We start from the raw sequence: 55976 nt of genomic DNA on the forward strand, positions 1-55976 counted from the left end.
GCGGCTGCTGACGTGGCGCGGTGGCTACCACGGCGACACCTGGCAGCCCATGTCGGTCTGCGATCCCGAGGGCGGGATGCACGAGCTGTGGACCGGGGTGCTCCAGCGCCAGGTGTTCGCCGGTCCTCCCCCGGCGGAGTACGACGAGGCGTACGCCGAACAGCTGCGGTCGCTGATCGAGCGGCACGCCGGCGAACTGGCCGCGGTGATCGTCGAGCCGGTGGTGCAGGGCGCGGGCGGGATGCGCTTCCACTCCCCCGCGTATCTGCGGGTGCTGCGCGAGGCGTGCGACGCGCACGACGTGCTGCTGGTGTTCGACGAGATCGCGACGGGATTCGGCCGTACGGGCGCGATGTTCGCGGCGGAGCACGCGGCCGTGACGCCGGACGTGATGTGCGTGGGCAAGGCGCTGACCGGCGGCTATATGACCATGGCGGCGACGCTGTGCACCGCGCGGGTGGCGGACGGCATCTCGCGCGGCGAGGTGCCGGTCCTCGCCCACGGCCCGACCTTCATGGGCAATCCGCTGGCGGCCGCGGTGGCCTGTGCCTCGATCGGGCTGCTGCTCGGTCAGGACTGGCTCGCGGAGGTCAAGCGGATCGAGACGGGCCTGCGGGACGGGCTCGCGGCGGCCTCGGGGCTGCCGGGCGTGAAGGACGTACGGGTGCTCGGCGCCATCGGGGTCGTGCAGCTGGACCACGCCGTGGACATGGCGGCGGCGACGGCGGCGGCCGTGCGCGAGGGCGTGTGGCTGCGGCCGTTCCGCGATCTGATCTACACCATGCCGCCGTACGTCACGGGCGACGCGGACCTGGCGCGGATCGCGCGGGCCGTGTGCGCGGCGGCGCGGGAGGGATGACATGCCGGTACTGGTGATCACGGGCACGGGCACGGAGGTCGGCAAGACGGTGGTGACCGCCGCCGTCGCCGCGACGGCGGGGGCCGCCGGCCGGTCGGTGGCCGTGCTGAAGGCCGCGCAGACGGGCGTGGGGCCCGGCGAGCCCGGGGACGCCGCCGAGGTGGCGCGCCTGGCGGGCCCGGTGACCACGGCGGAACTCGCCCGGTATCCCGAGCCGTTGGCGCCGGCCACGGCAGCGCGCCGGGCAGGCCGGACCCCGGTCCATCCGCACGAGGTCGCGGAGGCGGCGGCCAAGCTGGCCACCGAGCACGACCTGGTGCTGGTCGAAGGGGCCGGCGGGCTGCTCGTCCGGTTCGACGCGGCCGGCGGCACTCTCGCGGACGCGGCACGGCTGCTGTCGGCGCCGGTGCTGGTGGTGGCCCCCGCGGGGCTCGGCACCCTGAACGCGACGGAGCTGACGGCACGTGAACTGCGCTCCCGGGGGCTGGACCTGGCCGGGATCGTGATCGGGAGCTGGCCCGACGCCCCGGACCTCGCCGCCCGCTGCAATCTGGCGGACCTGCCGGACGTAGCCGGGGCCCCACTGCTGGGCGCCGTCCCGGCCGGGTCGGGCGCCCTGGCCCCAGCCGCCTTCCGAGCGGCCGCACCACACTGGCTGGCGCCGCGGCTGGACGGCTCATGGGACGCGGAGGCGTTCCAGGTCCGGGAGGCTCCAGGGGCGTTCTGACCGACCGGCGCGCGCGGTGAAGCCGGCGCGGCCGTGACCAGGAGCCGGCCCACCGCCCCGGATCCCACCGCCCGACGCCATCTGACGGACCCGCCGGCGGCGGCCGGGGCGCCGTCCCGGCCGGTGTCGGGCGCCCCGGAGGCCTTCCGGGTGCGGGACGCTCCCGGGTGTTCCGAGCATCCGGCGGGCGTGCGGTGAAACCGGCGCGGCCGTGACCAGGAGCCGGCCCACCGCCCCGGATCCCACCGCCCGACGCCATCTGACGGACCCGCCGACGGCGGCCGGGGCGCCGTCCCGGCCGGTGTCGCGCCCCGGAGGCCTTCCGGGTGCGGGACGCTCCCGGGTGTTCCGAGCATCCGGCGGGCGCGCCTTGAAACCGGTGCGGACGTGATCGCGTGTTGAACTACGAACGTGATCACCTCTGAAGGGACCACCGTGAACGCGAATACCCCACGCCCGTCCCGCCGTACGGCCCTCGCGCTGGGCACGGCCGCCGCCCTCGCGCTGGGCGGTGGCACCGCCCACGCCTTACCCGCCACCGGCGGCGTCACCGCGCGGCTGCGGGAACTGGAGCAGGAGCACACCGCACGGCTGGGCGTCTACGCCCGCAACATGCGCACGGGCCGGACGGTGACGTACCGGGCCGACGAGCGGTTCCCCATGGCCTCGGTGTTCAAGACGCTCGCGGCCGCCGCCGTGCTGCGCGACCTCGACCGCGACGGCGAGTTCCTGGCCCGGCGCGTGCACTACACGCAGGAGTACGTCACCAAGTCGGGCTACTCCCCCGTCACCGAGGACCACGTCGCGACCGGCATGACCGTCGGCGAACTGTGCGACGCCACCATCCGCTTCAGCGACAACACCGCGGGCAACCTGCTGCTCAAGGAACTGGGCGGGCCGACCGCGATCACGCGCTTCGCCCGCTCGATCGGTGACCGGGTCACCCGGCTGGACCGCTGGGAGCCCGAACTCAACTCCGCGGAGCCGTGGCGCGTGACCGACACGACGACCCCGCGCGCCATCGGCCTGACCTACGCCCGGCTCGTGCTCGGCTCCGCCCTGGAGCGAAGGGACCGCGCGCGGCTCACGGACTGGCTGCTGCGCAACACCACGAGCCTTGAGAGGTTCCGCAAGGGTCTGCCGGCCGACTGGCTGCTCGCCGACAAGACGGGCGGCGGGCGGTACGGCGGCAACAACGACGTGGGCATCACCTGGCCGCCGGACGGCCCGCCGATCGTGATGTCGGTGCTGACCACGCAGCCGGAGGAGGACGCCCCGGCCGACAACCCGCTGGTGGCCGGCGCCGCGGCCCTGCTGGCGGCGGAACTCGCCTAGCGTGGCGGCCGGCGGCAGGTCGTTCGACACCTGGCTGGTGAGCGGCGCGCTCGGGGTCGCCGGTCTGCTCGCCCTGCACTCCGCCGTGCCCAACGGCATCGGGCGGCTGGGGAGCCTGCTGGAGACCTTCCTGCCGTGGCTGGGGGCGGCCGTTCCCGTGCTCGCCTGCGCCGCCCTCGTCCTGCGGTCGTGGGCGGGGCTGCTCGCCTGCCTGGCACCCGGGACCGTATGGCTCTGGATGTTCGGTGGCGTGTGGTTCTCCTCGCCCCCGGGCCCGTACAACCTGACCGTCGTCCAGCACAACGTGGCCGACGACAACGCCGACCCCGCCGGTACCGCCCGGGCCCTCCTCGCCACCCGCGCCGGCCTGATCGCCGTGGAGGAGCTGACGCCCGCCGCACGGCCCGTCTACCAGCGCGTCCTGGACGCCTCCCACCCGCATCGGGCCGTCCACGGCACGGTCGGGCTCTGGTCGGCGTATCCGCTGTCGGACGTGCGGCCGGTGGACATCCGGCCGGAGGGCTTCCCGGAGAGCTGGCGGCGGGCTCTGCGGGCCACGGTGTCCGCGCCCGGCGGCAGGATCGCGGTGTACGTGGTCCATCTGCCGTCCGTGCGCCTGGGCCCGACGGGGCTCGCCTCGGCGGCCCGTGACGAGAGCGCGACCCTGCTCGGGGCCCGGATCGCCGCCGACCCGGCCGGCCGGTTGCTGGTGGTGGGCGACCTCAACGGCACGGTCCAGGACCGCGGCCTTTCCCCGCTCACCTCCCGGCTGCACGCTCCGCCCTCGGGGTTCGCGTTCAGCTGGCCGGCCGGCCTGCCGGTGGCGAGGATCGACCAGGTGCTGGCGCGCGGGGCCGAGGTGACGGACGTGTCGGCACTGGAGGCGACCGGCAGCGACCACCTCCCGGTGCTGGGCCGCGTACTCCTGCGGTAGCCGGCAGGGGTGCGCAGGGCCCATCGCGGGGAGAATCCGGGTGAAGCCGGCCTCACAGGGAGGTTTTCGATGCCGCTCCGCTCCGGCAAGGTGCCCCGGGACGCCGTGCACCATCCGCTGTTCGCCCGCTGCTACGCCCGGGCCAGTGTGGCCGCCGAGACCCGGATGGGCATGGGCCCGATCCGCGAAAGACTCCTCGGCGGGCTGTCCGGGCGGGTGATCGAGATCGGCGCGGGCAACGGGCTGAACTTCGCGCACTACCCGGGCACCGTCGCGGAGGTCGTCGCCCTAGAACCGGAGCGGCGGCTGCGGCACCTGGCCGTGGAGGCCGCGCTGCGCGCCGAGGTGCCGGTGGACGTCGTGCCGGGTGCGGCCGAGGCACTGCCGGTCAAGAGCGAGGGATTCGACGCGGCGGTGGTGTCGCTGGTGCTGTGCAGCGTGCGGGACGTGCCCCGGGCGCTCGGGGAACTGCGGCGGGTGCTGCGGCCGGGCGGCGAGGTGCGGTTCTTCGAGCACGGCCGGGGCGGCGGCCGGGCGATGGGTTTCACGCAGCACGCGCTGGACCGGACGGTGTGGCCGCTGGTGAGCGGGGGCTGCCATGTGGCGCGGGAGCCGGTCCGGGCGCTGCGGGACGCCGGGTTCGAGCTCGGCCCCTACCGGCGGGTGCTCATGCCCGAACAGGGGCCGACGCTGCCCACCTCGTACTGCGTGCTCGGCACGGCATGGCGCCCTGCCGAAGGGTGAGTCACAGGCTCCACCGGCGCAGCTCCCGCTCGATGTCCCGGACGGACGCCTCGCCGCTCTTCACCAGCCGGGCCAGGTCGCGGACCTGCTCGGGCGAGGTGACCACCTTGACACCGCTGGCGACGAGGTAGGCGTAGGCGACGGCGGAGGCGAACAGGGCATTGGAGCGCTCCAGCGCGGGGACGTGCAGCAGGAGCTGGAGCAGGGCGGCGGCCCGGGCGTACGGGCTGTCGTAGACGGGGACGTCGAACACGGTGGCCCGGTGGCGAGCGACGGCGGCGACGAGCGCTCCCCAGTCGGTGACCTGGGGGTCTCCGGGGGTCTTCTGCTCGGCGAGCATCAGCAGCCAGGCGAGGTCGATCTCGAGGTTGTCCAACGGTTCAGCGGCGACCTTCGCGCGCGCCCTCGCGATCCTCGCCCGCCCTCGGCTTCGCTCGAGCGGGGGCAGCCCCTTCGAACTCCTCGGCGAAGACGGACTCGTACTGCTTCATGAAGTCGGCGGCGGCCTCCACGAAGGTGTGGCCCACCTCGCCGGTGTCCTGCTTGACCAGTTCCTCGATGTAGCGGTTGACGCTCATCCCGCGGGCCAGGGCGCGTTCACGGGCGGCGCGGGCGGTGCCCTCGTCGACGCGCACGTTCAGCTGGGTCTTCGCCATACCTCGAAGCTAGCGCCCAGGTGCTAGCACCGGCAAGGGCGAGTCCGACCCGCGGAGGATACCGAGTGTGGGCCGGGTCACATTACCCTCGGGCAGAGCCAGGAGGTCCTGACGTCCACCCCGAGGAGGCGGCCTTGTCCACACCTGCTGCGGAGCACGCTCCCGGCCTCGCGCCGGCCGACGGGATCGCGGCCCGGGCCCGCGGTCTGACCAAGGCGTACGGCTCGGGCGAGACGGCCGTGCTCGCGCTCGACTCGGTGGACGTGGACGTCGTCCGGGGCAGGTTCACCGCCGTGATGGGCCCCTCCGGCTCCGGGAAGTCCACGCTGATGCACTGTCTGGCCGGGCTCGACACCGTCTCGGCCGGTCAGGTGTGGCTCGGCGACACGGAGATCACGGGGCTGAGGGAGCGGGAGCTGACGCAACTGCGCCGCGACCGGATCGGGTTCATGTTCCAGTCGTTCAACCTCATCCCGACCCTGAACGCCCGGGAGAACATCACCCTGCCCATGGACATCGCGGGCCGGAAGCCCGACGAGGCGTGGCTGGACCGGGTGATCGACACGCTGGGCCTGCGGGACCGGCTCGGGCACCGGCCGTCGCAGCTCTCAGGCGGGCAGCAGCAACGGGTGGCCTGCGCCCGGGCGCTGGCCTCCCGGCCCGAGCTGATCTTCGCGGACGAGCCGACCGGCAACCTCGACTCGCGCGCCGGCCTGGAGGTGCTCGGCTTCCTGCGCGAGGCGGTGGACGAGCTCGGGCAGACCGTCGTCATGGTCACCCACGACCCGGGGGCGGCCGCCCACTCGGACCTGGTGCTCTTCCTCGGGGACGGCCGGATCGTCGACGAGATGCGGCGCCCCACGGCGGAGGCGGTCCTGGAGCGGATGAAGAGGTTCGACGTGGTCCGCACCCGCTCCGAGGACGCCGGCGCCCCGGTGTCGTCCGAGGAGAACTGAGCCCGTGCTCAAGGCGACCCTGCGGAGCTTCCTGGCGCACAAGGGGCGGCTGCTGCTCTCCGCGCTCGCCGTCCTGCTGTCCGTCGCGTTCGTCGCGGGCAGCCTGATCTTCTCGGACACCGTCAGCCGCACGTTCGACCGGCTGTTCGCCTCCACGGCGGCCGATGTCACGGTCAGCCCGAAGGAGGACCTCGACGAGGCGGTGCCCTCCGGCCGGACGGCCACCCTGCCGGCCTCGCTCGCCGAACGCGTCCGGCGGATCGACGGCGTCGCGGCCGCCCGTGCCGACGTGGAGGTGAGCGGCCTCACCGTCGTCGACAAGGCGAACAAGCCGGTCGGCCCGACCACCGGGGCGCCGACGCTCGGCAACGCCTGGAACCCGAACGAGCGCAGCCCCGAGGAACTGACCTCGGGCCACGCACCGCGCGGTCCCGCCGAGGCGCTGCTCGACTCCGAGACCGCAGGCCGCAGGGACGTGCGCATCGGCGACACCCTCACCGTCATCGCGCCTCCCGGATCGTTCCAGGTCCGGGTGGTCGGCATCGTCACCTTCAGAACCACGAACCCCGGCTCAGCGCTGATCTACTTCGACACGCCCACCGCGCAGACGAAGCTGCTGGGCCGGCCGGGGACGGCCACCGCCATCTCGGTCGACGCGGCGGAGGGCGTCGGCGACGGCCGGCTCAAGCAGCGGGTGGCCGACGCGCTCGGCGCGCACACCTACGACTTCAGGACGGCCGGCGAGCAGGCCGAGTCGGACGTCGAGCAGCTGGGCGGGTTCCTCGACGTCATCAAGTACGTGATGCTCGGCTTCGCCGGGATCGCCGTGCTGGTCGGCGTGTTCCTGATCGTCAACACCTTCTCCATGCTCATCGCCCAGCGCACCCGCGAGTTGGGGCTCCTGCGCGCGCTGGGCGCCGGCCGGCGCCAGGTCCGGAACTCGGTGCTCACCGAGGCCCTGCTGCTCGGGCTGGTCGGCTCCACGCTGGGGCTCGCCGCGGGCATCGGGCTCGCGGCCGGGCTGATCGGGCTGATGGGCCTGCTCGGCATGAACATCGACGCCGACGAGATGGAGATCGGCTGGGTCACACCGGTGGCGGCCTACGGCGTCGGGCTCGGCGTCACCTTCATCGCCGCGTACCTCCCGGCGCGGCGGGCCGCGGGCGTGTCGCCGATGGCCGCGCTCTCGGACGCCGAGGTCGCCGGGGTGGGCCGGCCGCTGCGGGTGCGCGCGGTGGCGGGCGCCGTCGTCGGGGTGGCCGGTGCGGCGGCGCTCGCGGGCTGCGCGGTGTCGCGGCAGACGTCGTCGGCGGCGTCCCTGCTGGGGCTCGGTGTGGTGCTCACCCTGATCGCGACCGTGATCGCCGGGCCGCTCCTGGTGCGCCCGGTGATCCGGGTGCTGGGCGGGGCCTTCCCGGCGCTGTTCGGGTCGATCGGCCGGATGAGCCAGCGCAACGCCCTGCGCAATCCCCGCCGTACCGGGGCCACAGCCGCCGCCCTGATGGTGGGGATCGCCCTGGTGGGCGGGATGTCGGTGGCGAGCGAGTCGATGACCGCGTCGTTCGACCGGCAGATCGACAAGACGCTGGGCGCCGACTTCGTGGTCCAGAACTCCAACTTCCAGCCGTTCCCGCGGGAGGTGACCGAGAAGGTGCGCGGCACCGAGGGCGTGGGCCTGGTGGTGCGCGGGCGGTTCACACCCGTCGCGGTGCGGCTCCCGGACGGCGACCGGGTGGAGACCACGGCCGCGGGCTACGATCCGCGGCTCGACGAGGTCGCGAACATCACCTACGCGCAAGGGGACTCCGCGGCCGCGCTCGCGCGTGGGCGGCTCGCCATGGACCGGGACTTCGCACGCGACCACGGCGTGCGGGTGGGCAGCACCCTCCCCGTGGAGTTCCAGGGCGGACGCTCGGCCGAGCTGACGGTCGGTGCGCTCACCGACCAGGACTCCGCCGAGGGGTTCGGCACCCAGGGCGGGCTGTTCTTCGGCATGGGCACCCTGGAGCGGTACGCGCCGGGCGGGCAGGACTCCGCGCTGTACGTCAACGCCGCCTCCCGCACCGGCGACGGCGAACTGCGCGCGAACCTGGAGAAGACCCTGGATCCGTACCCGCAGGTGCAGGTGCGGGACCTGGCCGACTACAAGCAACTGGTCCAGGACCAGATCGCCGTCCTGCTCTACCTCGTGTACGCGCTGCTCGGGCTGGCGATCATCATCGCCGTGCTCGGCGTGGTCAACACCCTCGCGCTGTCGGTCGTCGAACGCACCCGGGAGATCGGCCTGTTGCGGGCGATCGGGCTGGCCCGGCGGCAGCTGCGGCGGATGATCCGGCTGGAGTCGGTGGTCATCGCGGTGTTCGGAGCGGTCCTGGGGCTGGTTCTGGGGCTGGTGTGGGGGGTGTGCACGCAGCAGGTGCTGGCGCTCCAGGGCATGACGGCCCTGGCGATCCCCTGGCTGACGATCGTGCTGGTGGTGGTCGGCTCGGCGGTGGTCGGGGTCGTGGCGGCGCTGCTGCCGGCGTTGCGCGCGTCCCGCATGAACGTCCTGGCGGCCATCGCGCACGAGTGACGTCCGGATGGTGAAACGGTCTGACACGGACCGGTGCGAGTGATGTGATCATGCGATGACCGACTTGCGTATCCGGGCCGCGACGCCCGAGGACCTCGACGCCGTGCTGGCCTTCTGGAAGGTGGCCGCCGAGGGCACCAGCATCAGCGACGACCGCGCCGGTGTGGAGCGGCTGGTCGCGCGGGACCCCGAGGCGCTGATCCTGGCCGAGCGTCATGGCGAACTGGCCGGTACGGTGATCGCGGGGTTCGACGGCTGGCGCTGCCATCTGTACCGGCTGGCCGTGCACCCGGACAGCCGCCGCCAGGGCATCGCGACCGCGCTGCTCGCCGCCGCCGAGGAGCGGTTCGTACGGCTCGGCGGGCGCCGCGCGGACGCGATGGTGCTCACGCGCAACGAGAGCGCGCACCGGGCGTGGGAAGCCGCCGGCTACGGGCCCGAGGAGCAGTGGCGGCGCTGGGTGAAGCCGCTCGCCGGGTAGGCGGATGAGCGCATGATCGGCCCGGAAGAGGACTTTGCCCATCCTTTACCCTTGAATGGCCACTCGGTCCTGCATGAAAGGTTGTGAGCGTCCGCCCATGGGCGAGCCTCCCCGCGCGCGACACCGCGCGTTCCGCCCCGTCCTGGAGAACCATGGAACGGGGGTGAACCGATGACCGAAGTGCTCCTCCTCCTGGCGGCGATCGCGCTCTCGCTCGCCTGCGGCGCCTTCGTGGCGGCCGAGTTCTCCCTCACCACGGTCGAGCGCTCCGAGCTGGAGCGGGCCGTCGAGCGCGGTGAGCGGGGCGCGCAGGGGGCGCTGAAGGCCGTACGGAGTCTGACGTTCCAGCTCTCCGGCGCGCAGCTCGGCATCACCGTCACGAACCTGGTGGTCGGCATGCTCGCCGAGCCGTCGATCGCCGCCCTGATCGCCGGACCGCTGGAGGACCTCGGCATCTCGCGCTCGGCGTCGCACAGCATCGCGCTGGTGCTCGGTACGGCCGCGTCGACGGTGTTCCTGATGGTCGTCGGTGAGCTGGTGCCCAAGAACTGGGCGATCTCCTCGCCGCTGACCGTCGCGAAGACCGTGGGCAACGCGCAGCGCTGGTTCAGCGCCGCGTTCCGGCCGTTCATCACGCACCTCAACAACACGGCTAACCGGGTCGTGCGGCGGATCGGTGTGGAGCCCGCCGAGGAGCTCGCCTCGGCGCGCGGGCCGCAGGAGCTGGCGGCCCTCGCCCGGCACTCCGCGAAGGAGGGCGCGCTGGAGGCCGACACCGCCGAGCTGTTCGTGCGCACGCTGAACCTCGCCGACCTGACCGCGGAGAACGTGATGACGCCCCGGGTGCAGGTCGTCGCGCTGGAGGTGCAGGCCACCCTGGAGGACGTCGCGAACGCGACCCGGGCGACCGGCCTTTCCCGGTTCCCCGTCTACCGCGGCACCCTCGACTCGGTCGTCGGAACGGCCCACGTCAAGGACGTGCTGGCGGTGCCGGCCGAGCGCCGGACCCGGATCTACGTCTCCGAGCTGATGCGCGAGCCGCTGCTGGTCCCCGAGTCGCTCACCGTCGACCGGCTCCTGGACCGGCTCTCCGGCAAGCGCACGATGGCCGTCGTGATCGACGAGTACGGCGGCACGGCGGGCGTGGCCACGCTGGAGGACATCGTCGAGGAGGTCGTCGGCGACGTCCGCGACGAGCACGACCCGCACGAGACCCCGGACCTCGCCGCGGCCGGCACCGACGAGAGCGGGCACCCCCTGTACTCGGCCGACGGCTCCGCGCGGGTGGACCACCTCGAACGGATCGGGCTGCGCGCGCCGGAGGGCCCCTACGAGACGCTCGCCGGGCTGGTGGCGACGGTGCTCGGGCGGATCCCGGCCGCCGGGGACACCCTGGAGGTCGCCGGCTGGCACCTGGAGGTCCTGGACGCCACGGGGCGCCGGGCCGCCCGCGTCCGGTTGCGCGCCCCGCTCGACGACCACAAGCCCGACGAGAAGGGGGTGGAGCTGTGACCGCCGTCCAGCTGCTGATCGGACTGGCGACGCTCTTCGTCAACGCCTTCTTCGTCGGCGCCGAGTTCGCGCTGATCTCGGTGCGCCGCAGCCAGATCGAGCCCTACGCCGACCGGGGCGACCGGCGCGCGAAGAGCGTGCTGTGGGGCCTGGAGCACGTCTCCGCGCTGATGGCGGCCGCGCAGCTCGGCATCACGCTGTGCACGCTGGTGCTGGGCGTGGTGGCCGAACCGGCGATCGCGCACCTGCTGGAGCCGGCGTTCCACGCGGTGGGCGTGCCCGAGGGCGCGGGCCACGCGGTGTCCTTCGTGATCGCGCTGTCCCTCGCGACGTATCTGCACATGCTGCTCGGCGAGATGGTGCCGAAGAACATCGCGCTCGCCGAGCCGGTGCGCAGCGCGCTGGCGCTCGGGCCGCCCCTGGTGGCGCTGTCCCGGGCGCTGCGGCCGGTGATCTTCACGGTGAACGCGTTCGCCAACGCGCTGCTCAAGCTGCTGCGCGTGGAGGCCCGGGAGGAGGTGGCCGCCTCCTACTCGGACGCGGAGATAGCGCAGATCGTGAAGGACTCCAGCGAGGCGGGCCTGATCGACGACCGCGCCCAGGAGCGGCTGCACGACGCCCTGGAGCTGGGCCGCCGTCCGGTGCGGGACGTGGTGCTGCCGCTGGAGCGCGTGGAGTACGCGAGCGTGGGCGTCACCCCGGAGGAACTGGAGCGGCTGTCGGCCGGGTCCGGGTTCTCCCGCTTCCCGGTGGTGGACGAGGGGCGGCGGATCGTCGGCTACCTGCATGTGAAGGACGCCCTGGACGCCGTCGGGCGCCATACGCCGTTCCGCCTGCGGGACATGCGCCCCATCGCCCGGGTGCGGGAGCACACCCCGCTGGACGACGTCCTCACGGCGATGCGGGGCAGCCGTACGCACGTCGCGGCCGTCCTCGGGGCGGACGGGCGGCTGGCGGGCCTGGTGACCATGGAGGACGTGCTGCGGGAGCTGTTCGGCCGGCGGGCTTGAGGCGGGGTCCGCGACACCGACCGACTGGCGGGTATGTGCACGGGATACCATTCCCGTCGCCATGCAGACGAACCCCACCTACAGCAGCCTGGTCGCGGTCGGCGACTCCTTCACCGAGGGCATGTCGGACCTGATGCCCGACGGCACCTACCGGGGCTGGGCGGACCTGCTCGCCGCACGGCTGGCGGCCCGTACGCCCGGCTTCCGGTACGCCAACCTCGCGGTGCGCGGCAAGCTGATCCAGCAGATCGTCGACGAGCAGGTCGACGTCGCGGCGGCCATGGGAGCCGACGTGATCACCCTGGTCGGCGGCCTCAACGACACCCTGCGGCCCAAGTGCGACATGGGCCGGGTGCGCGCTCTCCTGGAGGAGGCCGTGGAGAAGCTGGCCCCCGCCTGCCGGCAGCTCGTGCTGATGCGCAGCCCGGGCCGGCAGGGACCCGTCCTGGAGCGGTTCCGGCCGCGCATGGAGGAGCTGTTCACCTGTGTCGACGAGCTGGCCGCCCGGCACGGCGCGATCGTCGTCGACCTCTACGGCGCGCCGTCCCTGAGCGACCCGCGGATGTGGGACGTGGACCGGCTGCACCTGACGGCCGAGGGCCACCGCCGGGTCGCGGAGGCGGTGTGGCAGACGCTGGGCTACGACCCCGAGGACGCCGACTGGCACACGCCGATGCCGGCGACGCTGCCGCCGGGCTGGGTCATGCGGCGGGTGGCGGACGCCCGCTTCGCCCGGCAGCACCTGCTCCCGTGGATAGGCCGCCGGCTGACGGGCCGCTCCTCGGGCGACGGGCTGCCGCCCAAGCGGCCGGAGCTGGCGCCCTACGAAGACCCGGCGTAGCCGCAGGTGGACGCGTCGGTCACGGCGTCGTAGGTTCCGACAAAGACACCCGCGGGGCTGGCCTGCACGAATCGCCAGTAGAATCCGGTCACGTGACTTCCGCTCCCGCCAAGCCCCGCATCCCGAACGTCCTCGCCGGACGCTACGCCTCCGCCGAGCTCGCCACGCTCTGGTCGCCCGAGCAGAAGGTGAAGCTGGAGCGGCAGCTCTGGCTCGCCGTGCTGCGGGCCCAGAAGGACCTCGGGATCGAGGTACCGGACGCGGCCCTGGCCGACTACGAGCGCGTCCTCGACACCGTCGACCTGGCCTCCATCGCCGAGCGCGAGAAGGTCACGCGGCACGACGTGAAGGCGCGGATCGAGGAGTTCAACGACCTCGCCGGGCACGAGCACGTGCACAAGGGCATGACCTCCCGCGACCTCACCGAGAACGTCGAGCAGCTGCAGATCCGCCTGTCGCTGGAGCTGATGCGCGACCGCACGGTCGCCGTCCTGGCCCGGCTCGGCAAGCTCGCCGGCGAATACGGAGAGCTGGTCATGGCCGGCCGCTCGCACAACGTCGCCGCGCAGGCCACCACCCTCGGCAAGCGCTTCGCCACCGCCACCGACGAACTGCTCGTCGCCCACGGCCGCATCGAGGAGCTGCTCGGCCGCTACCCGCTGCGTGGCATCAAGGGCCCGGTCGGCACCGCGCAGGACATGCTGGACCTGCTCGGCGGGGACGCCTCGAAGCTCGCGGACCTGGAGCAGCGGATCGCCGGGCACCTCGGCTTCTCGCAGGCGTTCACCTCGGTCGGCCAGGTCTACCCCCGCTCGCTGGACTATGAGGTCGTGACGGCCCTGGTGCAGCTGGCGGCGGCCCCGTCGTCGCTGGCCAAGACGATCCGCCTGATGGCCGGGCACGAGCTGGTCACCGAGGGCTTCAAGCCGGGCCAGGTCGGTTCCTCGGCGATGCCGCACAAGATGAACACCCGCTCCTGCGAGCGCGTCAACGGCCTGATGGTCATCCTGCGCGGCTACGCCTCGATGACCGGTGAGCTGGCGGGCGACCAGTGGAACGAGGGCGACGTGTCCTGCTCGGTGGTGCGCCGGGTCGCACTGCCGGACGCGTTCTTCGCGCTGGACGGTCTGCTGGAGACGTTCCTGACGGTGCTCGACGAGTTCGGGGCGTTCCCGGCGGTCGTCGCCCGTGAGCTGGACCGCTACCTGCCGTTCCTCGCCACCACGAAGGTGCTGATGGGCGCTGTGCGCGCGGGCGTGGGCCGGGAGCTCGCGCACGAGGCGATCAAGGAGAACGCCGTCGCCTCCGCGCTCGCCATGCGCGAGCAGGGCGCCGAGCGCAACGAACTGCTCGACAAGCTGGCCGCCGACGCGCGCATCCCGCTGGACCGTGACCAGCTGGACGCGCTGATGGCCGACAAGCTGTCCTTCACCGGTGCCGCGGGCGACCAGGTCGCCACCGTCGTCGCCCGGGTCGAGGAGATCGTCAAGCGGAACCCCGAGGCCGCGGGCTACACGCCCGGGGCGATCCTCTGACACGCCGCCCCTGATGGCGCGATTCACCCCTGAGGAGTTGGAGGCCGCCCGCGACCGCGTCGTGCCCGACGTGGTCGCGGAGGGTCTGCACGTCCTGTTCTGCGGCATTAACCCCGGTCTGATGACGGCCGCGACGGGCCATCACTTCGCCCGCCCGGGCAACCGCTTCTGGCCGGTGCTGCACCGCTCCGGGTTCACACCGCGGCTGCTGAAGCCGTCCGAGCAGCAGGAGTTGCTGTCGTACGGGCTCGGCATCACCAACGTCGTGGCGCGGCCCTCGGCCCGGGCCGACGAGCTGAGCGCCGAGGAGTACCGGGAGGGCGGGCGGCTGCTCGCGGCGAAGGTGGAGCGGCTGCGGCCGCGCTGGCTGGCCGTCGTGGGGGTGACCGCGTACCGGGCCGCGTTCGACGACCGCACGGCGCGGGTGGGGCCGCAGTCGCGGACGATCGGGGACACGCGCGTATGGGTGCTGCCCAACCCGAGCGGGCTGAACGCGCACTGGACGGCCGAGACGATGGCGGAGGAGTTCGGCCGGCTGCGGGAAGCCGCCGGGGCCTGATCCGCTACGGCGGGTCCGTCTCCGTGACCAGGGCCAGCAGCCGGACCTCTCGCGACACATCACGGTCGCCGACCGCGAGGGCCACCCAGCGGCCCGTGCCCTCCACCTCCCACAGGTGGGCGACGCCCGCGCACGCGCTCAACTCGGCCCATGGGCGGGGTATCTCCTCCCGCTCGGTGCGCAGCAGGACCGTCTCCAGGTTGTAGGGGTCCGTGTCGCCCCAGCGGGAGGCGAGGAGCTCGTAGACCGCGTCGCGGTCCTTCTCGTACTGGTCGATCGTCACCGCCCGGGCGGCCGGGTCGGTGTCCGTCGCGGCCTCTAACACCGCGACGTGGTGACCCGGTCCCGAACAGCCGACGTCCGACGGGCCGTGCTCCGCCGGAAAGGGGCGGTAGCACAGCTCGTCGATGACGGCGATGTGCTGTGCGATGTTCATGGGTCCAGTAAACCCGCCCCCACTGACACTTGGCGGGGCATCACCCGGCTCGTCGTCAGGCGTCCCTGCGGCACAGGCGCCAGGCTCCCGCCAGCAGGGCGGCGGCCGTCCACAGCGCGGTCACTGCGAGCCCCGACCACGGCCCCAGGGTGCCGTCGTAGGTCTCCCTGAGGACCAGTTGCCCGGCCTTGTCGGGCAGGAAGTCGGCGAGGGTGCCGGTGGCGTCACCGATCACGAACGACACCACGAGGATGAACGGCACCAGCAGGGAGAGGGTGGCCACGCCGCTGCGGAGAAGGGCGGCGATCCCTGCGGCGAACAGCGCCATCAGCATGAGGTAGAGGCCGCAGCCCACGACCCCGCGCACCTGCTCACCGGTGCTCAGCCCGCCGGCCGCCCGGCCGAGGCCCGCCCGGGCCGCGAGCAGGGCGGCGAGGGCCGCCCCCAGCCCCACGAGGAGCGCCGGTGCGGCGATGACGGCCGCCTTGGCCGCGAACCACCGGCCGCGGCGCGGCACCGCTGCCAGCGAGAGCCGCAGCGCGCCCTGGTGGAACTCCGACGACACGGCCATGGCCCCGAAGGAGACGGCCGCGATCTGACCCGGTATGACGCCGGACAGGGACGCGAACAGCGGATCGAACCCCGGGTCCGAGGCCTCGGAGACCCCGGCGAGCGCGGAGAACGCCACGGTGGCCGCGAACAGCGCCAGCAGTGCTCCCGGGAGCGAGCGCAGCGTGCGGATCTTCAGCCACTCGGAGCGCAGTACGGGTGTCCGTTCCATGGTCAGGCCTCCTGGTGCTGTGCGGTGAACTCGGTCTCGGCCCCGGTGAGGTCGAAGTAGGCCTGCTCCAACGTGCCCTCCTCGGCGGCCAGTTCGAGGAGCGGCAGGCCCGCGGCACAGGCGACGCGGCCGATGTCGTCCAACCGCGCGCCGTCCACGGTCCAGTGCCCGTCCGCGTGCTCCTGCGCGTCGTGGCCGTGCCGGGCGAGGACGGACGTGAGCGCGACGGGATCGGTCGTGCGGATGCGCACGCGGGGCCGCACGCGCGCGTGGATGAAGTCCCGCACCGGGGTGTCGGCGAGCAGCCGGCCCCGGCCGAGGACGACGAGGTGGTCGGCGAAGGACGCGGTCTCGTTCATCAGGTGGCTGGAGACCAGGACCGTGCGGCCCTCCCCCGCAAGCCGGCGCAGCAACGTCCGTATCCACACGATGCCTTCGGGGTCGAGGCCGTTGGACGGCTCGTCCAGCATGACGACCTCGGGGTCGCCCAGCAGGGCGGCGGCGATGCCGAGCCGCTGGCGCATGCCCAGGGAGTACGTCCGCACGCGGCGCCGGGCCACCGATGCCAGGCCCGTCTCCTGAAGGACCTCGTCGACCCGCCGGTCGGGGATGCGGTTGCTCGCCGCGAGGACCCGGAGGTGGTCGCGGGCGGTGCGGGAGCCGTGCGCGGCCTGCGCGTCGAGCAGGGCGCCCACGTGGCGCAGGGGTTCACGGAGCGCCGGGTACGGCCGGCCGCCGATCGTGGCGGAGCCGGCGGTCGGCCGGTCGAGGCCGAGCACCAGCCGCATGGTGGTGGACTTCCCGGCGCCGTTCGGGCCGAGGAAGCCGGTGACGCGGCCGGGGTGCACGCGGAAGGTGAGCCGGTCCACGGCCCTCCGGCCGCCGAACTCCTTGGTGAGGTCTCGGACGTCGATGCTGGTCATGACAGCAGCGTGGCAACCGGACCGGAGTGCGGTCCTCCCCCGGCGGTGGAGATCGTCTCCCCCGTGCGGGGGAGGCTCGCTGTCGGTGCCCGCTGGCACCATGACGCCATGGTCCGCATGCTGCGCCCCTTCACCCGGGCGGTGACGTACACGCGGTGGCTGCATCTCTCCATGGCCATCGTGTGGCCCTCCCTGTGGCTGTTCATCGACGAGGCGTGGTGGACGGTGGCCACGGCGACGGTGCTGCTGGGGCTCGCGGGCCTGGTCCCCGCCATGCGGGTCGTGGAGGGGTTCCAGGCCAGGCTGCTGCTGACCGGCCACCGGGACGGTGAAGAGGGCCCGGAGATCGTCGTCGCCCCCTCGGTCACCTGGGGCGACCGCGGCCGGGTGGTGGTGTGGCTCCAGGCGAGGCTGTTCTTCGGCGCCCTGGTGTCGCATCTCGCCGTCCAACTGCTCCTCCTCGCGGTGGACCTGGTGTCGACGGCGATCAGCGGCGAACGGGCCGGCGGCGCCTGGCTCGTCGTCACGGGCCACCACTGGTGGTACGCCCTGCTCACGCCACTGCCCCTGGTCCTGGCGGCCGCGGTCGTGGTCGGTTCGGGGCACCTCATCACGGCCCTCGCGCTGCGGCTGCTCGGTCCTTCCCCCGCCGAGCGGCTCGCCGCGCTGGAGGAGCGCACGGAACAGCTCCTGGAACGCACGCGGATCGCCCGCGAGTTGCACGACTCCATCGGGCACGCGCTCACGGTCGCCGTCGTGCAGGCGGGGGCGGCCCGGGCGGCGGGCGATCCCGCCTTCACCGACCGGGCCCTGGGCGCCATCGAGGAGACCGGCCGGGCCGCTCTGGAGGACCTGGAGCGGGTGCTCGGCGTCCTGCGCGAGTCGGGGAAACCGGTGAGCGGCAGACCGACGCTCGCCGACGCCGACCGCCTGCTGGAGTCGGCCCGGGCCTCCGGGGCGAAGGTCGACGCCGAGGTGACGGGCCCGGTGGAGACGGTGCCCGGGCCGGTGTCGCGGGAGGGCTACCGCATCCTCCAGGAGTCGCTGACCAACGTGCTGCGGCACGCGGGGGCGGTCCCGGTGCGTGTCCGGGTACGCGTCGCCGACGGCACCCTCGTCCTCGCGATACGCAATCCGCTGCCGGCCGGGGCCCCCGGATCGGGGCGCGGCAGCGGGCTGCGCGGGATACGCGAACGCGCGGCCCTGCTCGGCGGGCTGGCCCGGACCGGGCCCGACGAAGGCGACTGGCAGGTCCATGCCGAACTGCCGCTGAGTTGATCTACGCTGGTCCGATGCCGGTCACCGTTCTCCTCGTCGACGACGAACCCCTGGTGCGCGCGGGTCTGCGGGCCGTGCTGGAGGCGCAGCCCGACATCGAGGTCGTCGGGGAGGCGGCGGACGGGGCGGCTGTGATCCCGCTCGTGAGGCGGTTGCGGCCGGACGTGGTCGCCATGGACGTACGGATGCCGCTGCTGGACGGCATCGAGGCCACCCGGGCGCTGCTGCGGACGGTCGACGATCCGCCGCGGATCCTCGTGGTGACGACGTTCGAGAACGACGAGTACGTGTACGAGGCGCTGCGGGCGGGAGCCGACGGGTTCCTGCTCAAGCGGGCCCGGCCCGCCGAGATCGTGCACGCCGTGCGGCTGATCGCCGAGGGGGAGTCGCTGCTGTTCCCGGCCTCGGTGCGGCAGCTCGCCGCCGAGTACGGCGACACCGGCGGCAACCGCGCGGCGCGGGCCGTGCTGGAGCGGGCCCAGCTGACCGAGCGCGAGTCCGAGGTGCTGCGGCTGATGGCGCGCGGCTTGTCGAACGCGGAGATCGCCGCCCGCCTGGTCGTGGGGACCGAGACCGTGAAGTCGCATGTCAGCGCGGTGCTGGCGAAGCTGGGGGCGCGGGACCGCACCCAGGCGGTGATCGCGGCGTACGAGTCGGGGTTCGTGGCACCCGGCTGATCACGGGGCCGGTGCCCGCCGCCCCTCGCCGGGGTGTGCCGCGTCGAAGTACGATCCGGCCAACACGGGCACGACCTGGGAGGACGGACGGTGGGGCGGCTGACCGGCGGGGATCCCTCGCTGCTGCGAAGGATCAACTCCGCGGTGGTGCTGCACGCGCTGCGCGCCACGGACTGCGCGACGCTGACCGAGATCACCCGGGTGACGGGGCTGTCCCGGCCTACCGTGGAGGGCGTCGTCGAGGGGCTCATCGAGGCCGGGCTCGTCGTGGAGAAGGCGGCCGAGGAGGGCGCTGCCCGGCGGCAGGGGCGTCCGGCGCGGCGGTTCCGTTTCCGGGCGGAGGCCGGTCATCTGCTCGGTCTTGAGATCGGCGCGCACCGGGTGGCCGCGCTGCTGTCCGACCTGGACGGCCGGGTGATCGGCGCGCAGGCCAAGGAGGTCTCCGAGACGGCGGAGGCCGATGAGCGGCTGGAGCGCCTGCGCGGTGCCGTCGCCGAGTTGCTGCGGCGGGCCGGGGTCGCACGCGGCTCGCTGCGGGCCGTGGGCGTGGCCACGCCCGGGATCGTGGAGGCCGACGGCACGGTACGGCTGGGCACGGCCCTGCCGGGGTGGACGGGGCTGCGGCTGGGCGAGCGGCTGAGCCGGTCGTTCACGTGCCCGGTGCTGGTCGAGAACGACGCCAACGCGGCCGTCGTCGCCGAGCACTGGAAGGGCGCGGCCACCGAGTCGGACGACGTGGTGTTCGTGCTGGCGGGGCTGAGCCCGGGCGCCGGTGCGCTGATCGGGGGCCGGCTGCACCGCGGGTACGGCGGAGCGGCCGGCGAGATCGGCGCGCTGCACCTGCTGGGCCGGGAGGTGACGCCCGAGACGCTGCTGTCCACCACGGACGAGCCCCTGCACCCCCTCGACGAGCAGGCGGTCGCCGGGGTCTTCGCGCAGGCCCGCGAGGGCGACCAGCGGGCCCGTGCCGCCGTCGACCGCTTCCTCCAGCGCCTGGTCCACGACGTGGCCGCGCTCGTCCTCGCCCTGGACCCGGAGCTGGTCGTCATCGGCGGCTGGGCAGCGGGCCTGGACGGCGTGCTGGGCCCCCTCCGCCAGGAACTCGCCCGCTACTGCCTGCGCCCCCCGGAGGTCACCCTCTCCGGCCTCGGCGACGCGGCCGTGGCGACGGGCGCCCTGCGCCTGGCCCTGGACCACGTGGAGGAACAACTCTTCGCGGTGGAGCAACGCCCCCTTTAGGGTCCGGGGCTGTGCCGACATGCGGCTCCGCCGCGTGGGGGCGACGAGCCACAGCGCGCCGGCAGCCCCCCACACACCGCACCCTTACGGCGCCGGGCTCAGGACGCCTGCTTATGAAGCCCGGCGTGGATCTCCACACCCCCCGCATCACCGAAGGTCAACCGGCACGTGTCAGCGCGATACGTCGCCACCGACAACGCAGCCGTACGCCCCCCGGCGAAGAACCGCGTCGTCACCACCAGCACCGGCGCCCCCGGCAGCCGGTCCAGCTCCTTCGCCTCGTCGGCCCCGGCGGAGCCGAGCTCCACCGCGTTCTCCTGCCGCTCCGGCTCCAGCCGCTGCAACTCCCGCAGCACCGCACGCGCGTGGGCCGCCCCGGACGGGGCGTCGATGCCGGAGAGTTCGGGCACCGAGGGCTGCGGAATGTACAGCAGCTCCGCGGCCACGGGCCGGCCGTGCGAGACCCGGGAGCGCCGCACGATGTGCACGGGCTCGTCGCGGCCGGTCTCCAGCGCGTCGGCGACGGCCGCCGGCGGCACGGCCGCCGTGCAGTCGACGGGCTGCCAGGCGTCCTCGGAGCCGCCCGGCCAGGTGTGCGGGCCGGTGCCGAGGGAGACGCCCATGCGGGGCGGCGCGACCGTCGTGCCGACACCGCGGCGGCGCTGCAGCCTGCCTTCCAGTTCGAGCTGCTCCAGGGCCTGGCGGAGCGTGGCCCGGGCGACGCCGAAACGGGCCGCGAGGTCGCGCTCGTTCGGAAGGATCTCCCCCACCGAGAACTCCGAGTCGAGCGCTTCACTGAGCACCGTCTTGAGATGCCAGTACTTCGGCTCCTGCACCGATTCCAGCTGCGTGGTCCCCACCCTGTCCTCCGCAATCGCCGTGGTCGGCGGCGTTTTAGCGCCCTTGTTTATTAAAGGTTGTTGCACTTCTCTGCGACCATAGGGCGGCCCTGATCCTTGGTCAAGACCAATGGCCGGGAACGTTCACGGGGCGTTCATGCGAGGCCTCCGACCGGGCTCGCAAAGGGTGCTCAGGCGGCGGCCAGGGACCGCAGCTTGTCGGGGTTGCGGATGATGTAGACCGACTGCACGCGGCCGTCGGCCACGTCGAGCTGGAAGACGGAGTCGGGCTCGCCGCCGGACAGGATCAGCACGGCCGGGCCGCCGTTGACTTCCAGGAAGCGCACGGTCAGACCCGGGAGGCTCTTCTGCGCGGTGCCGATGAGGAAACGGCCGACCTTGTCTGCGGTCTGCAGGACTCGCAGCGGCGCCCGCGACTTGCCGCCGCTGTCGCCGACGAGCCGGACCTCCGGGGCGAGCAGCGCCATGAGACCTTCGAGGTCGCCGTCGGCCGCGGCGGCGAGGAACCGCTCGGTGAGGTCGCGGCGCTGGGCGGGGTCGACGTCGTAGCGCGGGCGCCGCTCCTCGACGTGCTTGCGGGCCCGCCCGGCGAGCTGGCGCACCGCCGGCTCGCCGCGGTCGAGCATGGCGGCGATGTCGGCGTAGGGGAAGCCGAAGGCCTCGCGCAGCACGAACACGGCCCGCTCCAGCGGTGACAGCGACTCCAGCACGACGAGGACGGCGAGGGAGACGGAGTCGGCGAGCACGGCCCGCTCGGCGGTGTCCGGCACGGTGTCGCCGAAGTCGGTGACGTACGGCTCGGGCAGCCAGGGGCCGACGTACGTCTCGCCGCGGGCCTTGATCTGGCGCAGCCGGTCGATGGCGAGGCGGGTGGTGATCCGTACCAGGTAGCCGCGCGGCTCGCGCACGTCTGTGCGGTCGCTGCCGGACCAGCGCATCCAGGCCTCCTGGACCACGTCCTCCGCGTCGGCCACCCGGCCGAGCATGCGGTAGGCGACACCCAGCAGGACGGGCCGGTGTGCTTCGAAGACGTCGGTCGCGGTCTCGGTGGTCACGGCTCCATCCCAGCCCACCGATGCGGCCCTGTCCAGGCGGAATCGTCCCTTCCCGGACAGAATGGCCGACAGGGCGCCGGTGATCGGCGGCGTGGTCCCCGGAGGTGGCGATGCGGTACGCGGTGCTGGGCACGGGACAGGTCGGGCGCACGCTCGGCGGGCGGCTGGTGGAGCTGGGGCACGAGGTGCGGCTCGGCTCGCGCACGCGGGACACCACGGCCGCCGTGCAGTGGGCCGCCGCCGCGGGCCCGGGCGGGGACGTGGGGACGTTCGCTGAGGCGGCGGAGTTCGGAGAGGTGGTGGTGAACGCGGTCGGCGGGCGGGTGGCGCTCGCCGCGCTGGAGGCGGCCGGGGCGGAGAACCTCGACGGCAAGGTCATCGTGGACGTGTCCAACCCCCTGGCGGTCGAGGAGGGTGAGCTGCGCCTGTCCCCCGTGGAGTCGGACAGCGTGGGCGAGCAGATCCAGCGGGCGTTTCCGCACACGCGCGTGGTGAAGTCGCTCAACACGGTCAACTGCCGGGTGATGGTGGATCCGGCGAGTGTGCCGGGCGAGCACAACGTCTTCGTCTGCGGGGACGACCCGGACGCCAAGGAGCAGGTGACGGCGCTGCTCGGGGAGTTCGGCTGGCCGGCGGACCGCGTGCTCGACCTCGGCGGAATCCGGGCGGCCCGGGCCGTGGAGATGTGGCTGCCCCTGTGGGCCGGCCTGTTCGGGAAGTTCGGGCACGGCGAGTTCAACCTGGAGGTGCGGCGAGCCCGTTGAGCGGCCCGGCACCGTGAGGGCCGGCGGCACCATGCGGCCACCGCCGGGTAGCCGTTGCCGCCCGGCATCGCGAAGGCGGCGGCGCCGCGGGGCTACCGGCGGGTAGCAATTGCTGACAAGCTGTCTACAGCGTCCGTCAGCGAGTACAGCCGAGGAGCACCCCATGTCCGCCACCGTCTCCTTCAAAGTCGCCTCCGCGCAGGGCGAGCAGAGCGTGACCCTGTCCTACACGCGCCGGGGCAGCGGCCAGCCGCTCCTGCTGCTGCACGGCATCGGCCACCACCGCCAGGCCTGGGATCCGGTGCTCCCCGCGCTGGCGGCCGAGCGCGACGTGATCGCGGTGGACCTGCCCGGCTGCGGCGAGTCGCCGGCGCTCCCGGACGGCATGGCGCACGACCTGCCCACCATGAGCACGGTCCTGACCGCGTTCTTCGGTGCGCTGGAGATCGAACGGCCCCACGTGGCGGGCAACTCGCTGGGCGGCCTGCTGGCGCTGGACCTGGCCCGGGCGCGCCTCGTCCGCTCGGTCACCGCCCTGTCCCCCGCCGGGTTCTGGAACGAGGCCGAGCGCCGCTACGCCTTCACGGTGCTGGCGGCCATGCGGCAGATCGCCCGCCGGATGCCGCCCCCCGTGGTCGAGCGGCTGGCGCGCCCGGCCATCGGCCGCACTCTGCTGACGAGCACCATCTACGCCCGTCCGGGCCGCCGTTCACCCGAGGCCGTGGTCGCCGAGACGCTCGCGCTGGCCCGGGCCCAGGGGTTCTCCGAGACGCTGCGCTCCGGCCGGACCGTGCAGTTCACCGACGACATCGTGAGCACACCGGTCACCGTCGCGTGGGGCAACCGGGACCGCCTGCTCATTCCGCGCCAGGGCGTGCGCGCCAAAGGCGTCATCCCCGGGGCCCGGCTGGTGCGGCTGCCCGGCTGCGGCCACGTCCCGATGAACGACGACCCGGCGCTGGTGGCCCGGGTGGTCCTCGACGGCAGCCGCTGACCGGCCCAGGAGGAGGGCAGAACCTGCCTTAGGGTTCTGCCTCATGGGGCCAACGCCGAGCGGAGACCCGGGCGAAGGCCCGGCGTCCGCCGCCTGGGAGCTGCTGCTCCCCGCCGCTTCCGCTCCGGCACGCACGCGTGGCCGTTCCCTTCAGGCGGCGCTGCGCGAGGCGGTCCGCTCGGGCCGGCTCGCGCCGGGCACCCGGCTGCCGTCGAGCCGGGATCTCGCGGCGGACCTGGGGGTGTCGCGCGGGCTGGTCACGGAGGCCTACGAGCAGCTGACGGCCGAGGGATACCTGCGCAGCGGCCGGGGTTCGGGCACCTGGGTGGGCGCGGCGGTCCGCGCGGCGGAGCCACGGGCGCACGATCTCGCTCCGCGCTCGCCCGGCGCCCGCGCGGACTTCGTGCCCGGGACGCCGGACCTGGCGCTGTTCCCGCGCGCCGCGTGGGCCGCCGCGCACCGCGGTGTCCTGGCGGACCTGCCGCATCGAGAGCTGGGCTACCCCGACCCACGCGGGCTGCCGCGGCTGCGTACCGCGCTGGCCGAACTGCTCGCCCGGCGGCGGGGCGTGGTGGCCGACCCGGAGCGGATCGTCGTCGTCTCGGGGGTGGCCCAGGCGACCACCCTGCTCGGGTTCGCGCTGCACGGGCGCGGGATGCGCGCGGTCGGCGTGGAGGACCCGGGCAGTCCGCAGCACGACGCGCTGTACGCGTCAGCCGGGGTCGCCGTCGTGCCCCTGCCGGTGGACGACGAGGGCGTGGCCCCGGAGCCACTGCGGGCTTCGGGCGTCCGGGCCGTGGTGACGACTCCGGCCCACCAGTTCCCCACCGGCATCGCCTACTCGGCCCGGCGTCGCACCGAGCTGCTGGACTGGGCGCGGTCGGTGGACGGCATCGTTCTGGAGGACGACTACGACGGTGACTTCCGGTACGACCGTGCGCCGGTCGGCGCGCTCCAGGGCCTCGACCCGGACCACGTGGCCTACACGGGCTCGGTCAGCAAGTCCCTCGTGCCGGGCCTGCGGCTGGGCTGGCTGCTGGTGCCGGAGTCCTGGTCGGCGGAGGTCGTCGAACGCAAGCGCACCATGGATCTCGGCCACCCGTCCCTCGACCAGGCCCTGTTCGCCCGCTTCCTGGAGCGCGGTGACTACGACCGTCAGCTGCGCCGCTGCCAGCGCGCCTACCGCGACCGGCGCGACGCGCTGGTCGCCGCCCTGGACGCGCACTTCCCCGGTGCGCAGGTGTCCGGGATCGCCGCCGGCCTCCATGTGATCGCCACACTGCCGCGGCGGTACGGGCCCGAGGAGCGGTTCCTCGCGCGGGTGGCGGCGGCAGGGGTGGCGGTGCGCCCCCTGTCGGCCTACGCCCACACGCCGGCCGCGCCCGAGGGGTCCGAAGGGGTTCGGCTCGTCCTGGGCTACGCCCATGTGCCGCCCGCCCGGATCGCCGCGGGTGTGCGCCTGATGGCCGAGGCCGCGACCGGGTGAGCCGACCGGTTCGCGGGTTCCCTCACCCTGCGGTCAGTTGTTCACTTGGGGTTCGTGTGTGCGCTGCGACGTCCCAGTAGTTGTGGCTCTGCACACTTGGCCGGATCCCGTCCCTGGAGGCGCATCCATGTCACACCGTCCGTTGCCCGGGCGCCGTAGCGTCCTGCGTGGTTCCCTCGCGGCGTCGGCCGCCCTGTCCCTGCCCACGGCTCTCGGTGCGGCACCCGCGTTCGCGCGCTCCGGGCGCCCGACGGCGGGGTGGGGCGTGCAGGCGGGAGACGTGACCTGCGACTCCGGTCTTGTGTGGGTGCGCTCCGACCGGCCCGCCCGGATGATCGTGGAGACCTCGGCGACCGAGTCGTTCCGCAACCCGCGCCGGTGGCACGGCCCGCTGCTGGGCCCGAGCAGCGACTTCACCGGCACGACCCGCCTGCGCGGCCTGCCCGCCGGTGAGCAGATCCACTACCGCGTACTGCTCGCCGACCCGGACGACCCGCGCCGCACGGGAGAGCCGGTGACCGGCACCTTCCGCACGGCGTCCGCCAAGCGCCGCGACGGTGTGCGGTTCGTCTGGTCCGGCGACCTGGCCGGACAGGGCTGGGGCATCAACCCGGAGTTCGGCGGCTACCGCATCTACGACGCCATGGGCGCCCTCGACCCGGACTTCTTCCTGTGCAGCGGCGACAACATCTACGCCGACGGCCCGATCACCGAAACCGTGGCCCTGCCCGACGGCCGCACCTGGCGGAACATCACGACCGAGGAGAAGGCGAAGGTCGCCGAGACCCTCGCGGAGTTCCGCGGCAACTTCCGCTACAACCTGCTCGACGAGAACCTGCGGGCCTTCAATGCCCGGGTCCCGTCCATCGTCCAGTGGGACGACCACGAAGTCACCAACAACTGGTACCCGGGCGAGATCCTCACGGACGCCCGCTACGCCGAGAAGCGCGTCGACGTGCTCGCCGCCCGCGCCCGCCAGGCCTTCTCCGAGTACTTCCCCATCTCCACGGTGCGCCGCCCCGGCGGCCGGGTCTACCGCGTGCAGCGCCACGGCCCGCTGCTGGACGTGTTCGTCCTGGACATGCGCACCTACCGCAACGCGAACTCGCCGGACGACCAGCCCACCGACCCGCAGGGCATCCTCGGCCGGGAGCAACTGGACTGGCTCAAGCGCGAGCTGTCCCGCTCCCGGGCGGTGTGGAAGGTGATCGCCTCCGACATGCCGATCGGCCTCGTCGTCCCGGACGGCACGAACATCGAGGCCGTCGCACAGGGCGACCCGGGCAAGCCGCTCGGCCGCGAACTGCAGATCGCCGAACTGCTGCGGTTCGTCAAGCACCGGCGGATCACGGGCACGGTGTGGCTGACGGCCGATGTGCACCACACCTCGGCGCAGCACTACCTGCCGTCGAAGGCCGCCTTCACCGACTTCGAGCCGTTCTGGGAGTTCGTCTCGGGCCCCCTCAACGCCGGTGCCTTCCCGGCGAACGCGCTCGACGGCACCTTCGGCCCGGACCGCGTGTTCGTGAAGGCACCGACGACCGCCAACGTCTCCCCCGCCGGCGGCTTCCAGTTCTTCGGCGAAGTCGACATCGACGGCCACAGCGGAGAGCTGACGGTACGTCTGCGGGAGCAGGACGGCACGGTGCTGTTCACTCAGACGCTCCAGCCGGGCCTGGTCGGCCAATAGGCACGGAACGCACCGTTTGAAGCATGGACGAAAGGGGAAAACTGGCCTCTTTACCCGCCGGTCACAATGCGTTCGCGATCACGCAACACCGTTCCGTCACAGTGGGTGCATGACGCGAGAAGTGACTCACCGGACACAGCCCGACGACAACTGCCGCCCCGCCACCTCGTGGCGGCGGGCCACAGCGGCGTTCCACGCCTGGCGGACACGGCGCCAGGAACACGCGCCGCCGACGAGTGATACCGGGTCCCCGGCACCGGAAGCGGTGCCGGGGGCGAACACCCTGTGGCGGATGCGGACCACGGTTCAGGACGAGCCGGGGTCGCTGGCGGCGCTGTGCGGCGCCCTGGCCGGGCAGCGTGTCGACATCCTCAGCCTGCAGACGCACCCGCTGGCGCAGGGCACGGTCGACGAGTTCCTGCTGCGGGGCCCAGCCACCCTGCCGGCGTCCGCGATCACCACGGCCGTCGAGTCGGCCGGTGGCGCCGACACCTGGATCGAGCGGGCCGACGCCCACGACCTCGTGGACGCGCCGACCCGGGTCCTCGGCCTCGCCGCCCGCACGGCCCTGGACGCGGCGGAACTGCCGCTGGCCCTGCGGCAGTTGCTGGGGCGGTGCACGATCCGGTCCCAGCCGGCGGCGGCAGGTGGCGGCCGGGCGCCGGGCGGACTTCCGGTGGAGGGGGCCCTCGGCGACACGGTGATGCGGCTGCGCGCCCCGGAAGGCGGAGTGATCACCGTGGAGCGGCCGTACCTGCCGTTCACCCCGACCGAGTTCGCCCGGGCCAGGGCTCTGGTGGAACTGGACGCCCGGCTCGGACCGCGCCTGCCGCACGGACGGGACGTGCTCACGCTCGCCGAGGGCAGCGACATCACCGTGCGGCGGGCCGACACCCGTGACCTCGAAGCGGCCAGGGCGATGCACGAGCGGTGCTCAGACCGCACGCTGAAGCTGCGCTACCACGGGCCGGTCGGTGACGCCGACCGGTATCTCAACCACCTGCTCAGCCCGCGCTACGGCCGCACGCTCGCCGTGCAGACGGCCTCCGGGCGGATCGTCGGGCTCGGTCACCTCCTGTGGGACGGCGACGAGACGGAGGTCGCGCTGCTTGTCGAGGACGCGTGGCAGCGGCGGGGGGTCGGGGCGGAGTTGCTGCGCAGGCTGGTCGGGTTGGCCGTCGATGCCGGGTGCTCGAGTGTGTACGCCGTGACGCAGGCGTCCAACACGGGGATGGTCGCGGCGATGCGGGGGCTCGGGCTTCCTCTCGACTATCAGGTCGAGGAAGGGACGCTGGTCATCACGGCGAGGCTGGGTGAGCCCGTCGCCTCGACCACGGGTGAGCTGGGGAGTGCCTCAGCGCCGTAGGGGCGCACGTCCGTCTGCGAGTGCGGGTTCGTTGTGGTGGGTCGCGCAGTTCCCCGCGCCCCTTTCGGGGCGCCCGAGCGCCTGGTCGAGGTCCGACCACAGGTCCTCGACGTCCTCCAGGCCCACCGACATGCGCAGGAGCTGGTCGCTCACTCCGGCTCCCCTGCGGTCGTCCGCGTCGACGATGCGGTGGCTGATGGACGCCGGGTGCTGGATGAGGGTGTCGACGCTGCCGAGGCTGACGGCCGGGGTGATCAGGCGGACGCCGGCAATGACCTCGTGCGGGTCGCCGTACACCTCGAAGGCGACCATGGCGCCGCCGATGCGCGGGTAGTGCACACGCGCCACCCGCGGGTCGGCGGCGAGGCGGCGGGCCAGGTCGGCCGCCGTGGCGGAGGCCGCCCGGACCCGGACGGGCAGGGTGGACAGACCGCGCAGCAGCAGGTAACCGGCCAGCGGGTGCAGGACGCCGCCCGTGGCGAAGCGCACCTGGCGCAGCCGGCCCGCGAGTTCCTCGTCGCAGGCGACCACGCCCGCCAGGACGTCGCCGTGGCCGCCGAGGTACTTGGTGGCGCTGTGCAGCACCAGCCGCGCGCCCTGCTCGGCGGGGCGCTGGAGGACGGGTGTGGCGAAGGTGTTGTCCACGAGCAGCGGCACCGAGCCGCAGGCGTGCGCGACGGCTCGCAGGTCGACCTCGGCGAGGGTGGGGTTGGCCGGTGACTCGACGATGACCAGGCCGGTGTCCGGGCGCAGCGCGTCGGCGACACCCGCGGGGCCGGTCCAGGTCACCTCCGAGCCCAGCAGCCCGGCGGTCAGCAGGTGGTCGCTGCAACCGTAGAGGGGGCGCACGGCGACGACGTGCCGCAGGCCCATCGAGCCGCGGACGAGGAGGACGGCGCTGAGCGCCGCCATGCCGCTGGCGAACGCCACCGCCGCCTCGGTGCCTTCGAGACGGGCCAGGGCCGTCTCGAAGCGGGCGACGGTCGGGTTGCCCAGCCGCCCGTAGACGGGCGGGCCGTCCGGCTCGGCGCCGGTGGTGGCGAACGCGTCGATGCGGGCCGCCTCGCCGCGGCTGTCGTACGACGGGTAAGTGGTGGACAGGTCGATCGGCGGGGCGTGCAGACCCTGCCGGGCGAGGTCGTCCCGCCCGGCGTGCACGGCCTCGGTGGCGAGGGCTCGCGGTGCGGTGCGGACGCCGTCGTGGGCGCGCGTTGTCGTTGTGTCCATGTCCATGGTCGGCAAGGGTGAACATCGACCGGGCTGCCGGATGAGAATCCCGTGCTACGTTCGGCCGATGGCTGAATCTGTCGTACTGGATCCGGTGGATCTCCATTTGCTGCGGCTGTTGCAGAACGACGCCCGGGCGACGTACCGGGATCTCGCCGCGCAGGTCGGGGTGGCGCCGTCGACCTGTCTGGACCGGGTGACACGGCTGCGCCGCTCGGGCGTGATCCTCGGGCACCGGCTGGAGCTGGATCCGGCCAAGCTGGGGCGCGGACTCGAAGCCCTGCTGTCGGTGCAGGTCAGGCCGCACCGACGGGAGCTGGTGGGGCCGTTCGTGGAACGGATCCGGGCCCTGCCGGAGTCGCGGACGGTCTTCCACCTGACCGGCCCGGACGACTATCTGGTCCATGTCGCGGTTGCCGACATGGCCGATCTTCAGCGGCTGGTGCTGGACGAGTTCACGTCGCAACGGGAGGTGGCGCGGGTGGAGACCCGGCTGATCTTCCAGCAGTGGGAGTGCGGGCCGCTGCTGCCGCCTTCGCCCTCGGCTCAATACGCGTGACGTGTGGGGTCCGTCGTACGAGGATGGCCGCATGTCTGAGATCAAGAGCCAGCTGCCCCGCGAGGTCGCCGACGCGTACGTCGACGAGCTCGTCGCCCTCGACCCGATCACCGGCACCTTCCTCGGCGACAAGGAGAGTTCGAGCAGGCTGCCCGACACCTCGCCCGCGGGCCAGGAGGCACTCGCGGAGCTGGCACGCCGGACGCTGGCCCGGCTGGACGAGGCCGAGCGGCTGCCCGGCGCGGACAGCGACATCGAGCGCCGGTGCGCGCGGCTCCTGCGCGAGCGGCTGGGCGCCGAACTGGCGGTACACGAGGCCGACGAGAGCCTGCGGTCCGTCAGCAACCTGAGCTCCATCGCCCACGCGGTGCGGCAGGTGTTCACCGTGACGCCGGCGCAGTCGGAGGAGGACTGGACGGCGATCGCCGAGCGGCTGCGCGGCGTCCCGGCCGCGCTGGAGGGCTACCGGGAGTCCCTGGCGCTCGGTCTTGAGCGGAAGCTCTACGGCGGGCCGCGGGCCACGGCCACGTTCGTGCAGCAGCTGGGCGAGTGGGCCGACGCGGACGGCGAGGGCCACGGCTGGTTCGAGCAGTACGCGGCGGCCGGCCCCGAGGCGCTGCGGTCCGAGCTGGACGCCGCCGCCCGCTCGGCCACCGAGGCCGTCGTCCGGCTGCGCGACTGGATGCGGGACGTGTACGCCCCGGCGATCGAGGGCGCGCCGGACGTGGTGGGCCGGGAGCGGTACGCGCGCTGGGTGCGCTACTTCAACGGCACGGACCTCGACCTGGACGAGGCGTACGCCTACGGCTGGTCCGAGTACCACCGCCTCCTCGGCGAGATGAAGGCCGAGGCCGAGAAGATCCTGCCCGGGGCCGGCACCCCGTGGGAGGCGCTGGCCCACCTCGACGCGCAGGGCACGCACATCGAGGGCGTCGACGAGGTCCGCGACTGGCTGCAGAGCCTCATGGACGAGGCGATGGACGCCCTCGACGGCACCCACTTCGACCTGGCCGAGCGGGTGCGCCGGGTGGAGTCCCGCATCGCCCCTCCGGGCAGTGCCGCGGCTCCCTACTACACGCCCCCGTCGGACGACTTCTCGCGCCCGGGCTGCACCTGGCTGCCCACCATGGGCGAGACGCGCTTCCCGGTCTACGACCTGGTGTCGACCTGGTACCACGAGGGCGTGCCCGGCCACCACCTCCAGCTGGCCCAGTGGAAGCACGTGGCGCAGAACCTCTCCCGCTACCAGGCGAGCGTCGGCATGGTCAGCGCCAACGCCGAGGGCTGGGCCCTGTACGCGGAGCGGCTGATGGACGAACTGGGCTTCCTGACCGACCCGGAGCGGCGGCTCGGCTATCTGGACGCCCAGATGATGCGGGCGGTGCGCGTCATCATCGACATCGGCATGCACCTGGAGCTGACGATCCCGGACGACTCGCCCTTCCACCCCGGCGAGCGCTGGACGGCCGAGCTGGCGCAGGAGTTCTTCGGCTCGCACAGCAGCCGGCCGGCGGACTTCGTGGAGAGCGAGCTGACCCGCTACCTGTCCATGCCGGGCCAGGCCATCGGCTACAAGCTCGGCGAACGGGCCTGGCTGCTGGGCCGCGAGAACGCCCGTGCCCGGCACGGCGACGCCTTCGACCCGAAGGCGTGGCACATGGCCGCCCTGTCCCAGGGGTCGCTCGGCCTGGACGACCTGGTGGACGAACTGTCACAGCTGTAGGCGAGGCGCAGCCTAGGCTGCGTCGGCGGGGCGCCGGTGTCGCGGAGCCAGGATGCAGGCGCTCTGCGAGGCGTCGCCACCGCGGCGCCAGGAGCCAGACGCGTCCGCGGGGGCGTCGCTACCGCGGCGCCAGGAGGCGCAGCTCGATCAGGTCCAGCCAGGTCTCCGGGCCCGGCTGGACCCGTGCCGCGCGGACCGCGTATCTGCCGGGTTCCAGGGCCACCCGGACCTGGTCGGTGTCCGCGAGGCCCGTCCCGGGCCAGGCCGCGTCGAAGAGGCGGACGGGCCCGGGCACCTTCCAGGTCGTCTCCGGCCCCCACTCCGCCGCGGCGGTCGCCGACGGGACACTCGCCAGCAGTTCGTGCTCGGAGTCGGCGGCGCACCACCGGACGAACATGCCCCGGTCGGGCAGGTAGGCGGTCGAGGCGGGCTCGTCACCCAGGACCAGCGCGGTGCAGTCGCCGACCGGGAGGAGGCCGACGTCGCCGTCCACCTCGCAGGCCCGGTCGTAGTCCGAGGCCGTCTCCTCGCCGTCGGCGCCCGCCCAGAACGGCAGGACGGTCTCCGGTACCGCAATCAGCGGCCCGCCGCCCGACTCCACCCATTCCACTGCGCCCGGCTCCGCGTATCGCACCATGGCGCAAGAACCTACAGGGTCAACTCGCGGCAAAAGATCGGGGGTTCAGCAGCCGCAGTCAGCGGCGTCCACGGGTGCCGTCAGCGGGTCCGGGGCCCGGCGCTCGCGCCCCTGCCAGGTCTCGAACGCCAGGCCCTCGCGGACCCAGTACTCGAAGCCGCCGAGCATCTCCTTGACCCGGTAACCGAGTTCGGCGAGGGCGAGGGCCGCGCGGGCGGCGCCGTTGCAGCCGGGGCCCCAGCAGTACGTCACGACCGGCACCGACCGGTCCAGGAGGTGCCCGGCCTGCTCGGGCACGAGCGCGGTCGGCAGGTGGAGCGCGCCGGGGATGTGGCCCTGGTCCCAGGCCTCGGTGGAGCGCGAGTCGACGAGGACGAACCCGGGGTCGCCACCGGCGCCGAGTGCGGCGGCGACGTCGGACACGTCGGTGTGGAAGGCGAGACCGGCACGGAAGTGGGAGGCGGCCTCGGCGGGAGCGGCGGGGGCGACGCGCAGGACGGGGTTCACGGTGGTGGTCATGGGAGAGAAGCTACGGGCGCCGGCCTCCTCCCTGAAGTGACGATCCCCGGTGCTCCGCTTGATCCGCCGGGGATTCCCCTGCTATTCCTCGGGCATGACCGAGTATTCCCCGGACGCCACCGACTGGCGCATCCTGGACGTCCTCCAGAGGGAGGGCCGGGCCAGTTTCGCCGAGCTGGCCCGTGCGGTGTCCATGTCCGCGAGCGCGGTCACCGAGCGGGTGCGCCGCATGGAGGAGGCCGGGGTCATCCGGGGCTACGCGGCGGTGGTGGATCCGGAGCGGCTGGGCCTGCCGATCCTGGCGTTCGTGCGCCTGCGCTATCCGAACGGCAACTACAAGCCCTTCCACGACCTCGTCGCCGTCACGCCCGAGATCCTGGAGGCGCACCACGTCACGGGCGACGACTGTTTCGTCATCAAGGTCACGGCCCGCTCCATGCGCCACCTGGAGGAGGTGTCGGGGAAGATCGGGACGCTGGGCTCGGTGACGACGAGCGTGGTGTACTCCTCGCCCCTCCCCCGGCGTCCCCTGGGCCGCTGACCTCAGACGCCGCGCTGCCGCAGTGCCGACCCGGACCGGCCCTTGACGACCTCCAGCTGGGCGTGGATCCGCCGCCGCAGGTCGGGGACGTGGCTGACGATGCCGACGCTGCGGTCGCGTTCGCGCAGGGAGTCGAGGACGTCGAGAACCTCGTCGAGGGTCTGGTCGTCTAGGCTGCCGAACCCCTCGTCGATGAAGAGGGTGTCCAACCGCACCCCGCCCGCCTCGTCCGTGACGACGTCCGCCAGGCCGAGGGCCAGGGCCAGCGAGGCGAAGAACGTCTCGCCGCCCGAGAGCGTCGCCGTGTCGCGTTCGCGGCCGGTCCAGGCGTCGACGACGTGCAGTCCGAGCCCGCTGCGGCCGCGTCCGGTGCGGTCGTCGGAGTGGACGAGGGTGTAGCGGCCGGACGACATGCGGCGCAGCCGTACGGTCGCGGCGGCGGCGACCTGCTCCAGCCGGGCCGCCAGGACGTACGACTCCAGGCGCATCCGGCGTTCGTTGTCCGCCGAGGTGCCTGCGGCGAGACCGGCCATCCGGGCGACGCGGTCGTACTCCTCGCGCAGCGGCGCCAGCCGGCGCACGGAGACGGCCGCCCGGGCGGACAGCCGGTCGAGTTCGGCGCAGCGCCGGCGGGCGGCGTCGTGGGCGGAGGCGGCGGCGCGCAGCCGCCGGTCCGCCTCGCCGGCCGTCCGCTGCGCCGCGTCCGGGTCGGCCCGTGGCTCGCGGGCCGCGGCGGCCGTGTCGGCCTCGGCGAGGACGGCCCGGACGGCGGCCTCCTCGTGCTGCCAGGCGTCCAGGCGGCGTTGCAGCTCACGGTGGGCGGCGGGGTCGAGGAGGGCGGCGGCCGCGGCCTGCGGCGTCTCGAAGCCGGCCCGGAAGGCGGCGTCGGCGAGCCGGGCGTCGGCGTCCTTGAGCCGCTGGGCGCTGTCGTCGGCGGCCCGGGCGGCGTCGGCGGCGTCCGTGAGCAGCGCGGTCCGCCGCTCCAGCTGTGCGGCCCGGGCGGCGACACTGTCCAGGGAACCCCGTGCCCGCTCCAGCTCCTCCTCCAGAGCGGCCCGTTCGCGGTCCAGCCGCTCCCGGTGACCGACCCGGGACGCGGTCCGTACGGCGGCCTCCTGCCGGGCGGCGAGGCGCCGATCGTGTTCGTGCCCGGCCTGCCGCAGGCGCTCCTGCGCGGCGTGCAGTTCGGCTGCCGCTCCGCGGGCCCGCGTGTACCGCTCTTCCAACTCCTGCAGTTCCTGGGCGAGTTGGGCGGCAGGGGTGTCACCGGCCTCCGCGCTCGCGGCGGCCAGTGCCTCCCGCGCGACCCCGAGGCGCCGCTCGTCCTCGGTGCGCTGTTCGTCGGCGCGCTGGTAGGCGGTGAGGGCGTGCTCCTCCGCCTCGCGGTCGACGTGCCCGGCGGCCTTGCGGGCGGGGGCGGGGTGTTCGGTGGCCCCGCAGACGGCGCACGGTTCGCCGTCGGTGAGGTGCGCGGCGAGTTCGGCGGCGATGCCGTTCAGGCGCTGTTCCTTGAGGTCGAGCCAGTGCTGCTTGGCCCGCAGTGCCGTGTCCTGTGCGCTGCGGACCCGTTCGACCGCCCGGTCCGTGTCCTGGGCGAGCTGGTCGCGCAGGCGGGCCGCCCGCAGCCGCTGCCGTGCGGGATCGCGCCGTTCGGCGAGCTGCTCGGCGAGGGCGGCGTCCTTCTGGGCGGAGTCGATCCGCGCCTGGAGTGCGGTGCGCGTCTCCTCCCAGCCGTCGAGCCAGGCTTCCGCCTCCTGCAGGAGGTCGGCGTCGGCGTGCTCCTGGCGGTCCAGGCCGGAGCGCTCGTCGAGGAGTTCGGCCAGCCGCCGCTCGGCGCGGCGGGCCGAGTCGAGTCCGCCGAGTTCCTCGGCGGTCCGGCGGGCGGCGGAGGCGAGCCCGGCCGCGCCCGCGTCGGCGAAGGCCTCCGGCAGCAGGGCACGCGCGCGGGCCTCGGCGGCGGCTGCCCGGCGGTGTTCGGCTTCGGAGGATTCCCGCAGGTCCAGGGCGGGGGCGACCGCTTCGGCCTTGCGGGCCCGCTCCATGAGCGCCTGCGCCTCCCGGTAGGCCTCGGCTCCCTGCTCCAGGCTCGCCGCCCGTTCCCGTGCCTGGGCGAACCGCCGCTGGAGGCGGTCCCGTTCCCGGGCGTCGTCCAGGGCACGGGCGGCGGCGGCCTGCGCGGACTCGGCGGCGGTGAGGGTGCACGCGGCGACGGTGAGCTGCTCGCGGGCGGTGCTGCGGGCGACGGCGGCCGCGCTCAGGACGGCCTCGGCCAGTCCCGGTTCGCCCGGAGCGAGCGTCGGCAGCTCCATCGCGTCGCCCGCGGCCTGCTGCATGCGGTGGGCGTCGGCCAGCAGTTCCGCGTCCCCGTCGCGCACCTGGGCCTCGGTGGCGCGGCGGCGCTCGGCGAGGCGCTTCTCGACGTCGGCGAAGCGGCGGGTGTCGAACAGGCGGCCCAGCAGCTTGCCGCGGGCCTCGGCGTCGGCGCGCAGGAACCGGGCGAAGTCGCCCTGCGGCAGCAGCACGACCTGGCAGAACTGCTCCCGGCTCATGCCGAGGAGCTGGGTGATCTCCTCACCGATCTCCTGGTGGGAGCGGCTGAGGTCCTTCCAGGCCCCGGCCGTCGCGTCGTACTCGCGCAGCCAGGTCTGGGCCTTGTCCAGGGTGGTGCCGGTGCCGCGCTTCTTGGGGCGCTCCCAGGGCGGCTGACGGGTGATCTCCAGGCGGCGTCCGGCGACGGTGAGGTCGAGGGTGACCTCGGTGCGGGTCGCGGGGGCGGCGTGGTCGCTGCGCAGGGTCGTGCCCTGCCCGCCGCCCTGCCGGGCGCCCGGCACCGAGCCGTAGAGGGCGTAGCAGACGGCGTCGAGGACGGATGTCTTGCCCGCGCCCGTGGGCCCGTGCAGCAGGAACAGCCCGGCGCTGGAGAGCTCGTCGAAGTCGACGGTCTGGGTGCCCCCGAAGGGCCCGAAGGCGGTGACCACGAGCCGGTGGAGCCTCACCGGGCCACCTCCCGTACGGTCTCGTCGGCCCGCACGGCGTCGAACGCGTCCCGCAGCACGCCCTGTTCGTGCGGGTCGGGGCCGGCGCCGCGCACATGGGCGACGAAGTCCTCGGCGATCTCCTGGTCGCTGCGGCCGGCGAGGCGCCGGGCGTACGACACCTCGGACTCGTCCTCGTCGCGGTCGGGGTCGAAGACGAGGCTGAGCGTGTGCGGGAAGCGGGCGGTGAGCCGGGCCATCGGGTCGGCCGGACGGACGGGGTCGGTGAGGGTGGCCTCGACCCACGCCTCCTCGTGTGGGGTCAGTTCGGGATCGGCGAGGAGGCCCTCCAGCGTGCCGCGGATCCGGGCCAGGGCGCGGGGCACCGGGCAGTCGACGCGCTCGGCGTCGACGGAGCCGTCCGCGGCCAGGTCGACCAGCCACATGCTCTTGCGGTGGGCGGCCTCCGAGAAGGAGTAGGGCAGCGGGGAGCCGGAGTAGCGGACGCGGTCGGTGAGGGTCTGGCAGCCGTGCAGGTGCCCGAGCGCCACGTAGTCGACGCCGTCGAACACCCCGGCCGGTACCGCGGCGACGCCGCCGACGGTGATGTCCCGCTCGCTGTCGCTGGGTTCGCCGCCGGTGACGAAGGCGTGCGCGAGGACGACGGAGCGGGTACCGGCCGGGCGGGCGGCGAGGTCGGCGCGGACCCGGTCCATGGCGGCGGCGAGCACGGCTTCGTGTCCGGCCTTCTCCACACCGAACGCGTCCTTCACCAGGGCCGGTTCGAGGTAGGGCAGCCCGTAGAAGGCGACCTCCCCGTCGGCGTCGGAGAGCACCACGGGGGTGTCGGCCGCCGACGGCTCGGTCCGCAGATGGATGCCGGCCCGCCCGATCAGCCCGGCGCCGACGCCCAGCCGGCGGGCCGAGTCGTGGTTCCCGGAGATCATCACCGTGGGCACGCCGAGAGCGGCGAGGCGGTGCAGGGCGTCGTCGAACAGCTCGACCGCGGCGAGCGGCGGCACGGCACGGTCGTAGACGTCTCCCGACACGACGACCGCGTCCACGGCCCGCTCCCGCACGGTCGTGACGAGGTGGCCGATGAACTCGGCCTGGGCGCCGAGCATGTTCACCCGGTGGAAGGCCCGTCCGAGATGCCAGTCGGAGGTGTGCAGCAGCCTCAAGACGCCGCCCCGGCCTGCATGGCTCCCCCTGCTGTCGTTCTCCACCGGCACGAGCCGGTCCCGCCCGCTGTCAGACCCACCACGCTAACGCGTGTGAGCCCCTGGTCCACCACGAACCCCGGACCACCACGCCCATCCGACGGCAATTCAGGGGAAATGTCGCAGATGCGCTGTGAAACAGAGTCATTCCGGCGCGATGCGGGCGGTCAACGGCCCAGGACATCCCCTGGACGACGAACAGAACCCCCTGAGCGCCTACAGCCGTTGAGCCGCTTGGCGACGACCGCGGGGCACGAGGGCGGCCGGGCCGGGGCAGCGCGAGGCCGGGCGGGCTCAACCCCGCTCCGGGTGGTCGAGGCCCTCGTGCCCCACATGGGAGACGCCCCGCACGTCCAGCCGCTCCTGCACATCACCGAGCAGCTCCCGCAGCAGCCCGGCGAGCGCCTCCTGCCGCTCCGCGCCCAGTCCTTCCAGGAGCTCCGCCTCACGCGCGAGCACCCGGTCCACCGTACGCTCGACCAGCTCGTGCCCGGACGTGGTCAGTTCCACCAGCACCGCGCGGCTGCGGCCGGGGGCGGGGCGGCGGGTGACCAGGTGTTCGCGTTCGGCGCGCGCGACCCGCTGCGAGATGGCGCCCGCGGTGACCAGGGAGTGCACGGCGAGATCCCGGGTGCTCATCGTGTAGGGGGGCCCGCTGCGGCGCAGCACGCTCAGCAGGTCCAGGGTGGCCGGATCGACTCCCGCCTCGGCGAGGACCCTCCGGCGGTCGTCGCCGAAGTGCTTGGCGAGCTGCCAGATCCTCGTCACCACACCGATGGAGTCCACCGGGGTCTGGGGGCGCTCGCGGCTCCAGGCGGCCGCGATGACGTCCGCCGGGTCGTCTCCTGACGCGCCCGGGGTGGCCGGCCGGCGATCGCTTCGTTCCGGCGTCCTCATGGGGTTTCCCTTCCACCTGCTACATTTAGACCTGAATTTAGCGCTAAACGTATGCGATGACGAGTGGTGATATGCGCACTGTGACACGGAAAGCGAGTCCGAAGGCCAGGGCCGGGGCCTCCACCACGACCGGCCCTCCCCGGGCCATCGGACGGGACTGGGCGGGACTCACCGTGGTCCTGCTGGCGATGTTCATGAGCCAGATCGACATGTTCATCGTGAACGTCGCCGCTCCGGGGATCCAGGCGGACCTGAACGCCGGGTTCGGCCAGCTCCAGTTCGTGATCGACGGGTACGTGATCGCCTACGCAGCGGGCATGGTAACCGGCGGACGTCTCGGCGACCGGATCGGCCGCAAGCGCACCTTCCAGTACGGCGTGGCCGCCTTCACCCTGACCTCCCTGCTGTGCGCGCTCGCTCCCGGCCCGGGCACGCTCATCGCGGCCCGGGTGCTCCAGGGGCTGTCGGCAGCGGTGATGACACCGCAGGTCCTCTCCCTCATCCGGGCCGTCTTCGTGCACGAACGCGACCGGGCCCGGGCCGTCGGCGCCTATGGTGCCTCCATCGGCGCGGGCGTCATCGCCGGTCTCGTCGGCGGCGGCCTGCTGCTGGACCTGGACGTGGCGGGTCTGGGCTGGCGCATGATCTTCCTGATCAACGTGCCGATCGGTGCGGCGATCCTGTGCGCGGCCGTGCCCGCCGTCAGCGAGAGCCGCAGCGCGGACCTGCCGCGGCTGGACATCGCCGGCGCGGCCTTCACCGCTGTGCTGCTGCCTCTGGTCCTGATCCCGCTGATCCTCGGCGGCGAACACGGCTGGCCCTGGTGGACGTACCTCTGCTTCGTCCTCGGCGCGGCCGGCGTCCTGGCGTTCCTGCGCTGGGAGCGCCGGACGGAGGCCGCCGGCAACGACCCGCTGCTGCCGGGCCGGCTGCTGCGGGCCGAGGGCTTCCCGCTCAGCATGGGCACGGTGCTCATGTTCTTCTCGGGCAACGCCGGGCTGTTCCTGGTGCTCACCTACCACCTCCAGTCGGGCCTGCGGCAGACCCCACTGGCAGCGAGCCTGGTCTTCGTGCCGCTCGGCCTCGGCTTCATCGCCGCCTCGGCTGCCTGCCGCCGGCTCGCCGCGCGGTTCGGGACCGGAGTGTCGGTGGCGGGCGGCCTGGTGATGGCGGCCGGTCTCGTGGCCGTGCCCGCGGTCACCGGCCTGGACCGCTCGGCCCAGGCGGTCGCGCTCGCGGCGGTGATGGGCGTCTCCGGGTTCGGGCAGGGTCTGGTCGTCGCGCCTCTGGTGGACACCGTCCTCACCCGGGTCCATCCGGACGACGCGGGCGCCGGGTCGGGTGTGCTGAACACCGTGACCCAGGCGGGAATGGCCTTCGGAGTAGCTGCCATCGGGGCCCTGTACCGCGGCTTCCTGGGTACCAATCCCCAGTCCCCGGGCCCGGACACGGACTCGGCCGACTTCGCGCAGGCCTTCGACCTCACGGCGTACGTCCTCGCGGCCCTCGCCGTCGGTACGGCGTTGCTCGCGTTCCGGCTGGGGCGCGTCCCCGCGGGCGCGGCGACCGGGAACGCGGCGGACGGCGGGGGCGGGACCGGCGCCGGCCGCTGACCTCCGTCGCTGTGGCAGGGCAGTGCGGGGACGGAACCTCCGTCAGGCGTCCCCGTACGCCTCCCCGCCCGGTTCGAAGCCGGCCGTCCCGGCGGTGGCGTCGGCGAGCCAGGACCGGAAGGCATCCACGTCGGCGTCGGGCAGCGCGATCTCGATCGTGACCACCGCCCCGTAGCGCACGTCGCGGACTTCGCGTCCGGTGGTACGCAGGTCGTTCTCCAGCTTGCCGGCCCGCTGGTGGTCGACGGTGACCGTGGCCAGCCGGAACCGGCGGCGGGTGCGGGTGCCGAGGGTGTCCAGGGCCTCGCCGACCGCTCCGCCGTACGCCCGGATGAGCCCCCCTGCGCCGAGTTTGACCCCGCCGAAGTAGCGGGTGACGACGGCGACGACGTACCGCATGTCGCGGCGCAGCAGCATCTGGAGCATGGGGACGCCGGCGGTGCCGCCCGGCTCGCCGTCGTCGCTCGCCTTCTGGACGGAGGCGTCCGCGCCGATCACGTAGGCCCAGCAGTTGTGGGAGGCGTCGGCGTGCTCCTTGCGGACCGTGGCGATGAAGTCCTGCGCCTCCTGCTCGGTCGCCGCCGGGGCGAGGGCGCACAGGAAGCGGGAGCGGTTGACCTCGGTCTCGTGCACGCCGGTGCCGGCGACCGTGCGGTATTCGTCCTGCATCCGGCCAGCCTAATCGCGTGGCCGCCGTGTCCCGGCGGTGCGGTCGGCCGCGGCCCCCGGAACCTCCGTTACGAGTGGGCCACGGCCTCGCCCGCCGTGACCTCGGGCGGGTGGGGCAGCAGCTCGGCGAGCCGGTCCCGGACGTAGTCCCCCGCCCTCTCGGTCGACTCCTCGGCGCCGGCCCGGTCCTGGAAGACGCTGGTCGACACCATCACTCCGCCGCCGGCGTCGACGAAGTAGTAGGCCACGAACCCCTGGACCTGGCGGAGGAGCGGCAGGAACTCCTCGTTCACCCGGCGTCCCGCCTCCGCCGGGTCGGTCACGCCTTCGTACCGTCGCATCACCGCGTGCATGGCTGCTCTCCTCCTGGATCGGCACGGCCGTTCTACGCAGACGGCGTACCCGCCGCGGCAGGTGTGCGCAGCGCGAACCCGGCGCACATCACCGGAAAGGCCCAGGGCGGCGTGGTGCCCGGGCTACTTCTTCTTGCCCCGGGGCACGGTCACGGACGTGAGCAGCGCGACGTCGGGAGCGAGGGCCTGCCATGCTGCGCCGCGCCACGTCAGGACGGCGAAGGCCGAGGTGGGGAACTTCGTGCGAACCCGTTCCAGGGTGTCGTCGAGGCCGTCACCGGCGAGGGCCAGGACCAGTTCCTCCAGCCCTGGGTTGTGCCCGATCAGCAGCAGCGTCTCGACCTCGGCGGGCACCTCGTGGACGACGGCGAGCAGACCGGCCGGGCCGGCGGCGTACAGCCGCCGGTCGTGCCGGACCGGCGGCGGTGTACCCCACTCGGCGGAGGCCAGGTCCCAGGTCCCGCGGGCGCGGACGGCGGTGGAGCACAGCGCGAGGTCCGGCAGGAGGTCGGCATCGGCCAGGGCCCGCCCGGCCGCGGGGGCGTCCCGGCGGCCGCGCGGGGCGAGGGGACGTTCGTGGTCGGCGACGTCCACGGGCCAGGCGGACTTGGCGTGCCGCAGCACGACCAGGCGGCGCAGCGGGCCTGCTCCGGCGCGTTCGATCATGACGGGGCTCCCAGATCGCGGGTGAGGTCGAGGCCGAGGAGCCGGTCGGCGTAGGCGTAGGTCTCGAACCGGGCGCCGTCGGCCAGGTCCGGGTCGGTCTCGATGTGACGCAGGACGTCCAGCACACCGGGGACGTCCAGGTCGTCCTCCCACGCGTCGCGCAGCCGCCCCCGCGCCGCGTCGGGGATCGGCCGTGAGGGCTGCCGTGCCCAGCGGGCGACCGCGCCGCGCCAGCGAGCCAGGGTGGCACGGGCGTCGTCGAGCCCGGCCGCCTCCAGCCGGACCGGGGCGCTGTGGTGACGGGTCATCAGGGCGAGGCGCAGGGCGGCCGGGTCGCAGGGGTCCGGCCCGTCCGGCTCCACGGACGCGACGGCGATCCGCACCCCCTTGGGCGCCTTGCCGCCTCCGGCGGTGACATGGACGACCTGGGCCTCGCCCAGACCGGCGCCGACGTCGGGGCTGTCCTCGAAGGGGCGGATGCCGAGCGTCGCGGCGGCGGCGCGCAGCTCCGCCTGCCGGCGGCCGCCGGTCAGCAGCGCCCACACCGGTGTGCCGCCGAGCTCCAGGGTCCTGACGAGCAGGTCGCCGACGAGCAGCACCCGCAGGTCTGTCGTGTCGGAGCCGGACGCGTGCACCTCGACACGCGTCAGGCCCCGGCGGGCCGGGGCGGCGTCGACCGGCTCGCCGGTCCGGTCGTCGATGATGCGCAGCACGAGGTGAGCGTAGGCGGGCGGGCCGTCACACGCAGGCAGGTTCGGCCTTTTCCGGCCGCCGTGGCGCGAGCGCCCCACGCGTGGCGTGCCCGGCCTCGCCGGCTCTCAGGCCAGCGTGCCGAGGAACCGCACATGGGGCCGCCCCTCGGGCCCTTCGCGGCTGACGGCGGCCCGCACCCGGTACACCTCCGCGATGAGCTCCGCCGTGAGGACGTCGCCCGGGGTGCCTCCCGCCACGACCCGCCCCGCGCACAGCACGACGACCCGATCGCAGTACGCCGCCGCGAGGTTGAGGTCGTGCAGGGCGACGACGGTGGTGACCGGCAGGCCCGTGACCAGGGTGAGCAGGTCGAGCTGGTGGTGGATGTCGAGGTGGTTGGTGGGCTCGTCGAGGAGGAGCTCGCGGGGTTCCTGGGCGAGCGCGCGGGCGATCTGCACCCGCTGGCGTTCGCCGCCCGAGAGGGTGTGCCAGAGCCGGCCGGAGCGTTCGTCGAGGCCCGTGCGCTCCAGGGCGGCGCGCACCGCCCGCTCGTCGTCGTCGGTGGCGGGCGTCCAGGCCCGGCGGTGCGGGACGCGGCCGAGCCGCACGACGTCCTCGACCGTCAGCTCGACCTGGGTGTCCGACTGCTGCTCGACTACGGCGAGGCGGCGCGCGACCGTGCGGCGGGGCAGGTCGCCCAGCGGTGTGCCGTCGAGGGTGACGACCCCGCAGGTCGGTGTGAGCAGCCCGGCCAGCAGCCGCAGCAGGGTGGATTTGCCGGAGCCGTTGGGGCCGAGGACACCGACCGTGGAGCCGGTCTCGGGTGCGAGGGCGACGCCGTCCAGGATGAGATGCCCGTCGGCACGGCGGCTGACCCGGTCGGCCCGCAGCCCCGCCTCCGCCGATGCCACCGTGCCCTCCGCCTCCACCGATGCCTCCGTGCCGCTCACCGCGCCCTCCGCGTCCGGTACAGCACCGCCACGAACGCCGGCACCCCGATCAGCGACGTCACGACCCCCACCGGAACCTCCTGTGGTTCGAGGACCGTCCGGGCGAGGGTGTCCACCCACACCAGGAACACCGCTCCGGCGAGGGCGGTGACCGGCAGCAGCCGCGCGTGCCCCGGGCCGGTCAGGGCCCGGGCGGCGTGCGGCAGGACCAGCCCCACGAAGCCGATCGCCCCGGCCGAGCTGACGAGCGCGGCCGTGAGCAGGGCCGTGACGCACAGCAGCACCAGGCGGGTGCGGGCGACGGACACCCCGAGCGTGGCCGCCGCGTCCTGCCCGAAGGCGAAGGCGTCGAGCGTACGGGCGTAGGACAGGCACACCACCAGCGTTACGGCCAGCACGGCCAGGCACAGCCACACGTCGGTCCAGCCGGCGCCGCCGAGCGAGCCCAGGAGCCAGAACAGCACACCGCGGGTCGTCTCGGCGTCGGCGGAGGTCATCACGACGAACGACGTGAGCGCCGAGAACAGCTGCATGGCGGCGACGCCCGCGAGGACGACCCGGTCGGTGGTGCCGCCGAGGGTGTGGCTGAGCAGCAGCACTAGCGCGAACGACAGCAGGGCGCCGAGGAAGGCGCCTCCGGACACCGACAGGGCGCCGCCGCCCGCGCCGAGCACGACCACGAGGACCGCTCCGGTCGAGGCACCCGAGGACACCCCGAGCACGAAGGGGTCGGCGAGCGGGTTGCGCAGCAGCGACTGCATCACCGCCCCGCAGACGGCGAGTCCGGCTCCGCACACCGCCGCGAGGAGGGTGCGGGGCAGCCGCAGCTGCCAGACGATGCCGTCCCGGATCGGTGTCAGCTCCGAACTGCCGAGGCCGAGACGGGCGGCCACGACGGACCACACGTCGGCGACCCGGATGTCGGCAGGACCGATGGTGATGGCCACGGCGAGGGAGGCGACGAGAGCGACCGCCCCGGCCGCCCCCAGTGCGAGCCCGGTCCGCCGCCGGGGCCGGGCCGCGGCGCCCGGCGCACTCCCGGCGGTCACTTCACGAGCCCGAACCGGCGCAGCCCGGCGGCCACCTGCTCCACGCCCTCGACGGTGCGGATGGTCGGGTTCATGGCCTGCCCGCTGAGCAGCACGTACCGCTTGTGCCGGACGGCGTCCATGGTCCTGGTGACGGGGTTGGACTCCAGGAAGGCGATCTTCTTCGCGGCCGACTCGGCGGTCTGCGACCTGCGGGTCAGATCGCCGATGACGAGGACGTCGGGGTCGCGGTCGGCGACCGTCTCCCAGTTGATCTGCGGCCACTCCTCGTGCGTGTCGTCGAAGACGTTCTTCGCGCCGAGGGCCCGGGTGATGATGCCGGGCGCTCCGCAACAGCCCGCCATGTAGGGGGACTCGGAGTTCGCGAACCAGTAGAGGAGGGTGACGTCGGAGGCGTCGATGCCGGCGGTGGCCTTCTTCATGCGCTGCTGAAGGGAGCCCACGAGGGCGTCGCCGCGCTTCCTCACCCCGAACACGGTCGCGAGGTCCCGGACCTCGCCGTACACGGTGTCGATGCCCAGGGCCTTGTCGCGGGCGCCGTCGCCGCCGCCCGAGTTGTCCTTGCCTGCGCAGTCGGACGGGGAGACGTAGGTGGGGACGCCGAGCTTCTCGAACTGCTCGCGGGTGGCGACGCCGCCCTTGCCGAGGGTGGAGACGAAGGACGCGGTGACGAAGTCCGGTTCGGTGTCCAGGACGCGTTCGAAGGAGGGGTTGTTGTCGGCGATGCGGGGCACCTCGGCCTCGGCCTTCTCCAGCCCCTTCATCACGGGGTCGGTCCAGGTGGCCGTGCCCGCGAGGCGGTCGGCCAGGCCCAGGGAGAGCAGGATTTCGGTGGTGCCCTGGTTGAGGGACACGGCGTGCCGCGGCGGGGTGGCCACCCGGACGTCGTGCCCGCAGTTGGTGAGGGTGACGGCGGCCTTTGTGTCGGTGGTCGGGGTGTCGCCGCAGCCGGTCAGGAGCAGGGAGCCGGCCGCGAGCAGCGCGGCGGCACGGGCGGGTCGGGCGAGGGGCACGAAGAACCAGTCCTCAGGCGTCGAGGGCCCATGCGCGGAGCCCGGTCGTACGGTGCTCCCCCGCCGCACGCGGCCGCGGGGGCCGCCAGCAGGTCTTCGGACTCGGGTTCACCCGGGTCGGGGCGCCTTCCCGGACGTCCGCGTGGGAGTCCAGTGGCCGAGGCCCCGCCCGTCCCCCTCACCGCTGCGCGTCAGTTCCGGATTCGCACCGGATTCCCTGACCCACGTACATGGGTTCGACTGGCCTCGGCAAGCTATCACGGGGGCGCCCGGGAATCACCGCGCGTCCCGCGTCGTTGCCGGGAGAGCAGTGCGTCCACGACTGAGGAGGAGGCCGCCGGTGTACGGCGACGAGGCAACGGTCCGCAGGATCCTCACCGAGCTCGGCGACACCTGGGCCGTGGTGGGCCTGTCGTCGAACCGGCAGCGGGCGGCGTACGGCGTGGCCGCCGTGCTCCAGCGTTTCGGCAAGCGCGTCGTGCCGGTCCATCCGAAGGCGGAGACGGTGCACGGGGAGCAGGGGTACGCGAGCCTGGCGGACATCCCCTTCGACGTGGACGTCGTCGACGTGTTCGTGAACAGCGACCTCGCCGGAGCCGTCGCGGACGAGGCGGTCGCCAAGGGCGCGAAGGGCGTCTGGTTCCAGCTGGGTGTCGTCGACGAGGCGGCCTTCGACCGGACCCGCGCAGCCGGCTTGGAGATGGTGATGGACCGCTGCCCGGCGATCGAGATCCCACGGCTGTCCCATCACCGTGCACAGGAATCCTGAAGCGTTTCCCACGAAATACCCGCACCCGGTCAAGGGTGCACAGCTCGTCTTCTGCGGTCGGCCGGCCGATTCCTAACCTGAGGCCTCTTGCTCCCCGAACTCCCCGAGTTCATCTTCGAGAGGCCCTGAATTCATGGAAAGAGACGGCCTGCGCCGGGATGTCGGGCTGATCGGGCTCATGTGGGCGTCGGTCGGTTCCATCATCGGTTCGGGCTGGCTGTACGGCGCCGAGAAGGCGGTCGTGGCGGCCGGCCCCGCGGCGATCCTGTCCTGGCTCATCGGTGCCGTGGCGATCGTGCTGCTGGCGCTGGTGCACGCGGAACTGGGCGGCATGTTCCCGGTCGCGGGCGGCACCGCCCGCTATCCGCACTACGCGTTCGGCGGACTGGCCGGCATGTCGTTCGGCTGGTTCTCCTGGCTCCAGGCGGCGACCGTGGCACCGATCGAGGTCGAGGCCATGATCGGCTACGCCGGGCACTGGCACTGGGCCCAGGGCTTCCAGCACGCGAAGGACGGGACACTGACGGCGAGCGGCTTCGTCGTCGCCGTCGTCCTTATGGCCGTGTTCGTCGTCGTCAACTTCCTCGGGGTGCGGATCCTCGCGCACACCAACAGCGCCGCCACCTGGTGGAAGGTGGCCGTGCCGCTGGCCGCGATCTTCATCATCGCGGCCGGCAACTTCCACCCGGGCAACTTCACCGAGCACCGCTTCGCCCCGTTCGGTGCCCACGGCGTGCTGAGCGCCGTCAGCTCCAGCGGCATCATCTTCGCCCTGCTGGGCTTCGAGCAGGCGATCCAGCTGGCGGGCGAGAGCCGCGACCCGCAACGGGACCTGCCGCGCGCGACGATCGGCTCGGTCGCCATCGGGGCGGGCATCTACGTCCTGCTCCAGGTCGTCTTCATCGCCGCCCTGCCGCTGGGCTCCTTCGCATACGGCTGGGCCAAGCTCGATTACCCCGGCATCAGCGGCCCGTGGGCGGGTCTCGCGACCCTGGTGGGCCTCGGCTGGCTGAGCGTGGTGCTGTACCTGGACGCGGTGGTCTCCCCGGGCGGGACCGGCCTGATCTACACGACGGCCACGTCCCGCGTCTCCTACGGGCTGGCCCGCAACGGCTACGCGCCGAAGCTCTTCGTCCGCACCGACGCGCGCGGTGTGCCGTGGTTCGGGCTGATCGTGTCCTTCGTGACCGGCGTGGTCTGCTTCCTGCCGTTCCCGAGCTGGCAGCAGCTGGTCGGCTTCATCACCTCGGCGAGCGTGCTGATGTACGCGGGTGCCCCGCTGGCCTACGGCGTCTTCGCGGAGCGGCTGCCGCACCGGGCGCGCCCCTACCGCCTGCCCGGCGGGAAGGTCCTCTCGCCGCTGTCGTTCGTGGTGGCCAACCTCATCATCTACTGGTCGACCTGGGACACCCTGTGGCGGCTCGGCGTGGCCATCGTCCTCGGCTACCTCCTGCTCGGCGGCTACGCCTGGTACGCCACGAGCAAGGGCCTGCCCGACGCGCCGCGGCTCGACTGGAAGGCCGCCCAGTGGCTGCCCGTCTACCTGCTGGGCATGGGCGTCATCTCCTGGCAGGGCGGTTTCGGCGGCCAGGGGCACCTCGGACTGTGGTGGGACATCCTGGTCGTCGCGGTGTTCTCGCTGGCGATCTACTACTGGGCGCGGGCCTCGGCGTCGCTGCCCGGGGAGATCGAGCGGAGCATCGAGGAGGTGGCCGTCGCGGAGGTGCCCGCCCACTGAGGCCGGCCTCCATAATGTGCGCATGACGCACCCCCTCCCACCCGCCGACTCCGGCGCCCCGCAACGCTTCCCGGTCGTTGTCGTGGGCGCCGGTCCCGCCGGTCTGACCGTCGGCAACATCCTGCGGGCCGCGTCCGTGGAGTGCCTGGTGCTGGAGACGGAGACCCGCGCCTTCATCGAACAGCGGCCCCGGGCCGGGGTCATAGAGGAATGGGCCGTCCGCGGGCTGGAGAAGCGGGGCCTCGCCCGCCACCTGCTGGACCGCGCGGAACTGCACACCGCGTGCGAGTTCCGCTTCGACGGGGAGCGGTACCGGTTCCCGTACGGCGAGCTGACGGGCAGTCACCACTTCGTGTATCCGCAGCCGTTGCTGGTGACGGACCTGGTCCGCGAGTACGCCGACGTCCGGGGCGGAGCCATCCGCTTCGGGGTCCGTGACGTGCGGATCCACGACCTGGACACCGACCGGCCGTGGGTGTCGTACACCTCCCCCGAGACGGGCGAACACCAGGTCGTGCACTGCGACTTCGTCGCCGGCTGTGACGGGGCGCGCGGGGCGAGCCGGGCCTCGCTCCCGCCCGAGCGGGTCCGGATCGCGCGGCACGACTACGGCATCGGCTGGCTGGCCCTGCTCGCCGAGGCGCCGCCGTCCACCGACTGCGTGCTGTTCGGATGCCACGAGCGCGGCTTCGCCGGCCAGATGCCCCGCAGCCCGGAGGTGACCCGCTACTACCTCCAGTGCCCGCCGGGCGACGATGTGGAGAACTGGCCGCACGAGCGCGTCTGGCCGGAGCTGCGGGAGCGGCTCGGGGCCGCCGGTGTGCCGCCACTGACCGAGGGCCGGCTGATCGAGAAGCGCGTGCTGGACATGCACGACTACGTGGTCGAGCCGATGGTGCACGGCCGGCTCTTCCTCGCCGGCGACGCGGCCCATCTGGTCGCCCCGATCGCCGCCAAGGGCATGAACCTCGCTCTGCACGACGCCTTTCTGCTCGGTGACGCCCTGGCCGCCCGGCTCACCACCGGCGACGACAGCGGTCTCGACGGCTACGCCGAGGCGTGTCTGCGGCGGGTGTGGGACTACCAGGAGTTCTCGCAGTGGCTGTCCGAGGTGTACCACGGCACGGCGGCGGGCGACCCGTTCCGCGCGGGCACCACGCTGGCCCGGCTGCGCCGCCTGTTCACCTCGCCGGCGGCGGCCGCCGCCTTCGCCGAGCAGTACCTGGGGACGGCCGCGCGGTACTGACTCAGTCGTGCGGCGGGCGGTCGCTGAGGCGGTGGTCGGCCACGTTCAGCGCCTCGTCGACGAGCCGGCGCAGATGGCCGTCGCGGAGCGAGTAGATCACCCGGCGGCCCTCCTTGCGCGTGCTCACCAGACCGGCGAGACGCAGTCGCGCCAGGTGCTGGCTGACGGCCGGCCTGGCCGCCCCGCACGCCTCCGTCAGTGTCGTGACGTCGGCCTCTCCCCCGGTCAGCGCGTGCAGCAGGGCGAGCCGGGTGCGGTCGCCGAGCAGGGCGAGGAGCTCCGCGGCGAGAGCCAGCTGCTCCTCGCCGGGGCTGCGCGGATGCGCATCATGCGCAGATGAAAGGTGCATGCGTGCGCTCATACGCACATAATGGCGCCCGGACACGGGTACGTCCACTCTCGCGCGCACCGGAAGGGGATCCACGTGAGCGACCGGCACGAGCACTCCCACTCGCACGACCACACGCCCGCACACGAGCACGGGCCCGGGCACCGGCACGACCGGGAGCACCGGCACGGTCTGCGCCATCGGCTGGGTCACCTCCTCGCCCCGCACTCACACGAGACGGCCGACAAGGTCGACTCCGCCCTGGAGTCCTCGGCCCGGGGCATGCGGGCGCTCTGGGTCTCGCTCGCCGTCCTCGGCGCCACGGCGCTGGCCCAGGCCGCCGTGGTGGCGGTCTCCGGCTCGGTGGCGCTGCTCGGGGACACGGTGCACAACGCCGCGGACGCGCTGACCGCCGTTCCGCTCGGGATCGCCTTCGTGCTGGGCAGGCGCGCGGCCACGCGCCGCTTCACCTACGGCTACGGGCGGGCCGAGGACCTGGCCGGTCTCCTGATCGTGCTGACGATCGCGGCGTCCGCGGCCTTCGCGGGCTGGACGGCCGTGGACCGGCTGCTGGATCCGCGCCCCGTCCAGCATGTCCCCGCGGTCGCCGTGGCCGCCCTCGTCGGCTTCGCGGGCAACGAGTGGGTGGCCCGCTACCGCATGCGCGTCGGCCGCTCGATCGGCTCGGCGGCGCTGGTCGCCGACGGGCTGCACGCCCGTACCGACGGATTCACCTCGCTGGCCGTGCTGCTGGGCGCCGGAGGCTCCGCCCTGGGATGGCAACTGGCCGACCCCGTCGTCGGGCTGGCGATCACCGCGGCCATCGCACTGGTGCTGCGGGACGCGGCCCGGGAGGTGTTCCGCCGGGTCATGGACGCCGTCGACCCGGCCCTGGTGGACCGGGCCGAGCGGGCGCTGACCGAGGTGCCCGGGGTGCGCGGGGTGGGCGAGCTGCGGCTGCGCTGGATCGGACACCGGCTGCGTGCCGAGGTGGCGGTCGTGGTGGACGGTGACGCGACGGTGCGCGAGGCCCACCGCATCGCCGTGGACGCCGAACACGCACTGCTGCACGCCGTGCCGCGCCTGACCGCGGCCCTGGTGCACGCGGATCCGGAACCGGCGCCGGGCGAGAGCGACCCCCATCTCCCCCTGGCCCACCACGTCACGGCGTAGCTCAGGAGACCCCGAGCCCCTCCAGCACCACGGCGCCCGGCAGTTCCGCGAACGCCTTGCCCGGGACCAGCAGTTTGCCGCGCCGCCGGCCACTGCCGACGAGCACGTACGGCAGGTCGACGACGGCCGCGTCCACCAGGACGGGCCAGCCGGCCGGCAGGCCGAGCGGGGTGATGCCGCCGTATTCCATGCCGGTCTCGACGGTGGCCGTGTCCATCGAGGCGAAGGAGGCCTTGCGGGCACCGAGCTGCCGACGCACCACGCCGTTGACGTCGACCCGGGTGGTGGACAGCACGACGCACGCGGCGAGTGTGGACTCGCCGCCCCGTTTGCCCGCGACGACCACGCAGTTCGCCGACCGCTCCAGCAGGTCCTGCCCGTAGTGCTCCACGAAGGTGGCGGTGTCGGCCCACTCGGGGTCGGTCTCGACGTAGACGATCTGCTCGGCCGGGACGCTGCCGGGCCAGTGGCGTACGGCGTCGGCGACCGGGGTGGTGAGTTCGTCGAGGCAGGCGGGGGCCGGGCGGGCGTTGTCGAAGTGTCCGATGGGTGCGCGCATGGCCGCACGCTAACAACAGCGCACCGGCGGCGTCCCGGGCGTCTCAGGCCACGGGCGGCACCGAGACGGCCATGACCATCTCCATGGGCTCGGCGCCGGTGTTGCCGTAGGTGTGCGGGACGTTGGCCTCGAAGTGGACGCTGGCGCCCGCGGGCACCCGGTGCTCGACGCCGTCGACGGTGAGGGTCAGCTCGCCCTCCGTGACGTGCAGCAGTTCGGTCGTGCCGGCGGGGTGCGGGTCCGACGGACTGCTCTCGCCGGGCATGAGCCGCCAGTCCCACATCTCCAGCGGGCCGGGCGCCTCGGTGCCCGCCAGGAGCCGGTTGTAGCTGCCGGCGTCGGTGTGCCACAGCCGTACGGCCTGCTCGGCCGGGACGATGCGGACGTTCGGGCCCTGCTCGTAGTCGAGCAGGGTGGTGATGCTGACGCCGAGCGCGTCGCCGATCTTGACGACGGTGCCGAGGCTGGGGTTGGTGCGGGCCTGCTCGATCTGGATGAGCATGCCGCGGCTGACGCCCGCCCGGGCGGCGAGCACGTCCAGGGTGAAGCCGCGCACCGCGCGCCAGTGCTTGACGCTCCGCGCCAGGGACTGGGTCAGCAGGTCGAGGTCCGACACGTTCCGTCCAATATTCTGTATGACACAGTGCAGCAGGCTGCACTATGGTGTGGTTGACCTGATCGTGCACTGAACTGTACTGCGAGGTATCCGCCCCATGACAGCGCTCTTCGCCCTGGCCACCAGCCTGTTGTGGGGACTGGCCGACTTCGGCGGCGGTCTGCTGACCCGGCGTACGCCCGCGCTCACGGTGGTCGTGGTCTCGCAGTCGATCGCGGTGGTGGTGCTCGGCGCCCTCGTGGTCGCGACCGGGGCCTGGAGTGAGGCGGGCCCTCAGCTGTGGTTCGCCGTCGCGGCCGGGCTGGTCGGGCCGGTGGCGATGCTCGCCTTCTACAAGGCGCTCGCGCTGGGCCCGATGGGCGTGGTCTCGCCGCTGGGCTCCATCGGTGTGGCCGTGCCGGTCGGGGTGGGCCTCATGCTGGGCGAGCGTCCGGGTCTGCTGCAGTTCGTCGGCATCCTGGTCGCCGTCGCGGGGGTCTGCCTCGCCGGCGGCCCCCAGTTCCGCGGCGCCCCCGTCCAGCGCCAGGCCATCGTCCTGACCCTGCTCGCGGCGTTCGGCTTCGGCGCGGTGATGGCCCTGATCGCCGAGGCCTCGACGACACTGACCGGCCTGTTCCTCGCCCTGTTCGTGCAGCGGGTGACGAACGTCGCCGCGGGCGGTCTCGCGCTGTTCGTGTCGGTGCGACGCGGCGGGCCGGCCCTCCCGGCGGACGGCTTCCCCTGGCGCACGCTGCCCGCCCTCGCCTTCGTCGGCCTCGCGGACGTCGCCGCGAACGGCACGTACTCGATCGCCGCGCAGCACGGCCCGGTGACGGTCGCCGCCGTGCTGGCCTCCCTGTACCCGGTGGTGACGGCCGTGGCCGCACGGGGAGTGCTGCGCGAACGGCTGCGGGCGGTGCAGGCCGCGGGGGCGGGACTGGCCCTCGTGGGGACCGTGCTGCTCGCGTCGGGCTGACCGGACCGTCAGGAACCCGGCTCCAGCTCCGCGAGACCGGCCGCCGCCTCCTCGTCCAGCTCCGCCAGCCGGGCCGCCGTCTCCTCGTCCAGGTCCGACAGGGCGCGGAGCTGCTCGGGAGTGACGCCGTCCGGTATCGGCACCGGCGCCGGGGTGCGCAGCGGTGGCTGCCAGCCGTCGGCGGGGGTCCAGCGCCGTACGACGCGGGCCGGTGCGCCCGCCACCACGGCGTGGTCGGGCACTGTGCCCCGCACGACCGCGCCCGCGGCCACCACCACGTTCCGCCCGATCCGGGCGCCCGGCAGGATCACCGCTCCGGTGCCGATCCAGCAGCCGGGGCCGATCTCCACCGGCTCCATCCGCGGCCACTGCTTGCCGATCGGCTGGTGCGGATCGTCGTAGGAGTGGTTCGTGGACGTGACGTAGACGTACGGGCCGAAGTAGCAGTCATTGCCGATCGTGACCGTCGTGTCCGCGATGACGTGGCTGCCGCGGCCCAGGACGACGCCGTCGCCGATGCGCAGGATCGGATCCGGGCCGAGGTCGAGGTCGGGCATCAGGCCCGCGGTGAGGGTGACCTGCTCGGCGATGATGCAGTAGGAGCCGAGGTGGATCCAGGGCTCGCCGAAGACCGTGCCGAGCGGGAAGGCGAGTCTGGTACCTGTTCCCATCGTGCCGAACCGGTAGCGGCCGGGGTGCTCGGCGGTGACGGAGCCCGTGCGCTGCGCCCAGGCCCAGCCCGCGTGGACGGCGCGCTGCGCGAGGCCCCGCCGCCAGGATGAGAACGTGTTCTTGCGCTTCGGCACGAGCTCACGGTACTCAGCGGTAGCTCCGCCCGCGGCGCCGGAGGCCTGTGATCTTCGCCCCACCGGGTGGCGTACGGTTTGCGCGTTGTCTACGACGCTGGGAGGCGGACATGGATCGGCGCGCGATGATCACGGGGATCGGCGGCAGGGAGCCGGAGATCGACGGGACGGCTTTCGTGGCGCCGACGGCGTCGGTGATCGGGGGCGTGACGCTGGGCGCGGGGGCGAGCGTCTGGTACGGAGCCGTGGTGCGCGGCGACGTCGAGGCGATCTCCGTCGGGGCGAGCAGCAACGTCCAGGACAACTGCACCCTCCACGCGGACCCGGGATTCCCGGTGCGCGTCGGTGAGCGGGTGAGCATCGGGCACAACGCAGTGGTGCACGGGGCTACGGTCGAGGACGACTGTCTGATCGGCATGGGCGCGACGGTCCTGAACGGCGCCGTGATCGGGGCCGGGTCGCTCGTCGCCGCGCAGGCGCTGGTGCCGCAGGGGATGGTCGTGCCGGCCGGTTCGCTCGTCGCCGGGGTGCCGGCCAAGGTCAGGCGGCCCTTGACGGAGGAGGAGAAGCAGGGCGTCACCCTCAACGGCACGATGTACGCCGAGCTGGCTAAGGCGCATCGGGACGTGCACGCGTAGGTTCTGCGGCGGGTGCGGCGTCGTGGGGGCTGGTCGCGCCCACGCGGCGGAGCCGCATATCGATACGGCCCCGCGCCCCTTTGGGGCGACCTACTCTGCCGCCGCCGCAGGTGCTGCCCTCTTCGCCTTGCGCTTGAGCACCAGCATGGACGTGAGGCCCACCAGGACCGCCGCGACCAGGCCCAGCCACGAGAAGCGCTTCAGCCAGGACTCCGCGACGATGCCGACGTAGTAGATGACCGCCGTCGTGCCGCCGGCCCACAGGATGCCGCCGAGGACGTTGGCGATGGCGAACTTCCAGTACGGCATGCGGAGCACACCGGCGAGGGGGCCGGCGAAGATGCGGAGCAGGGCGACGAAGCGGCCGAAGAAGACGGCCCACATGCCCCACTTCTCGAAGGAGCGCTCGGCGGTGGCGATGTGCCCCTCGCTGAAGTGCTTGGGGAACTTGTTGCCCAGCCAGGCCAGCAGGGGCCGCCCGCCCTTGCGGCCGATGGCGTAGCCGATCGAGTCGCCGATGATCGCACCGGCCGTCGCGCTGGCGCCGAGGACGACCGGGTCGATCTCGCCGTGCTGGGACGCGAGCAGCGCCGAGGAGACGAGGATGATCTCGCCGGGCAGCGGGATGCCCAGGCTCTCCAGGCCGATGACCAGCCCCACCAGTGCGTAGACGGCGACCGCGGGTACGGTTTCGAGCCACTCCTGGACGTGCAACGCCGGTTCCTTTCCCTGAGCTTCCCTGCGTGCCCCGGGAAGCCTACCGGCTCTGAAGACGTCCCTCGCGGCTCAGGCGTTCCAGCTCCACTCGGCGACCTCGGGCAGGTCGGTGCCGTGCTCGCGGATCCAGGCGTGGTGGCGGGTACGGGCGTCGGCCATGCGCTGGCGTACGGCCGTGGCGCGCACCGCGAGGCCCGGGACGCGGTCGATGACGTCCATGACCAGGCGGTAGCGGTCGAGGTCGTTGCGGACGACCATGTCGAACGGCGTGGTCGTGGTGCCGGCCTCCTTGTAGCCGCGCACGTGCACGTTCTGGTGGCCGGCCCGGCGGTAGGCGAGGCGGTGGATCAGCCACGGATAGCCGTGGTAGGCGAAGATCACCGGCTTGGTCGTGGTGAACAGGCCGTCGTACTCGAAGTCGCTCATGCCGTGCGGGTGCTCCCCCTGGGGCAGCAGCCGGGCGAGGTCGACGACGTTGACGACCCGGACGGACAGCTCGGGCAGGTACCGGCGGAGCAGGTGCGCGGCGGCCAGGGTCTCCTGGGTCGGGACGTCACCGGCGCAGGCCAGCACGACGTCGGGCTCGGTGCCGTCCTCGGTGCCCGCCCACTCCCAGATGCCGGCGCCGCGGGCGCAGTGCACCCGGGCCTCCTCGATCGACAGCCAGTCGAAGCAGGGCTGCTTGCCGGCCACGATGACGTTGACATAGTCACGGCTGCGCAGGGCGTGGTCGGCCACCGACAGCAGGGTGTTGGCGTCCGGCGGGAGGTAGACGCGGACGACCTCGGGGCTCTTGTTGAGGACGTGGTCGACGAAGCCGGGGTCCTGGTGGGAGAAGCCGTTGTGGTCCTGCCGCC

57 protein-coding genes and 1 riboswitch (2 of these 58 running past the window's edge) are annotated in these 55976 nt (G+C 73.5%); of the genes, 31 read left to right on the plus strand and 26 right to left on the minus strand.

All coding sequences use genetic code 11. From position 1 onward, the window contains the following. From OO68_RS07100 to OO68_RS07120, 5 genes are all read left to right on the plus strand, one after another. Window positions 1-859: the 3' portion of an adenosylmethionine--8-amino-7-oxononanoate transaminase gene (locus OO68_RS07100; RefSeq protein WP_033307263.1), read on the plus strand. 422 nt of this gene lie to the left of the window's left edge; only the last 859 of its 1281 coding nucleotides appear in the window; the start codon falls outside the window, past its left edge; it ends in the stop codon at window positions 857-859. A gap of 1 nt (window position 860) precedes the next feature. Then, window positions 861-1586, plus strand: coding sequence for a dethiobiotin synthase (gene bioD / locus OO68_RS07105; protein ID WP_033307264.1), 726 nt, complete (start codon window positions 861-863; stop codon window positions 1584-1586). A gap of 435 nt (window positions 1587-2021) precedes the next feature. Then, window positions 2022-2921 carry a class A beta-lactamase gene (gene bla / locus OO68_RS07110; RefSeq protein ID WP_033307526.1) on the plus strand — a complete coding sequence of 300 codons (900 nt, stop codon included), beginning with the start codon at window positions 2022-2024 and terminating at the stop codon, window positions 2919-2921. 1 nt (window position 2922) lies between these two features. After that, window positions 2923-3855 (plus strand): endonuclease/exonuclease/phosphatase family protein, encoded by a 933-nt coding sequence (locus OO68_RS07115; RefSeq protein WP_033307265.1) that lies wholly within the window; start codon window positions 2923-2925, stop codon window positions 3853-3855. A gap of 69 nt (window positions 3856-3924) precedes the next feature. Beyond that, entirely contained in the window at window positions 3925-4599 is a 675-nt protein-coding gene (locus tag OO68_RS07120) for a class I SAM-dependent methyltransferase (protein WP_033307266.1), read from the plus strand. 1 nt (window position 4600) lies between these two features. Here OO68_RS07120 and OO68_RS07125 read toward each other — a convergent pair whose 3' ends face one another. Together OO68_RS07125 and OO68_RS07130 are read right to left on the minus strand one after the other, a co-directional pair. Next, on the minus strand, window positions 4601-4975 hold the full coding sequence (locus OO68_RS07125) for a hypothetical protein (protein ID WP_033307267.1): 375 nt from the start codon (window positions 4973-4975) through the stop codon (window positions 4601-4603). 4 nt (window positions 4976-4979) lie between these two features. Continuing rightward, a complete protein-coding gene (locus OO68_RS07130; protein WP_033307268.1) occupies window positions 4980-5255 on the minus strand; it encodes a hypothetical protein in 276 nt (91 codons plus the stop codon). Window positions 5256-5389: 134 nt separating this feature from the next. Between OO68_RS07130 and OO68_RS07135 the strand changes: the two genes are divergently transcribed. The 8 genes from OO68_RS07135 to mug all read left to right on the plus strand — a co-directional run bounded on the left by OO68_RS07135 (window position 5390) and on the right by mug (window position 14721). Next, window positions 5390-6211: an ABC transporter ATP-binding protein gene (locus OO68_RS07135; protein WP_033307269.1), complete on the plus strand. Its 822-nt coding sequence runs from the start codon at window positions 5390-5392 to the stop codon at window positions 6209-6211. Window positions 6212-6215: 4 nt separating this feature from the next. Next, window positions 6216-8783 (plus strand): ABC transporter permease, encoded by a 2568-nt coding sequence (locus OO68_RS07140; protein WP_033307270.1) that lies wholly within the window; start codon window positions 6216-6218, stop codon window positions 8781-8783. Between the two features lie 55 nt (window positions 8784-8838). After that, window positions 8839-9264 carry a GNAT family N-acetyltransferase gene (locus OO68_RS07145; RefSeq protein WP_033307271.1) on the plus strand — a complete coding sequence of 142 codons (426 nt, stop codon included), beginning with the start codon at window positions 8839-8841 and terminating at the stop codon, window positions 9262-9264. A 171-nt stretch (window positions 9265-9435) separates the two neighbouring features. Next, window positions 9436-10776, plus strand: a complete 1341-nt coding sequence (locus tag OO68_RS07150) for a hemolysin family protein (protein ID WP_033307272.1) — start codon at window positions 9436-9438, stop codon at window positions 10774-10776. Then, window positions 10773-11786 carry a hemolysin family protein gene (locus OO68_RS07155; protein ID WP_033307273.1) on the plus strand — a complete coding sequence of 338 codons (1014 nt, stop codon included), beginning with the start codon at window positions 10773-10775 and terminating at the stop codon, window positions 11784-11786. Before OO68_RS07150 ends, OO68_RS07155 begins: the two co-directional genes overlap by 4 nt. Window positions 11787-11847: 61 nt before the next feature. Next, on the plus strand, window positions 11848-12627 hold the full coding sequence (locus tag OO68_RS07160; protein WP_033307274.1) for an SGNH/GDSL hydrolase family protein: 780 nt from the start codon (window positions 11848-11850) through the stop codon (window positions 12625-12627). A gap of 92 nt (window positions 12628-12719) precedes the next feature. Further along, a complete protein-coding gene (gene purB, locus OO68_RS07165) occupies window positions 12720-14162 on the plus strand; it encodes an adenylosuccinate lyase (protein WP_033307275.1) in 1443 nt (480 codons plus the stop codon). 13 nt (window positions 14163-14175) lie between these two features. Next, complete coding sequence (mug, locus tag OO68_RS07170; RefSeq protein ID WP_051814520.1) at window positions 14176-14721, plus strand: G/U mismatch-specific DNA glycosylase; 546 nt, start codon at window positions 14176-14178, stop codon at window positions 14719-14721. Window positions 14722-14725: 4 nt separating this feature from the next. On the opposite strand, the gene OO68_RS07175 is transcribed toward mug, so the two are convergent. The 3 genes from OO68_RS07175 to OO68_RS07185 are packed head-to-tail and all read right to left on the minus strand — an operon-like array spanning window position 14726 to window position 16861. Then, complete coding sequence (locus tag OO68_RS07175) at window positions 14726-15157, minus strand: hypothetical protein (protein ID WP_033307276.1); 432 nt, start codon at window positions 15155-15157, stop codon at window positions 14726-14728. Window positions 15158-15212: 55 nt separating this feature from the next. Further along, window positions 15213-15938 (minus strand): ABC transporter permease, encoded by a 726-nt coding sequence (locus OO68_RS07180; protein ID WP_033307277.1) that lies wholly within the window; start codon window positions 15936-15938, stop codon window positions 15213-15215. Between the two features lie 2 nt (window positions 15939-15940). Continuing rightward, window positions 15941-16861 carry an ATP-binding cassette domain-containing protein gene (locus tag OO68_RS07185; protein WP_033307278.1) on the minus strand — a complete coding sequence of 307 codons (921 nt, stop codon included), beginning with the start codon at window positions 16859-16861 and terminating at the stop codon, window positions 15941-15943. A gap of 108 nt (window positions 16862-16969) precedes the next feature. Between OO68_RS07185 and OO68_RS07190 the strand changes: the two genes are divergently transcribed. The 3 genes from OO68_RS07190 (at window position 16970) to OO68_RS07200 (ending at window position 20055) form a co-directional block, all read left to right on the plus strand. Further along, window positions 16970-18139 carry a sensor histidine kinase gene (locus tag OO68_RS07190; protein ID WP_033307528.1) on the plus strand — a complete coding sequence of 390 codons (1170 nt, stop codon included), beginning with the start codon at window positions 16970-16972 and terminating at the stop codon, window positions 18137-18139. Between the two features lie 14 nt (window positions 18140-18153). Continuing rightward, the gene (locus tag OO68_RS07195; RefSeq protein ID WP_033307279.1) at window positions 18154-18816 is read left to right on the plus strand and encodes a response regulator; all 663 of its coding nucleotides are present in this window, start codon (window positions 18154-18156) and stop codon (window positions 18814-18816) included. 90 nt (window positions 18817-18906) lie between these two features. Further along, window positions 18907-20055, plus strand: a complete 1149-nt coding sequence (locus OO68_RS07200; protein ID WP_033307280.1) for an ROK family transcriptional regulator — start codon at window positions 18907-18909, stop codon at window positions 20053-20055. 98 nt (window positions 20056-20153) lie between these two features. On the opposite strand, the gene OO68_RS07205 is transcribed toward OO68_RS07200, so the two are convergent. Together OO68_RS07205 and OO68_RS07210 are read right to left on the minus strand one after the other, a co-directional pair. After that, window positions 20154-20915, minus strand: a complete 762-nt coding sequence (locus tag OO68_RS07205; protein ID WP_033307281.1) for a GntR family transcriptional regulator — start codon at window positions 20913-20915, stop codon at window positions 20154-20156. A gap of 170 nt (window positions 20916-21085) precedes the next feature. Further along, window positions 21086-21970 (minus strand): RNA polymerase sigma-70 factor, encoded by an 885-nt coding sequence (locus tag OO68_RS07210; protein ID WP_033307282.1) that lies wholly within the window; start codon window positions 21968-21970, stop codon window positions 21086-21088. A gap of 110 nt (window positions 21971-22080) precedes the next feature. On the opposite strand from OO68_RS07210, the gene OO68_RS07215 reads away from it, so the two are divergent. The 5 genes from OO68_RS07215 to OO68_RS07235 all read left to right on the plus strand — a co-directional run bounded on the left by OO68_RS07215 (window position 22081) and on the right by OO68_RS07235 (window position 28270). Next, window positions 22081-22734 (plus strand): NADPH-dependent F420 reductase, encoded by a 654-nt coding sequence (locus OO68_RS07215; RefSeq protein WP_033307283.1) that lies wholly within the window; start codon window positions 22081-22083, stop codon window positions 22732-22734. A 163-nt stretch (window positions 22735-22897) separates the two neighbouring features. Continuing rightward, window positions 22898-23728: an alpha/beta fold hydrolase gene (locus OO68_RS07220; protein WP_033307284.1), complete on the plus strand. Its 831-nt coding sequence runs from the start codon at window positions 22898-22900 to the stop codon at window positions 23726-23728. Between the two features lie 43 nt (window positions 23729-23771). Next, window positions 23772-25214 (plus strand): MocR-like pyridoxine biosynthesis transcription factor PdxR, encoded by a 1443-nt coding sequence (pdxR, locus tag OO68_RS07225; protein ID WP_033307285.1) that lies wholly within the window; start codon window positions 23772-23774, stop codon window positions 25212-25214. A 127-nt stretch (window positions 25215-25341) separates the two neighbouring features. Continuing rightward, a complete protein-coding gene (locus OO68_RS07230) occupies window positions 25342-26904 on the plus strand; it encodes an alkaline phosphatase D family protein (protein WP_033307286.1) in 1563 nt (520 codons plus the stop codon). Window positions 26905-27013: 109 nt separating this feature from the next. Continuing rightward, window positions 27014-28270, plus strand: coding sequence for a GNAT family N-acetyltransferase (locus OO68_RS07235; RefSeq protein WP_033307287.1), 1257 nt, complete (start codon window positions 27014-27016; stop codon window positions 28268-28270). Here OO68_RS07235 and OO68_RS07240 read toward each other — a convergent pair. Next, window positions 28259-29497, minus strand: coding sequence for a trans-sulfuration enzyme family protein (locus tag OO68_RS07240; protein WP_033307529.1), 1239 nt, complete (start codon window positions 29495-29497; stop codon window positions 28259-28261). The genes OO68_RS07235 and OO68_RS07240 overlap by 12 nt on opposite strands. Before the next feature lie 67 nt (window positions 29498-29564). Here OO68_RS07240 and OO68_RS07245 point away from each other — a divergent pair, with 67 nt between their 5' ends. Both OO68_RS07245 and OO68_RS07250 read left to right on the plus strand, forming a co-directional pair. After that, entirely contained in the window at window positions 29565-30056 is a 492-nt protein-coding gene (locus tag OO68_RS07245) for an Lrp/AsnC family transcriptional regulator (RefSeq protein WP_033307288.1), read from the plus strand. 31 nt (window positions 30057-30087) lie between these two features. Next, the gene (locus OO68_RS07250) at window positions 30088-31779 is read left to right on the plus strand and encodes a DUF885 domain-containing protein (RefSeq protein WP_033307289.1); all 1692 of its coding nucleotides are present in this window, start codon (window positions 30088-30090) and stop codon (window positions 31777-31779) included. A gap of 118 nt (window positions 31780-31897) precedes the next feature. Here OO68_RS07250 and OO68_RS07255 read toward each other — a convergent pair whose 3' ends face one another. Both OO68_RS07255 and OO68_RS07260 read right to left on the minus strand, forming a co-directional pair. Next, entirely contained in the window at window positions 31898-32416 is a 519-nt protein-coding gene (locus OO68_RS07255) for an immunity 21 family protein (protein WP_033307290.1), read from the minus strand. Between the two features lie 45 nt (window positions 32417-32461). Continuing rightward, window positions 32462-32935 (minus strand): rhodanese-like domain-containing protein, encoded by a 474-nt coding sequence (locus tag OO68_RS07260; RefSeq protein WP_033307291.1) that lies wholly within the window; start codon window positions 32933-32935, stop codon window positions 32462-32464. Between the two features lie 94 nt (window positions 32936-33029). On the opposite strand from OO68_RS07260, the gene OO68_RS07265 reads away from it, so the two are divergent. Then, the gene (locus OO68_RS07265; RefSeq protein ID WP_033307292.1) at window positions 33030-33476 is read left to right on the plus strand and encodes an Lrp/AsnC family transcriptional regulator; all 447 of its coding nucleotides are present in this window, start codon (window positions 33030-33032) and stop codon (window positions 33474-33476) included. 2 nt (window positions 33477-33478) lie between these two features. Here OO68_RS07265 and OO68_RS07270 read toward each other — a convergent pair whose 3' ends face one another. From OO68_RS07270 to OO68_RS07280, 3 genes are all read right to left on the minus strand, one after another. Next, window positions 33479-36472: an AAA family ATPase gene (locus tag OO68_RS07270; protein WP_033307293.1), complete on the minus strand. Its 2994-nt coding sequence runs from the start codon at window positions 36470-36472 to the stop codon at window positions 33479-33481. Further along, a complete protein-coding gene (locus tag OO68_RS07275) occupies window positions 36469-37632 on the minus strand; it encodes an exonuclease SbcCD subunit D (protein WP_033307294.1) in 1164 nt (387 codons plus the stop codon). The genes OO68_RS07270 and OO68_RS07275 overlap by 4 nt, the downstream gene beginning before the upstream one ends. A gap of 333 nt (window positions 37633-37965) precedes the next feature. Further along, window positions 37966-38568 (minus strand): MarR family winged helix-turn-helix transcriptional regulator, encoded by a 603-nt coding sequence (locus OO68_RS07280; protein ID WP_033307295.1) that lies wholly within the window; start codon window positions 38566-38568, stop codon window positions 37966-37968. A 71-nt stretch (window positions 38569-38639) separates the two neighbouring features. Here OO68_RS07280 and OO68_RS07285 point away from each other — a divergent pair, with 71 nt between their 5' ends. Beyond that, window positions 38640-40181 (plus strand): MFS transporter, encoded by a 1542-nt coding sequence (locus OO68_RS07285; RefSeq protein WP_245236920.1) that lies wholly within the window; start codon window positions 38640-38642, stop codon window positions 40179-40181. A gap of 42 nt (window positions 40182-40223) precedes the next feature. On the opposite strand, the gene OO68_RS07290 is transcribed toward OO68_RS07285, so the two are convergent. From OO68_RS07290 to OO68_RS07320, 7 genes are all read right to left on the minus strand, one after another. Continuing rightward, on the minus strand, window positions 40224-40850 hold the full coding sequence (locus tag OO68_RS07290) for a YigZ family protein (RefSeq protein WP_033307296.1): 627 nt from the start codon (window positions 40848-40850) through the stop codon (window positions 40224-40226). Window positions 40851-40918: 68 nt separating this feature from the next. Beyond that, entirely contained in the window at window positions 40919-41203 is a 285-nt protein-coding gene (locus OO68_RS07295; protein WP_033307297.1) for a hypothetical protein, read from the minus strand. A 123-nt stretch (window positions 41204-41326) separates the two neighbouring features. Next, on the minus strand, window positions 41327-41869 hold the full coding sequence (locus OO68_RS07300; RefSeq protein WP_033307298.1) for a SixA phosphatase family protein: 543 nt from the start codon (window positions 41867-41869) through the stop codon (window positions 41327-41329). Continuing rightward, window positions 41866-42582 (minus strand): hypothetical protein, encoded by a 717-nt coding sequence (locus OO68_RS07305; RefSeq protein ID WP_209442553.1) that lies wholly within the window; start codon window positions 42580-42582, stop codon window positions 41866-41868. The genes OO68_RS07300 and OO68_RS07305 overlap by 4 nt, the downstream gene beginning before the upstream one ends. Window positions 42583-42687: 105 nt before the next feature. Continuing rightward, on the minus strand, window positions 42688-43512 hold the full coding sequence (locus tag OO68_RS07310; protein WP_051814521.1) for an ABC transporter ATP-binding protein: 825 nt from the start codon (window positions 43510-43512) through the stop codon (window positions 42688-42690). Further along, entirely contained in the window at window positions 43509-44561 is a 1053-nt protein-coding gene (locus tag OO68_RS07315) for a FecCD family ABC transporter permease (protein WP_033307299.1), read from the minus strand. Before OO68_RS07315 ends, OO68_RS07310 begins: the two co-directional genes overlap by 4 nt. Further along, window positions 44558-45574, minus strand: coding sequence for an ABC transporter substrate-binding protein (locus OO68_RS07320; protein ID WP_033307300.1), 1017 nt, complete (start codon window positions 45572-45574; stop codon window positions 44558-44560). The genes OO68_RS07315 and OO68_RS07320 overlap by 4 nt, the downstream gene beginning before the upstream one ends. A gap of 84 nt (window positions 45575-45658) precedes the next feature. Next, a riboswitch (cobalamin riboswitch) is annotated at window positions 45659-45819 on the minus strand. A gap of 95 nt (window positions 45820-45914) precedes the next feature. On the opposite strand from OO68_RS07320, the gene OO68_RS07325 reads away from it, so the two are divergent. From OO68_RS07325 to OO68_RS07335, 3 genes are all read left to right on the plus strand, one after another. Next, window positions 45915-46343, plus strand: coding sequence for a CoA-binding protein (locus OO68_RS07325; RefSeq protein WP_033307301.1), 429 nt, complete (start codon window positions 45915-45917; stop codon window positions 46341-46343). 133 nt (window positions 46344-46476) lie between these two features. Continuing rightward, on the plus strand, window positions 46477-48081 hold the full coding sequence (locus OO68_RS07330) for an APC family permease (protein ID WP_051814522.1): 1605 nt from the start codon (window positions 46477-46479) through the stop codon (window positions 48079-48081). A gap of 22 nt (window positions 48082-48103) precedes the next feature. After that, the gene (locus tag OO68_RS07335; RefSeq protein WP_033307302.1) at window positions 48104-49327 is read left to right on the plus strand and encodes a 4-hydroxybenzoate 3-monooxygenase; all 1224 of its coding nucleotides are present in this window, start codon (window positions 48104-48106) and stop codon (window positions 49325-49327) included. 1 nt (window position 49328) lies between these two features. Here the strand turns inward: OO68_RS07335 and OO68_RS07340 are convergent, their stop codons facing one another. Beyond that, on the minus strand, window positions 49329-49688 hold the full coding sequence (locus OO68_RS07340) for an ArsR/SmtB family transcription factor (RefSeq protein WP_033307303.1): 360 nt from the start codon (window positions 49686-49688) through the stop codon (window positions 49329-49331). A gap of 63 nt (window positions 49689-49751) precedes the next feature. On the opposite strand from OO68_RS07340, the gene OO68_RS07345 reads away from it, so the two are divergent. After that, window positions 49752-50828 (plus strand): cation diffusion facilitator family transporter, encoded by a 1077-nt coding sequence (locus tag OO68_RS07345; RefSeq protein WP_033307304.1) that lies wholly within the window; start codon window positions 49752-49754, stop codon window positions 50826-50828. A gap of 1 nt (window position 50829) precedes the next feature. On the opposite strand, the gene OO68_RS07350 is transcribed toward OO68_RS07345, so the two are convergent. Both OO68_RS07350 and OO68_RS07355 read right to left on the minus strand, forming a co-directional pair. Beyond that, window positions 50830-51387: a YbaK/EbsC family protein gene (locus OO68_RS07350; RefSeq protein WP_033307305.1), complete on the minus strand. Its 558-nt coding sequence runs from the start codon at window positions 51385-51387 to the stop codon at window positions 50830-50832. Between the two features lie 43 nt (window positions 51388-51430). Then, window positions 51431-52003, minus strand: a complete 573-nt coding sequence (locus OO68_RS07355) for a helix-turn-helix domain-containing protein (protein ID WP_033307306.1) — start codon at window positions 52001-52003, stop codon at window positions 51431-51433. Between the two features lie 97 nt (window positions 52004-52100). Between OO68_RS07355 and OO68_RS07360 the strand changes: the two genes are divergently transcribed. Then, the gene (locus OO68_RS07360) at window positions 52101-52958 is read left to right on the plus strand and encodes a DMT family transporter (RefSeq protein ID WP_033307307.1); all 858 of its coding nucleotides are present in this window, start codon (window positions 52101-52103) and stop codon (window positions 52956-52958) included. 8 nt (window positions 52959-52966) lie between these two features. Here OO68_RS07360 and OO68_RS07365 read toward each other — a convergent pair whose 3' ends face one another. Next, the gene (locus tag OO68_RS07365; RefSeq protein ID WP_033307308.1) at window positions 52967-53764 is read right to left on the minus strand and encodes an acyltransferase; all 798 of its coding nucleotides are present in this window, start codon (window positions 53762-53764) and stop codon (window positions 52967-52969) included. A gap of 110 nt (window positions 53765-53874) precedes the next feature. Here OO68_RS07365 and OO68_RS07370 point away from each other — a divergent pair, with 110 nt between their 5' ends. After that, window positions 53875-54402 carry a gamma carbonic anhydrase family protein gene (locus OO68_RS07370; protein ID WP_033307309.1) on the plus strand — a complete coding sequence of 176 codons (528 nt, stop codon included), beginning with the start codon at window positions 53875-53877 and terminating at the stop codon, window positions 54400-54402. A 90-nt stretch (window positions 54403-54492) separates the two neighbouring features. Here the strand turns inward: OO68_RS07370 and OO68_RS07375 are convergent, their stop codons facing one another. Then, a complete protein-coding gene (locus tag OO68_RS07375) occupies window positions 54493-55116 on the minus strand; it encodes a DedA family protein (protein ID WP_033307310.1) in 624 nt (207 codons plus the stop codon). Between the two features lie 72 nt (window positions 55117-55188). Next, a protein-coding gene (locus OO68_RS07380; protein ID WP_033307311.1) for a phosphoketolase family protein crosses the window boundary here: on the minus strand, window positions 55189-55976 show its 3' portion. The gene runs 1609 nt beyond the window's last position; only the last 788 of its 2397 coding nucleotides appear in the window; the start codon falls outside the window, past its right edge; the stop codon is at window positions 55189-55191.

It is taken from the genome of Streptomyces iakyrus (assembly GCF_000717055.1).
GTDB lineage: Bacteria > Actinomycetota > Actinomycetes > Streptomycetales > Streptomycetaceae > Streptomyces > Streptomyces iakyrus.

Coding starts and splice junctions, on each gene's coding strand:
- bioD (WP_033307264.1), top strand. CDS start 861: ATGCCGGTACTGGTGATCACGGGCACGGGCACGGAGGTCGGCAAGACG.
- OO68_RS07120 (WP_033307266.1), top strand. CDS start 3,925: ATGCCGCTCCGCTCCGGCAAGGTGCCCCGGGACGCCGTGCACCATCCG.
- OO68_RS07130 (WP_033307268.1), bottom strand. CDS start 5,255: ATGGCGAAGACCCAGCTGAACGTGCGCGTCGACGAGGGCACCGCCCGC.
- OO68_RS07145 (WP_033307271.1), top strand. CDS start 8,839: ATGACCGACTTGCGTATCCGGGCCGCGACGCCCGAGGACCTCGACGCC.
- OO68_RS07150 (WP_033307272.1), top strand. CDS start 9,436: ATGACCGAAGTGCTCCTCCTCCTGGCGGCGATCGCGCTCTCGCTCGCC.
- OO68_RS07160 (WP_033307274.1), top strand. CDS start 11,848: ATGCAGACGAACCCCACCTACAGCAGCCTGGTCGCGGTCGGCGACTCC.
- mug (WP_051814520.1), top strand. CDS start 14,176: ATGGCGCGATTCACCCCTGAGGAGTTGGAGGCCGCCCGCGACCGCGTC.
- OO68_RS07175 (WP_033307276.1), bottom strand. CDS start 15,157: ATGAACATCGCACAGCACATCGCCGTCATCGACGAGCTGTGCTACCGC.
- OO68_RS07180 (WP_033307277.1), bottom strand. CDS start 15,938: ATGGAACGGACACCCGTACTGCGCTCCGAGTGGCTGAAGATCCGCACG.
- OO68_RS07185 (WP_033307278.1), bottom strand. CDS start 16,861: ATGACCAGCATCGACGTCCGAGACCTCACCAAGGAGTTCGGCGGCCGG.
- OO68_RS07190 (WP_033307528.1), top strand. CDS start 16,970: ATGGTCCGCATGCTGCGCCCCTTCACCCGGGCGGTGACGTACACGCGG.
- OO68_RS07195 (WP_033307279.1), top strand. CDS start 18,154: ATGCCGGTCACCGTTCTCCTCGTCGACGACGAACCCCTGGTGCGCGCG.
- OO68_RS07215 (WP_033307283.1), top strand. CDS start 22,081: ATGCGGTACGCGGTGCTGGGCACGGGACAGGTCGGGCGCACGCTCGGC.
- OO68_RS07220 (WP_033307284.1), top strand. CDS start 22,898: ATGTCCGCCACCGTCTCCTTCAAAGTCGCCTCCGCGCAGGGCGAGCAG.
- pdxR (WP_033307285.1), top strand. CDS start 23,772: ATGGGGCCAACGCCGAGCGGAGACCCGGGCGAAGGCCCGGCGTCCGCC.
- OO68_RS07230 (WP_033307286.1), top strand. CDS start 25,342: ATGTCACACCGTCCGTTGCCCGGGCGCCGTAGCGTCCTGCGTGGTTCC.
- OO68_RS07235 (WP_033307287.1), top strand. CDS start 27,014: ATGACGCGAGAAGTGACTCACCGGACACAGCCCGACGACAACTGCCGC.
- OO68_RS07240 (WP_033307529.1), bottom strand. CDS start 29,497: ATGGACACAACGACAACGCGCGCCCACGACGGCGTCCGCACCGCACCG.
- OO68_RS07245 (WP_033307288.1), top strand. CDS start 29,565: ATGGCTGAATCTGTCGTACTGGATCCGGTGGATCTCCATTTGCTGCGG.
- OO68_RS07250 (WP_033307289.1), top strand. CDS start 30,088: ATGTCTGAGATCAAGAGCCAGCTGCCCCGCGAGGTCGCCGACGCGTAC.
- OO68_RS07255 (WP_033307290.1), bottom strand. CDS start 32,416: ATGGTGCGATACGCGGAGCCGGGCGCAGTGGAATGGGTGGAGTCGGGC.
- OO68_RS07260 (WP_033307291.1), bottom strand. CDS start 32,935: ATGACCACCACCGTGAACCCCGTCCTGCGCGTCGCCCCCGCCGCTCCC.
- OO68_RS07265 (WP_033307292.1), top strand. CDS start 33,030: ATGACCGAGTATTCCCCGGACGCCACCGACTGGCGCATCCTGGACGTC.
- OO68_RS07280 (WP_033307295.1), bottom strand. CDS start 38,568: ATGAGGACGCCGGAACGAAGCGATCGCCGGCCGGCCACCCCGGGCGCG.
- OO68_RS07285 (WP_245236920.1), top strand. CDS start 38,640: ATGCGCACTGTGACACGGAAAGCGAGTCCGAAGGCCAGGGCCGGGGCC.
- OO68_RS07290 (WP_033307296.1), bottom strand. CDS start 40,850: ATGCAGGACGAATACCGCACGGTCGCCGGCACCGGCGTGCACGAGACC.
- OO68_RS07295 (WP_033307297.1), bottom strand. CDS start 41,203: ATGCACGCGGTGATGCGACGGTACGAAGGCGTGACCGACCCGGCGGAG.
- OO68_RS07300 (WP_033307298.1), bottom strand. CDS start 41,869: ATGATCGAACGCGCCGGAGCAGGCCCGCTGCGCCGCCTGGTCGTGCTG.
- OO68_RS07330 (WP_051814522.1), top strand. CDS start 46,477: ATGGAAAGAGACGGCCTGCGCCGGGATGTCGGGCTGATCGGGCTCATG.
- OO68_RS07335 (WP_033307302.1), top strand. CDS start 48,104: ATGACGCACCCCCTCCCACCCGCCGACTCCGGCGCCCCGCAACGCTTC.
- OO68_RS07340 (WP_033307303.1), bottom strand. CDS start 49,688: ATGAGCGCACGCATGCACCTTTCATCTGCGCATGATGCGCATCCGCGC.
- OO68_RS07350 (WP_033307305.1), bottom strand. CDS start 51,387: ATGCGCGCACCCATCGGACACTTCGACAACGCCCGCCCGGCCCCCGCC.
- OO68_RS07360 (WP_033307307.1), top strand. CDS start 52,101: ATGACAGCGCTCTTCGCCCTGGCCACCAGCCTGTTGTGGGGACTGGCC.
- OO68_RS07370 (WP_033307309.1), top strand. CDS start 53,875: ATGGATCGGCGCGCGATGATCACGGGGATCGGCGGCAGGGAGCCGGAG.